This window comes from Glycomyces halotolerans (genome assembly GCF_054779575.1).
Genome location: NZ_BAAGXZ010000022.1, coordinates 1 through 55,995, shown reverse-complemented (window position 1 = coordinate 55,995; position 55,995 = coordinate 1). Strand labels below are relative to the sequence as shown.

The 55,995-nt window shown below is 68.0% G+C and carries 49 protein-coding genes, 2 tRNA genes and 1 pseudogene (1 of these 52 only partly in view); 30 read left to right on the top strand and 22 right to left on the bottom strand.

Translation table 11 applies throughout. The features are described 5' to 3' along the window. The 8 genes from ACYVL2_RS16670 to ACYVL2_RS16635 form a co-directional block, all read left to right on the top strand. A protein-coding gene (locus tag ACYVL2_RS16670) for a sirohydrochlorin chelatase (protein WP_460545355.1) crosses the window boundary here: on the top strand, positions 1–418 show its final stretch. Its footprint begins 482 nt before the window's first position; the window shows 418 of its 900 coding nt (coding positions 483–900); its start codon lies beyond the left edge, outside the window; the stop codon is at positions 416–418. Beyond that, positions 415–1,998: an Rv2231c family pyridoxal phosphate-dependent protein CobC gene (gene cobC, locus ACYVL2_RS16665; protein ID WP_460545353.1), complete on the top strand. Its 1,584-nt coding sequence runs from the start codon at positions 415–417 to the stop codon at positions 1,996–1,998. The genes ACYVL2_RS16670 and cobC overlap by 4 nt, the downstream gene beginning before the upstream one ends. 5 nt (positions 1,999–2,003) lie before the next feature. Beyond that, a complete protein-coding gene (cobT, locus tag ACYVL2_RS16660; RefSeq protein WP_460545351.1) occupies positions 2,004–3,047 on the top strand; it encodes a nicotinate-nucleotide--dimethylbenzimidazole phosphoribosyltransferase in 1,044 nt (347 codons plus the stop codon). After that, entirely contained in the window at positions 3,047–3,784 is a 738-nt protein-coding gene (locus tag ACYVL2_RS16655) for an adenosylcobinamide-GDP ribazoletransferase (RefSeq protein WP_460545349.1), read from the top strand. The genes cobT and ACYVL2_RS16655 overlap by 1 nt, the downstream gene beginning before the upstream one ends. 733 nt (positions 3,785–4,517) lie before the next feature. After that, positions 4,518–6,197: an ABC transporter substrate-binding protein gene (locus ACYVL2_RS16650; RefSeq protein WP_460545347.1), complete on the top strand. Its 1,680-nt coding sequence runs from the start codon at positions 4,518–4,520 to the stop codon at positions 6,195–6,197. 52 nt (positions 6,198–6,249) lie between these two features. Continuing rightward, entirely contained in the window at positions 6,250–7,281 is a 1,032-nt protein-coding gene (locus ACYVL2_RS16645) for an ABC transporter permease (protein ID WP_460545345.1), read from the top strand. Then, on the top strand, positions 7,278–8,201 hold the full coding sequence (locus tag ACYVL2_RS16640; protein WP_460545342.1) for a carbohydrate ABC transporter permease: 924 nt from the start codon (positions 7,278–7,280) through the stop codon (positions 8,199–8,201). The genes ACYVL2_RS16645 and ACYVL2_RS16640 overlap by 4 nt, the downstream gene beginning before the upstream one ends. An 88-nt stretch (positions 8,202–8,289) precedes the next feature. Further along, positions 8,290–8,976: a hypothetical protein gene (locus ACYVL2_RS16635; protein ID WP_460545340.1), complete on the top strand. Its 687-nt coding sequence runs from the start codon at positions 8,290–8,292 to the stop codon at positions 8,974–8,976. 42 nt (positions 8,977–9,018) lie between these two features. Here ACYVL2_RS16635 and ACYVL2_RS16630 read toward each other — a convergent pair whose 3' ends face one another. Continuing rightward, positions 9,019–10,062: a LacI family DNA-binding transcriptional regulator gene (locus ACYVL2_RS16630; protein ID WP_460545338.1), complete on the bottom strand. Its 1,044-nt coding sequence runs from the start codon at positions 10,060–10,062 to the stop codon at positions 9,019–9,021. 181 nt (positions 10,063–10,243) lie between these two features. Between ACYVL2_RS16630 and ACYVL2_RS16625 the strand changes: the two genes are divergently transcribed. Continuing rightward, entirely contained in the window at positions 10,244–11,881 is a 1,638-nt protein-coding gene (locus ACYVL2_RS16625) for a GH39 family glycosyl hydrolase (protein WP_460545336.1), read from the top strand. Positions 11,882–12,002: 121 nt separating this feature from the next. Here the strand turns inward: ACYVL2_RS16625 and ACYVL2_RS16620 are convergent, their stop codons facing one another. The 4 genes and pseudogenes from ACYVL2_RS16620 to ACYVL2_RS16605 form a co-directional block, all read right to left on the bottom strand. Further along, a complete protein-coding gene (locus ACYVL2_RS16620; RefSeq protein ID WP_460545376.1) occupies positions 12,003–12,401 on the bottom strand; it encodes an RICIN domain-containing protein in 399 nt (132 codons plus the stop codon). A 48-nt stretch (positions 12,402–12,449) separates the two neighbouring features. Then, a pseudogene (locus tag ACYVL2_RS16615) lies at positions 12,450–14,048 on the bottom strand (glycoside hydrolase family 43 protein); the annotation flags it as partial. Between the two features lie 25 nt (positions 14,049–14,073). Beyond that, positions 14,074–15,573 carry a non-reducing end alpha-L-arabinofuranosidase family hydrolase gene (locus ACYVL2_RS16610; protein ID WP_460545334.1) on the bottom strand — a complete coding sequence of 500 codons (1,500 nt, stop codon included), beginning with the start codon at positions 15,571–15,573 and terminating at the stop codon, positions 14,074–14,076. Positions 15,574–15,771: 198 nt separating this feature from the next. Then, a complete protein-coding gene (locus tag ACYVL2_RS16605) occupies positions 15,772–16,830 on the bottom strand; it encodes a LacI family DNA-binding transcriptional regulator (protein ID WP_460545332.1) in 1,059 nt (352 codons plus the stop codon). 299 nt (positions 16,831–17,129) lie between these two features. On the opposite strand from ACYVL2_RS16605, the gene ACYVL2_RS16600 reads away from it, so the two are divergent. Further along, entirely contained in the window at positions 17,130–18,572 is a 1,443-nt protein-coding gene (locus ACYVL2_RS16600; protein ID WP_460545330.1) for an endo-1,4-beta-xylanase, read from the top strand. A 129-nt stretch (positions 18,573–18,701) separates the two neighbouring features. Next, positions 18,702–19,562 carry an alpha/beta hydrolase family protein gene (locus tag ACYVL2_RS16595; protein ID WP_460545328.1) on the top strand — a complete coding sequence of 287 codons (861 nt, stop codon included), beginning with the start codon at positions 18,702–18,704 and terminating at the stop codon, positions 19,560–19,562. 53 nt (positions 19,563–19,615) lie between these two features. Here ACYVL2_RS16595 and ACYVL2_RS16590 read toward each other — a convergent pair whose 3' ends face one another. Further along, positions 19,616–20,911 (bottom strand): CE1 family esterase, encoded by a 1,296-nt coding sequence (locus tag ACYVL2_RS16590; RefSeq protein WP_460545326.1) that lies wholly within the window; start codon positions 20,909–20,911, stop codon positions 19,616–19,618. Positions 20,912–21,024: 113 nt separating this feature from the next. On the opposite strand from ACYVL2_RS16590, the gene ACYVL2_RS16585 reads away from it, so the two are divergent. Further along, a complete protein-coding gene (locus ACYVL2_RS16585) occupies positions 21,025–21,156 on the top strand; it encodes a hypothetical protein (protein WP_460545324.1) in 132 nt (43 codons plus the stop codon). A gap of 526 nt (positions 21,157–21,682) precedes the next feature. On the opposite strand, the gene ACYVL2_RS16580 is transcribed toward ACYVL2_RS16585, so the two are convergent. The 6 genes from ACYVL2_RS16580 to ACYVL2_RS16555 all read right to left on the bottom strand — a co-directional run bounded on the left by ACYVL2_RS16580 (position 21,683) and on the right by ACYVL2_RS16555 (position 25,655). Continuing rightward, entirely contained in the window at positions 21,683–22,063 is a 381-nt protein-coding gene (locus ACYVL2_RS16580; protein WP_460545322.1) for a hypothetical protein, read from the bottom strand. A 54-nt stretch (positions 22,064–22,117) separates the two neighbouring features. Further along, positions 22,118–22,654, bottom strand: coding sequence for a hypothetical protein (locus tag ACYVL2_RS16575; RefSeq protein WP_460545320.1), 537 nt, complete (start codon positions 22,652–22,654; stop codon positions 22,118–22,120). 562 nt (positions 22,655–23,216) lie between these two features. Next, positions 23,217–23,289: transfer RNA gene (locus ACYVL2_RS16570), tRNA-Trp, on the bottom strand. A gap of 90 nt (positions 23,290–23,379) precedes the next feature. Then, the gene (locus ACYVL2_RS16565) at positions 23,380–24,204 is read right to left on the bottom strand and encodes a MetQ/NlpA family ABC transporter substrate-binding protein (protein ID WP_460545318.1); all 825 of its coding nucleotides are present in this window, start codon (positions 24,202–24,204) and stop codon (positions 23,380–23,382) included. A 36-nt stretch (positions 24,205–24,240) separates the two neighbouring features. Continuing rightward, complete coding sequence (locus tag ACYVL2_RS16560) at positions 24,241–24,894, bottom strand: methionine ABC transporter permease (protein ID WP_460545316.1); 654 nt, start codon at positions 24,892–24,894, stop codon at positions 24,241–24,243. After that, positions 24,891–25,655, bottom strand: a complete 765-nt coding sequence (locus ACYVL2_RS16555) for a methionine ABC transporter ATP-binding protein (RefSeq protein ID WP_460545314.1) — start codon at positions 25,653–25,655, stop codon at positions 24,891–24,893. Before ACYVL2_RS16555 ends, ACYVL2_RS16560 begins: the two co-directional genes overlap by 4 nt. 237 nt (positions 25,656–25,892) lie before the next feature. Between ACYVL2_RS16555 and ACYVL2_RS16550 the strand changes: the two genes are divergently transcribed. From ACYVL2_RS16550 to nudC, 3 genes are read left to right on the top strand one after another with little or no spacing between them, the layout of a single operon-like run. Next, the gene (locus tag ACYVL2_RS16550) at positions 25,893–27,194 is read left to right on the top strand and encodes a M16 family metallopeptidase (RefSeq protein ID WP_460545312.1); all 1,302 of its coding nucleotides are present in this window, start codon (positions 25,893–25,895) and stop codon (positions 27,192–27,194) included. Continuing rightward, the gene (locus ACYVL2_RS16545) at positions 27,191–28,501 is read left to right on the top strand and encodes a M16 family metallopeptidase (protein WP_460545310.1); all 1,311 of its coding nucleotides are present in this window, start codon (positions 27,191–27,193) and stop codon (positions 28,499–28,501) included. The genes ACYVL2_RS16550 and ACYVL2_RS16545 overlap by 4 nt, the downstream gene beginning before the upstream one ends. Then, positions 28,498–29,349: an NAD(+) diphosphatase gene (gene nudC / locus ACYVL2_RS16540; RefSeq protein ID WP_460545308.1), complete on the top strand. Its 852-nt coding sequence runs from the start codon at positions 28,498–28,500 to the stop codon at positions 29,347–29,349. Before ACYVL2_RS16545 ends, nudC begins: the two co-directional genes overlap by 4 nt. Here the strand turns inward: nudC and ACYVL2_RS16535 are convergent. Continuing rightward, the gene (locus ACYVL2_RS16535; protein WP_460545306.1) at positions 29,346–30,302 is read right to left on the bottom strand and encodes an EamA family transporter; all 957 of its coding nucleotides are present in this window, start codon (positions 30,300–30,302) and stop codon (positions 29,346–29,348) included. The genes nudC and ACYVL2_RS16535 overlap by 4 nt on opposite strands. Before the next feature lie 248 nt (positions 30,303–30,550). After that, positions 30,551–30,784 carry a thioredoxin domain-containing protein gene (locus ACYVL2_RS16530; protein ID WP_460545303.1) on the bottom strand — a complete coding sequence of 78 codons (234 nt, stop codon included), beginning with the start codon at positions 30,782–30,784 and terminating at the stop codon, positions 30,551–30,553. 68 nt (positions 30,785–30,852) lie between these two features. On the opposite strand from ACYVL2_RS16530, the gene ACYVL2_RS16525 reads away from it, so the two are divergent. From ACYVL2_RS16525 to ACYVL2_RS16515, 3 genes are all read left to right on the top strand, one after another. Continuing rightward, positions 30,853–33,036: an ATP-dependent DNA helicase UvrD2 gene (locus ACYVL2_RS16525; protein ID WP_460545301.1), complete on the top strand. Its 2,184-nt coding sequence runs from the start codon at positions 30,853–30,855 to the stop codon at positions 33,034–33,036. A gap of 677 nt (positions 33,037–33,713) precedes the next feature. Beyond that, positions 33,714–34,073, top strand: coding sequence for a WhiB family transcriptional regulator (locus ACYVL2_RS16520; protein WP_460545374.1), 360 nt, complete (start codon positions 33,714–33,716; stop codon positions 34,071–34,073). Further along, on the top strand, positions 34,070–34,249 hold the full coding sequence (locus ACYVL2_RS16515) for a hypothetical protein (RefSeq protein WP_460545299.1): 180 nt from the start codon (positions 34,070–34,072) through the stop codon (positions 34,247–34,249). Before ACYVL2_RS16520 ends, ACYVL2_RS16515 begins: the two co-directional genes overlap by 4 nt. Positions 34,250–34,309: 60 nt before the next feature. Here ACYVL2_RS16515 and ACYVL2_RS16510 read toward each other — a convergent pair whose 3' ends face one another. Then, on the bottom strand, positions 34,310–35,620 hold the full coding sequence (locus tag ACYVL2_RS16510; RefSeq protein WP_460545372.1) for an ABC1 kinase family protein: 1,311 nt from the start codon (positions 35,618–35,620) through the stop codon (positions 34,310–34,312). Between the two features lie 243 nt (positions 35,621–35,863). Between ACYVL2_RS16510 and ACYVL2_RS16505 the strand changes: the two genes are divergently transcribed. Together ACYVL2_RS16505 and ACYVL2_RS16500 are read left to right on the top strand one after the other, a co-directional pair. Beyond that, complete coding sequence (locus ACYVL2_RS16505) at positions 35,864–36,028, top strand: DUF5679 domain-containing protein (RefSeq protein WP_460545296.1); 165 nt, start codon at positions 35,864–35,866, stop codon at positions 36,026–36,028. Between the two features lie 145 nt (positions 36,029–36,173). Further along, on the top strand, positions 36,174–36,695 hold the full coding sequence (locus ACYVL2_RS16500; RefSeq protein WP_460545295.1) for a M48 metallopeptidase family protein: 522 nt from the start codon (positions 36,174–36,176) through the stop codon (positions 36,693–36,695). Positions 36,696–36,701: 6 nt separating this feature from the next. On the opposite strand, the gene ACYVL2_RS16495 is transcribed toward ACYVL2_RS16500, so the two are convergent. Continuing rightward, the gene (locus ACYVL2_RS16495) at positions 36,702–38,003 is read right to left on the bottom strand and encodes a zinc-dependent metalloprotease (RefSeq protein ID WP_460545293.1); all 1,302 of its coding nucleotides are present in this window, start codon (positions 38,001–38,003) and stop codon (positions 36,702–36,704) included. Positions 38,004–38,167: 164 nt separating this feature from the next. Here ACYVL2_RS16495 and ACYVL2_RS16490 point away from each other — a divergent pair, with 164 nt between their 5' ends. Both ACYVL2_RS16490 and ACYVL2_RS16485 read left to right on the top strand, forming a co-directional pair. Next, positions 38,168–39,142 carry a YlbL family protein gene (locus ACYVL2_RS16490; protein WP_460545291.1) on the top strand — a complete coding sequence of 325 codons (975 nt, stop codon included), beginning with the start codon at positions 38,168–38,170 and terminating at the stop codon, positions 39,140–39,142. 90 nt (positions 39,143–39,232) lie between these two features. Beyond that, a complete protein-coding gene (locus ACYVL2_RS16485) occupies positions 39,233–42,193 on the top strand; it encodes a UPF0182 family membrane protein (protein WP_460545289.1) in 2,961 nt (986 codons plus the stop codon). Between the two features lie 34 nt (positions 42,194–42,227). Here the strand turns inward: ACYVL2_RS16485 and ACYVL2_RS16480 are convergent, their stop codons facing one another. Then, positions 42,228–43,820 (bottom strand): serine/threonine-protein kinase, encoded by a 1,593-nt coding sequence (locus ACYVL2_RS16480; protein WP_460545287.1) that lies wholly within the window; start codon positions 43,818–43,820, stop codon positions 42,228–42,230. A 331-nt stretch (positions 43,821–44,151) separates the two neighbouring features. Between ACYVL2_RS16480 and ACYVL2_RS16475 the strand changes: the two genes are divergently transcribed. Then, positions 44,152–45,582, top strand: coding sequence for a helix-turn-helix domain-containing protein (locus ACYVL2_RS16475; RefSeq protein WP_460545285.1), 1,431 nt, complete (start codon positions 44,152–44,154; stop codon positions 45,580–45,582). A 53-nt stretch (positions 45,583–45,635) separates the two neighbouring features. On the opposite strand, the gene ACYVL2_RS16470 is transcribed toward ACYVL2_RS16475, so the two are convergent. Next, positions 45,636–45,809: a DUF397 domain-containing protein gene (locus ACYVL2_RS16470; RefSeq protein WP_460545283.1), complete on the bottom strand. Its 174-nt coding sequence runs from the start codon at positions 45,807–45,809 to the stop codon at positions 45,636–45,638. 123 nt (positions 45,810–45,932) lie between these two features. Beyond that, positions 45,933–46,844, bottom strand: coding sequence for a cation diffusion facilitator family transporter (locus ACYVL2_RS16465; RefSeq protein WP_460545281.1), 912 nt, complete (start codon positions 46,842–46,844; stop codon positions 45,933–45,935). A gap of 238 nt (positions 46,845–47,082) precedes the next feature. Here ACYVL2_RS16465 and ACYVL2_RS16460 point away from each other — a divergent pair, with 238 nt between their 5' ends. Continuing rightward, positions 47,083–47,562, top strand: a complete 480-nt coding sequence (locus ACYVL2_RS16460) for a hypothetical protein (RefSeq protein ID WP_460545279.1) — start codon at positions 47,083–47,085, stop codon at positions 47,560–47,562. Between the two features lie 46 nt (positions 47,563–47,608). Here ACYVL2_RS16460 and ACYVL2_RS16455 read toward each other — a convergent pair whose 3' ends face one another. Beyond that, positions 47,609–47,983 (bottom strand): phage holin family protein, encoded by a 375-nt coding sequence (locus tag ACYVL2_RS16455; RefSeq protein ID WP_460545277.1) that lies wholly within the window; start codon positions 47,981–47,983, stop codon positions 47,609–47,611. Positions 47,984–48,194: 211 nt separating this feature from the next. On the opposite strand from ACYVL2_RS16455, the gene pstB reads away from it, so the two are divergent. The 4 genes from pstB (at position 48,195) to pstA (ending at position 52,238) form a co-directional block, all read left to right on the top strand. After that, positions 48,195–49,076, top strand: a complete 882-nt coding sequence (gene pstB, locus ACYVL2_RS16450) for a phosphate ABC transporter ATP-binding protein (protein WP_460545275.1) — start codon at positions 48,195–48,197, stop codon at positions 49,074–49,076. Between the two features lie 223 nt (positions 49,077–49,299). Beyond that, a complete protein-coding gene (locus tag ACYVL2_RS16445; protein ID WP_460545273.1) occupies positions 49,300–50,268 on the top strand; it encodes a PstS family phosphate ABC transporter substrate-binding protein in 969 nt (322 codons plus the stop codon). A 66-nt stretch (positions 50,269–50,334) separates the two neighbouring features. Continuing rightward, positions 50,335–51,291 (top strand): PstC family ABC transporter permease, encoded by a 957-nt coding sequence (gene pstC / locus ACYVL2_RS16440; RefSeq protein ID WP_460545272.1) that lies wholly within the window; start codon positions 50,335–50,337, stop codon positions 51,289–51,291. 23 nt (positions 51,292–51,314) lie between these two features. After that, the gene (gene pstA / locus ACYVL2_RS16435; RefSeq protein ID WP_460545270.1) at positions 51,315–52,238 is read left to right on the top strand and encodes a PstA family ABC transporter permease; all 924 of its coding nucleotides are present in this window, start codon (positions 51,315–51,317) and stop codon (positions 52,236–52,238) included. A 58-nt stretch (positions 52,239–52,296) separates the two neighbouring features. Here the strand turns inward: pstA and phoU are convergent, their stop codons facing one another. Beyond that, positions 52,297–52,932: a phosphate signaling complex protein PhoU gene (gene phoU / locus ACYVL2_RS16430; RefSeq protein WP_460545268.1), complete on the bottom strand. Its 636-nt coding sequence runs from the start codon at positions 52,930–52,932 to the stop codon at positions 52,297–52,299. Positions 52,933–53,102: 170 nt separating this feature from the next. Here phoU and ACYVL2_RS16425 point away from each other — a divergent pair, with 170 nt between their 5' ends. Then, positions 53,103–53,864 (top strand): hypothetical protein, encoded by a 762-nt coding sequence (locus ACYVL2_RS16425; protein ID WP_460545266.1) that lies wholly within the window; start codon positions 53,103–53,105, stop codon positions 53,862–53,864. Between the two features lie 102 nt (positions 53,865–53,966). On the opposite strand, the gene ACYVL2_RS16420 is transcribed toward ACYVL2_RS16425, so the two are convergent. Then, positions 53,967–54,042, bottom strand: a tRNA-Lys gene (locus ACYVL2_RS16420). 115 nt (positions 54,043–54,157) lie between these two features. On the opposite strand from ACYVL2_RS16420, the gene obgE reads away from it, so the two are divergent. Beyond that, positions 54,158–55,624 carry a GTPase ObgE gene (gene obgE / locus ACYVL2_RS16415; protein ID WP_460545264.1) on the top strand — a complete coding sequence of 489 codons (1,467 nt, stop codon included), beginning with the start codon at positions 54,158–54,160 and terminating at the stop codon, positions 55,622–55,624. Positions 55,625–55,995: the final 371 nt, after the last annotated feature.

Below are 55,995 nucleotides of genomic sequence, written 5' to 3'. Positions count from 1 at the left end.
GCTGGTGGAGACCGGTTTCGTCAGCCTCGCGCGGCCCTCGGTGCCCGAAGCGCTGGACCGCTGCCGGGCTCTGGGCGCCAAGCGGATCGCGCTGCTGCCGTACTTCCTGTTCACCGGGGTGCTGGAGCGGCGAATCCGCGCCCAGACCCGCGATTGGGTCGCCCAATACCCTGAGTGCGAGGTCGTCGACGCTCCCTACCTCGGACCGGACCGGGCCGTGGCCGAGGCGCTGCTGGCCCGCGCCGACGAGGCCGAGGCCGGACTGACGGCCGTCAACTGCGACGCCTGCCAGTACCGGGTCGCCCTGCCCGGCTTCGAAAACCGGGTGGGAGCGCCGCAGACGCTCCACTTCCACCCCGACGACCCCGCCACCCACGGCCACCACCACGGCCACCAACATGGGGAGGCCTCGAAGTGACCCTCCACCTCGTCCTCGGCGGCACCCGATCGGGCAAGAGCGCCCGCGCCGAGCTCCTGGCCGCCCGCAGCGGCCTGCCCGTCGTCTACATCGCCACCGGCACGGCGGCGGACGACGAGATGGCCGAGCGGGTCGCGGCCCACCGCGAGCGGCGCCCCGACTCCTGGCGGACGGTCGAGACGACCGACATCGCCGCCTCGCTCGACGAACTGCCCTCCGACGTCTGCGTCCTCATCGACGACCTCGACGGCTGGGTCACCGACCGGATGACCGAGGGCCGGCTGTGGACCGACGCCCCGGTGGCCGGGCTCGACGAGCACGAGCGCGCCGCTCGGAAGCGCATCCTCGCCGAGGCCGCCGACTGGAGCGAACTCGCCCGCGCCCGCCGCGCCCCGGTCGTCGTCGCCGCCGGACAGCCGGGCGGCGGACTCGTCCCCGCCGCGGCCTCCTCCCGGCGCTGGCTCGACCTGCACGGCGACGTGGCGCAGCTGATCAGCGAAGCCGCCGACAACTGCGAACTGGTCGTGGCCGGACGCGCCCTGCCGCTGCCGCCCCCAACCGAAGCCCACGCCGATGCCGAGGACCGGCTCCGCGACCACGGCGACACCCAGGTGACCGAAGGCGCGATCGACCTCGCCGTCAACGTCCTCGAAGGACCGCCGCCGTGGCTGGCCGAACGACTCGAAACGGCCGCGCGGAACCTCGCCGCCTACCCCGACCAGCGCGCCGCCAAGGCCGCCGCCGCGGCCCGGCACGGCCGAACCGAGGCCGAGTGCATGGTCCTCAGCGGGGCCGCCGAGGGGTTCTGGGCGTTCGCCCAGGTGCTCCGGCCCCGGCTCGCCGTGTGCGTCCACCCCACGTTCACCGAAGGCGAGGCGGCGCTCCGCTCCGCCGGCATACCGGTCCGCCGGGTCTACCGCGAGACCGAGAACTGGACGTTCGACCCCGACGACGTGCCCGACGAGGCCGACTTCGTCCTCCTGACCCGACCGGACAACCCCACCGGCGCACTCGACCCGGTCGCGACCGTCGAGCGGCTGTGCCGCCCCGGCAGGACCGTCGTCGTCGACGAGGCCTTCGCGGACTTCCTGCCCGACGGCGCCGATCTGGCCGGACGCGGCGACCTCCCCGGCCTGTTGGTCATCCGCAGTCTCACCAAGCTGTGGGGCCTGGCGGGCCTCCGCGTCGGTTACCTGCTCGCCGACCGCGCCACCGTCGCCCGGCTCGACGCGGCCCGCCAGCCCTGGCCGGTGAGCTCGCTCGCCCTCGAGGCGATCGAAGCCTGCGTCGCCGCCGAGACCGAGCGGGGCGAACGCGCCCGACTCGTCGCCGAGCGGCGAGCCGACCTCATCGGCGCGCTCAGCGCCATTCCCGGGCTTCGCGTCTGGCCCGCCGCGGCCAACTTCGTCCTCATCCGCACCGAGCGGACCGACCTGCGCGAACGCCTCCTGGCCGAGGGCCTCGCACTGCGGCGCGGTGACACCTTCCCCGGACTCGACGCCCACTACCTCCGCATCGCCGTGCGCGAGAACACCATCACCGACCGACTCCGATCCGCGATCACCCGCACCCTGGAGTAGCAGCGATGAACGACCTTCCCTCCCTCCTCGACTCGATCGAACCGGTCGACGGACGCTACGCGGCACTGGCCGACGAACGCCACAAAGGACTCGCCAAACCGCCGGGCAGCCTCGGCCGCCTCGAAGACCTCGGCGCACAGCTGTCCGCGATCGCCCGGTCATGCCCGCCGCCCGCCGTCCGGAACCCCGGACTGGTCATCGCCGCCGGAGACCACGGCGTCCACACACACGGCGTCAGCCCGTGGCCGCAGGAGATCACCACCCTCATGGTCAAGAACTTCTGCTCCGGCCGCGCCAGCGCCAACGCCATCGCCTCGGCCTGCGGCACCAGCGTCGCCGTCCTCGACGCCGGAGTCGCCAAGCCGCCCGCGCCGCACCCGGCGCTCACCAGCGCCCGGATCAGCGGCGGCACCGCCGACCTGCGCACCGAACCGGCCATGACTCCAGCCGAATGCACCGAGGCGATCCGCGCCGGCGCCGCCCTCGCCTACCGGATGATCGACTCAGGCGCCGACCTGCTCGCCCTGGGCGACATGGGCATCGCCAACACCACACCGTCCGCCGCCCTCATCGCCGCGTTCACCGGGGAGACCGCCGAGCGGGTGACCGGGCGCGGCACCGGCATCGACGACACGACCCTCGCGCTGAAGATCACCGTCGTCGACGACGCCCTCGACCGACACGGACCCGACCGCGACCCGCTCGGCACCCTCGCCTCCCTGGGCGGCCTCGAACACGCCGCCCTGGCCGGGGCGGCCCTCGCTTCGGCCGCGCGGCGCGTACCGGTCCTGCTCGACGGCGTCAACACCGTCGCCGCCGCGCTCGCGGCCGCGGCCCTGCGACCGGCCGCGACCGGCTACTTCATCGCCGGACACCGGTCGGTCGAACCTGGCGCCTCGATCGGCCTCGCCCATCTGGGCCTCGAACCGCTGCTCGACCTGGAACTTCGGCTCGGCGAGGGCACCGGCGCCCTGCTCGCGGTGCCCATTGTCCGCAGTGCGGCGGCCGTGTTGCGGGATGTCGCCGGGCTCGACGAACTCGACGCCTGATGCGGTCGCTGCGCGACGCACTCGGCTTCCTGACGGCACTGCCGGTCAACGCCGGCCCGCTCACCCGAAGCTCGGTCGCGCTGTTCCCGATCGCCGGTCTGGTGATCGGCCTCGGCTGGGCGGCCGCGGCCTGGCTCGGCCTCGGCATCGGAGGCCCACTGGTCGCCGCCGGCCTGGTCCTGCTGCTCGACTTCGGCCTGACCGGAGCGCTGCACCTGGACGGGCTCGCCGACACCGCTGACGGGCTCGCCAGCCACCGGCCGCCCGAACAGGTCCGCGAGGTCATGAAGGACCCGCGCATCGGTGCGGTGGGAGCCGCCGCCCTGGGGACGGCGCTGCTGCTCCGCTTCGCCCTGATCGGCACCGTCGCGGCGGCCGACCAGGGCTGGTGGATGATCGCCGTGGCACCGGTCGTCGGACGCTTCGCGCTGGTGTGGCAGCTGCACGCGAGCGACCCCGGCGAGCGATCGCTCGCGAACGGACCCGCCGCGGCGGCGACCGGACCGGTGACGATAGCGGCCGCGGTCCTCGCCGTCGCCGTTACCGGAACCACGGGCGCCTTGTCGGGCTTCGGATGGCTCATCACGCTGGCGGCGTTCGCGGCGGGCGCGGCCGCGGCGCGTACCGCGTTCCTCCGGTGGCGGCGCCGCCTGGGCGTGAGCGGCGACACGATCGGTGCCGGCGGCGTCATCGCCGAGACCGTCGCGCTCGCGACCCTGTCGCTCGGGGCGTCGTGAACGTGAACCGTCGCTCCGCCAGTAGTTGGGCGAATCCGTGTCGGACATTCGTGCGTAGCGTTGCGCCGCATCGTGGAGATGCAAATCGACCTGCATGATGACGGTGTCGTCAGTGACGACGGTCGAACTGTCAACGGTCCCCACCGGCGGTGTCGGAAGCGACAACCAATGCCAGTCTACTGTGGTCGGAATCAGGATTTTGGCACGCGTTTGGAAGACGCCAACCAGTCACGCTCACGGGTGGGGGACCTGGTCCGACTGGGTGGCTACCCCGCGTGGGCGGGGATGACGCCAACACCGCGCGCGGCCACTCAGTCACCCGAGAGGCCGAAAATTTCTTAGCACAGCCCGAAATTACCGGGCCACTTAAGGTGCAAATCCGGCGCGTTCGGCGAGCGGGATCAGGACTGGAACCTGCCGATAGGCACCACGCCTTCCCCTTCGGATCGCCGGCATCGCACTCAAGTTCACCCGCCGTTGCCTGGGAGAAGAGGCACTGCATCCCTGGTCGACGGCCTCGCGGAGCGTTCCTCAGCAGTGAAGGGCGCTGCCTCCCGGCCACTCGGAGTGACGCATGGGTTGCGCTAAGAGACTCATTGACATCAATGCTTCCGGTCACTAAGCTCTGGAAATTATCGGAAATTGCTCGGAAAGTTTCGCTCGATGTGGCCATGTGAACGCGCACATGACGGCGGATTTCGGGCGCATGATGACGATCTCTAGAAGGAGAGACATGTCGAACGTCTTCGGGCGCACGCCCGTCACAGCGACTCGTCGCAAGTTCATAGGCTTCTCGGTCGCCGCATCCGGCGCGCTCGCCCTCGCGTCCTGCAGCGGCGACGACGGCGGCGAGGTGGACGTCGACGCGCAGTCGAAGGGCGCGATGGACGACTTCGCCGCGGACATGCAGTTCACCGCGGCCGAGCCGTTCACGCTATCGCTCCTTTGGACGGACTGGCCCGAGCTCCCGATCAAGGACTCGTGGCAGTTCTTCGATGAGCTTGAGCAGCGCACCAACGTGAAGTTCGAACTGACCAACGTCCCGTTCAGCGACGTGGAGGAGAAGCGAAGCCTCCTGATCAGCGCGGGCGACGCCCCTACGGTCATCCCGTTGATCTACACCGGCGACGAGGCTTCGTTCGTCTCTTCGGGCGCGATCCTGCCGATCAGCGACTACGTCGAGCACATGCCGAACTTCCGGAAGTACGTCGAGGAGTGGGATCTGACCGACATGCTCGAGAGCCTGAAGCAGGCCGACGGCAAGTACTACATGCTGCCGGGCCTGCAAGAGGTGTCGGTGCCGGTCTTCACGGTCATCATCCGCAAGGACGTCTTCGACGCCGTCGGCGCGGGGGTGCCCGAGACCTGGGACGAGATGCGTGAAGCCCTGGTGAAGATCAAGGAGGAGTACCCGGACTCAAGGCCGCTCGCCGACGGGTTCGAGTCCGCTTCGTTGCTCAACTACGCCTCGCACGCCTTCGGGGCCCGGGCCGGCTGGGGCTTCGGCAACGGCATGGTCGACGACGGCACCGGCAAGCTCGAATACACCGCTGTGACCGCCGAATACAAGGAGATGGTCGAGTTCTTCCGCGGCCTGGTCGAAGACGGCCTGGTCGACACGGAGTCGTTCACGGCGGACAACGACGGGAGCGGCGGCGGCAGCGTGGCCGAGAAGTTCGCGAACGAGACCGTGTTCGCCGCATCGGGAGCGGCCGGGACCGCGATCGAGTTCGAGCAGGCCTTGAACGAGACGGTCGGCGAGGGCAACTTCGAGGTCCTCCAGATCGCCCCGCCCGGAGGCCCGGCGGGCCAGGTGGTGGAACCGCGCAACTTCTGGAACGGGTTCATGTTGAACTCCGAGGTCAAGGATTCAGAGCACTTCCTCGCCACCTTGCAGTTCCTCGACTGGCTCTACTACAACCCCGAAGCCCGCGAACTGCTCCGATGGGGCGTGCTGGACGAGACCTACACCAAGGACGCCGACGGCACGATCACGCTCAAGCCGGAGTTCTCCCTCAAGGCCTTCAACATCAATCTGGACGGCGAGACCGACATCCAGGAGGACCTCGGCTGGTCGAACAACGTGTTCGCCGACTCCACCGAGTCGCGAGCGCTCAAGGAGTCGTACAACACCGAGTCCTTCGTGGCCTACATGGACACCGTGCTCTCCACGCGCACGCCGCGCGATCCGTATCCGCCGGCGCCGCTCGACGAACTGGAACTCGAACGGGCGTCGCTCCTGGCGACGCCGCTGCAGGACACGGTGGACACGAACACGCTGAAGTTCATCCTGGGCGAGCGCGACATCGCCGAGTGGGACGACTACGTGTCCGAGCTCGAAGCCCAGGGGCTCGGCGACTACCTCGACCTCATCAACGGCGCACGCGAGCGCTTCGAGGAGGAGAACTCCTGATCCGCCCGTCGGGGTCGGAGCGCCCCGACGACGCGGACGGGAGGGAGTGGACATGCCCCTCACACAAGACGAGCAAACCTCGGAGCCGGTGACCGGAGCGTCGACCAGCGCCGTGTCCGGCCGGCTTGAAGGCGTCCTCGCCTCAACGCCGACCGCGCCGCGGAGGTTGTCCAAGCGCAAGCGGCAGAGCTGGCGGGAGGCTTTCCGGAAGGACTGGCAGCTGTACAGCCTCGCGCTGCTGCCGCTGATCTTCCTCGCGATCTTCAAGTACGGCCCCATGGTCGGCAACATCATCGCGTTCCGGAGGTTCCGGCCCGGCGGGAGCATCTTCGGCGACGAATGGGTCGGCCTGCGCTACATCGAGTTGTTCATCAACGACCCGACGTTCTGGCATGTGTTCGCCAACACGGCAATCCTGGGAGGGCTGACCCTCGTGGTCGGCTTCCCGCTCCCGATCGTGCTCGCGCTCATGCTCAACGAGGTCCGCAAGAAGTACTTCAAGAAGATCGTGCAGTCGATCTCCTATCTGCCGCACTTCCTCTCGGTGGTCATCATCGTCGGCATGCTCATGCAGCTCTTGTCGTTGCAGGGGACGGTCAACCAGATCATCGAGGCGTTCGGCGGCGAGGGCATTCCGTTCCTGCAGCGACCGGAGTGGTTCCGCGCGATCTACGTCGGCTCCGAGGTGTGGCAGACCGTCGGATGGGGGACGATCCTCTACCTGGCGGCGCTCACCACGGTCGACGACGCCCTGTACGAGGCGGCGAGGATCGACGGGGCCGGCCGGTGGCGCCAGACCTGGCACGTCACGATCCCGGGCATCCGACCGATGATGATCACGCTCCTGATCCTCAACATCGGGATGTTCCTCCAGGTGGGCTTCGAGAAGGTGCTCCTGCTGTACAACCCGCTGACCTACGAGACGGCCGACGTCATCTCGACGTACCTCTACCGGGTCGGTCTCGTGTCGAACAATCTCAGTTATGCGGCGGCGATCGGCTTGTTCCAGGCGCTGATCGGCCTGGTGATGGTGCTATCCGCGAACCTGATATCGCGGCGGATGGTGGGGACGAGCCTGTGGTGACCGAGACACGTACGACCAAGCCGGCGAACCGTCGGCCGGGATCCACGAAGGAGACGACCGGCACGCGTGTGTTCGGCGTCGTCAACGCGTTCCTGCTCGTCCTCCTGTGCCTGGTCATGCTGTACCCGTTCGTCACCGTCCTGGCCCAGTCGTTCAGCTCGGCGGGCGCGATCAACGCCGGCAAGGTGAGCTTCTGGCCCGTCGGCTTCAACGTCGACACCTACACCGCGGTGATGACCAACGGCACGTTCTGGCGCAACTACGGCAACACCGTGCTCTACACCGTGGTCGGCACGACGATCGCCATGGTGCTCACCACGACCTACGCGTACGTCCTGTCGAAGAAGCACCTCAAGGGCCGCAACGTCCTCATCGGCATCGCGGTGTTCACGATGTTCTTCAACGGCGGGCTGGTGCCGAACTACGTCCTCATCTCCTCGCTCGGCATGAAGAACACCATATGGGCGATCGTGCTGCCCAACGCGGTCTCGGTGTTCAACCTCCTGGTGATGAAGTCGTTCTTCGAGAACCTGCCGAAGGACATCGAGGAGGCCGCCCAGATCGACGGACTCGGCTGGTACGGCATCTTCGGGCGGATCGTGCTGCCGCTGTCGAAGGCGGTCATCGCCACGATGGTGCTGTTCTACTCGGTCCAGTACTGGAACGACTGGTTCCTGGCATTCCTCTACCTCGACAAGACCGAGTTGTTCCCGGTCACCTTGTTCTTGAGGAACCTCATCGCGGGAGCCTCCACCTCGGCCTCCGAAGGAGCGGCGGCCGCGGGATCGACCACAGCGCTGGTCTCCACGAACATCCAGGCGGTGACGATGGTGCTCACCCTCATCCCCATCCTGTTCGTCTATCCGTTCGTGCAGCGCTACTTCGTGTCGGGCATCATGCTCGGTTCGGTGAAGGGATAGAGAGAGCCGGGCCGGGTGCGACGGTCCCCACCAGGGACGTCGCGCCCGGCCCGGTACACCCCTGTCGGGAGACGGAAAGGAGCCGAAGGTGAGTTCAGAGCACGTCGGCGAGATCGGCCCGGGGACGCTCTCGCGGCTGACCGCCGCGATCTACCGGTACATCGTCCTCGGACTGTTCCTCGCCGGCTCCGGTGTGCCGACCCTGCTGCTGTGGACCGTGCTGGCTCCCGAGCCGGCGAACGTCGGGTTCTTCGTCGCCGCGCTCCTCCCGGTCGCGCCCGCGCTCTCGACGGCGCTGTACGCGCAGCGGGCATGGTCGGCCGAGCCCGACCTCAGTCCGGCGCGACCGCTGTTCCGCGGGCTCCGGCTGAACCTGCGGGACACGCTTTCCTGGTGGGTTCCCGTGCTCGCGCTCACGGCGGTGCTCGCGGTGAACGTCCTGTTCGCGGGAGACGTCGCCGGAGGCGCGATCCTGCGGCCGGTGTGCGCCGTGCTCCTGGTGGTGCTCGCCGTGTGGTCGGGGCATCTGCTGGTGGTGACCTCGTTCTTCTCGTTCCGCTTCCGCGATGTGCTCCGCGTGGCGGCGGTGGAGTTCTTCCACTCCTGGAAGTCGACCCTCGGCATCCTCTCGCTCCTCGTCGTCGCGACGGCCGTCGTGGCCGCGACCTCCGAGGCGGTGCTGCTGCTCCTGGGATGGGCGTTCGCCGCCTCGCTGTGGCTGATCGTCCGGCCGGTCGCCGCGGACATCACCGAGCGGTTCACCGGTTCGAGCTGAAGCGACGGCGCGATCGAGGCTCGCTGCCGCTTCGCCGAACCGTCAGGGCGCGGGGACGGGCCCCGTCGAGCCTCGGACGCGGAGCGTCGTCGCCAATTGGAGGTGCTGGAAGGCCGGTTGGACGCCGTCGGCCATACCGAGGACGGTCTCGACGGCCATCCGTCCCATGCCCGCGAGCGGCTGGCGCACGGAGGTGAGACTGGGCGTGGTCCACTCCGTCTGCGGCGTGTCGTCGAATCCCGTCACCGACAGTCGGTCCGGGACGTCGATGCGCAGCTCCTTGGCGGCGGCGAGGACGCCGATGGCGATCTCGTCGTTGCCCGCGACGATGGCGGTCGGCCGATCGGTGAGTGCGAGGAGGTCGCGGCCGTGCCTGGTTCCCGCCTCGACGGAGAACGCGTCGTGGCGGATCAGCGCCCGGTCCAGCGTGAGGCCGGCGGCGTCGAGCGCGGCCTGGTACCCGTGGAAGCGGTCGGACGACGGCGCCGAGCTGAGCGGGCCGCCGATCCAGGCGATCCTGCGGTGCCCGAAGCCGATCACGTGCTCGGTCGCCGAGCGGCCCCCCTCCCAGTTGGTGGAGCCGATGCTGACCACGCGGGCGTCCGTGGTGTCGATCGGGTCGATCGTCACCACCGGCAGCTCCAGGTCGTTCGCGGCATCGAGCACTGGATCGGGTACGGCGACGGCGAGTTCGACGATGCCGACCGCGCCCGCTGCCCGCAGCTCAGCGAGCCAGGCATGGGCCGTTTCGGGGCCGGTGCCGATCGGCCGATCGGGAGGGAGCCGGAGGAGCAGCTCGGTCTCGGCGGACGTAGCGGCGTCGAGGATCCCTTGCAGGACCGTCCCGGCGTAGCGCGACTCCACGAAATCGAGGACCGTGACCAGAGTCCGCTCCCGTATCCGTTCCTGGCGTACCGTCGTCGGCCGGTAACCGATCTCGTTGATGACGCGAAGGACGTGGTCCCTGGTGCCGGCCGCCACGTCGCCGCGTCCATTCAGGACTTTCGAGGCGGTGGCCTGCGAGACGCCGGCCGCGCGCGCGACATCCGCCAAGGTGACTCTCTTGGACTGGGGGCGCCGGCTCATTAGGTTCCCTTCAATGCTTTCGAAAGTTTTTCGAGCTTATCATGAGGCCTGCGTCCCGCCGCTTCCAGAGGATGCGCACGGGTCAGTGGCAATTGACAGTAATTGGCGTCGCAAGTAATCTGAGCTTCAGTCGAATAGTTTTCGAAATATTTTCGAATGATCAAGGAAACGAAGTGAGGCCATGAACGCCACCGGCACGCCGGAAACCCCGATTCGCATCGACGGCGAGACCCGCGAAGAGAAGGCACTGCCGCACGTCTGGAGCGAATGCGTCGGCGCCGGACGCGCGAACGAAGCACTCCGCGCGGACTGGCAGCGACAGTTCACCGAAGCGGTCGACACGCTCGGATTCCGCTACATCCGCTTCCACGGCCTCTTCCACGACGACATGTTCGTCTACCGCGAGAGCGACGGCGGCGGCTTCGGCCCAAACACGCCCCTGGAAGCACCGGTCCACACCTTCAGCTACGTCGACAAGGTCTTCGACTTCATCCTGGACACCGGAGCCCGCCCGTTCGTCGAACTCGGCTTCATGCCCCGCGAGCTCGCCACCGAGACCGAGACCCTCTTCTGGTGGCGCGCGCACGGCAGCCCGCCCAAGGACATGGCACGCTGGACCGAACTCGTGACACGCACCGTGGAACACTGGATCGACCGATACGGACTCGCCGAAGTCCGCAAATGGCGGTTCGAAGTGTGGAACGAGCCGAACCTCGTGCCCCACTTCTGGACCGGGACCAGGACCGAATACTTCGAACTCTATGCGCACACCGCGGCCGCGATCAAGCGCATCGACCCCGAACTCCTCGTCGGCGGCCCCTCCACGAGCGTCTTCGTCCCCGACGACCGCTACAAGGGCGAAACCGAAGACCGCTCCAAGACGCACGAGACGGCCACCGCCGACGACGTGGACGCGCTCGACTGGCGCCCGGTATGGATCGAAGAGTTCTTGGCCTGGTGCGACGAGCGAGCGGTCCCCGTCGACTTCGTCTCGACCCACCTCTACCCGACCGACTTCGCGTTCCACGCCGACGGAACCGGCGTCCACCTCTCACGCTACGCCGACGCGACCTACGACGACCTCACCTTCCTGCGGAAACTCATCGTCGACAGCGCCTACCCAGAAGCAGAGCTCCACATCACCGAATGGTCGACCTCTCCGTCCTCCCGCGACCGCATGCACGACACCGTTTTCGCCGCCACCTCGATCACCCGCTCATACCTCCAGTGCGCCGCACTCGCCGACTCGATCTCCTACTGGGCCTTCACCGACGTATTCGAGGAGGGAGGCGCGGGCATCGGACCGTTCCACGGCGGATTCGGCTTGGTGAACGAGGCCGGCATCCACAAACCCACCTTCCACGCGTTCCAGATGCTCCAGCGCCTCGGCGACCGGCTGCTCCTCACCACCCCGCACGGGGTCGTGACCCGCGACAGCCGGACCTCGGCAGTGGCGGCCGTGTTCTTCAATTACCCCGACGACATGGGCACGAAGGCGATCGGCTCGGCGGACTCGTACCAGGCGACCCGCGCGCTGGCGAACACGGGCCCGAGCCGGAGGATCCGGCATTCGATCGGCGGACTCGAGCCGGGCACCGTCTTCCTCGTCGAGATCATGGACTGGGAGCACGGGAACCCCGCCGATGCCTGGCACGGGCTCGGAAGCCCGCTCAATCCGTCACGTGAAGAGAGCCGATACCTGAGCGCCGTCGCCGACGCGCTCCTGCGATACCCGCTGACCGTGCCCGAGTCCGGCGTGCTCGAACTCGACATTGAACTCGAACCTTGGGCCGTGATGTCCTTGTGGCAGTCGTCATGACAATCGGGTCCTGCGCCCGGTGAAGGGCGGATCGGCGGTGCGCTCCGGCACGCGCACCGCCGACCGGCCCGGTCGGAGCCGGGCCACGGGCCCCGGCCGGGCTCACCCCTTCCGGGTGGTCTCAGACGCGTTGCAGCGCGAAGCGCTGGTTGACGCCGGCGGTGTAGTTCCATTGGGAGACGCGGGCGCCGTCGTCGGTGGCGACGTTCCAGACGTCCATGGCCAGGCCGCTGTGTCGGTTGACCAGGCTGACGGTGCCGCCGCCGTGGTCGACGACTTCCCAGAGCTGACTCGCCGCTCCGGTGTCGGGCTGTTGGGTGATGTCGGCACCGGCGCTGGTGCCGGAGACCTCGAGGACCAGTCCGGAGTGGCGGGCCCGGATCCGCCAGGCGCCGCCCCCGGAGTCGAGGAAGTCGAACTGCTGGTTCGCCCCACCGTGGACCGACCACTGGATCAATGTCGCCCCCGCGGCGGTGGAAGCGCCTTCGATGTCGGCGGCCTTCCCGCTGTGCTGTGCCACCAGCCGGTAACGCACCCCAGGCTCGGGATAGGACGAGCCCGCTCCGTCGGGCGTGGAGATCTCGAATCGACGCACCGTGACCGCGCCGCCGAGCGACCGCGTGGCGTAATTGAAGACGGCGAAACGGTAGCCCATGAAGAACTGCCAAGCGTTCTTCAAGGTGAAGCCCGGTCCCAGGCGGGTGAAGTCGGTGCCGTCGGTGCTGTACGAGAACAGCGCTCGGCGGCCCGAACCGGGGCGGATGTCGGCCTCGGCGCGAAGCCACACCGTGCCGCCCGACAGCACCGTCCCGGCCGCCTCCGAACCGGTGGCGACGGTGTTCCAGTCGCCGTCCATCTCGATGCCGTTCACCATGACGACTCGATGGGCGCCGTTGTCGCGTTCGACGCCGATCCAGGCCGAGGAGTCGCGCAGCAACGCCAGGCCGGCCCGGTCCCCGTCGCGCATGGCCGAGCAGTCGAGCTCGATCGTGGCCGTCGAGGTCGGGCCCTGGATCCGGTGGGTGAGGGTGTTCCGCGCCCAGTACAGGTCGTCGGTGACCGTCGCGGTCTGCAGTCGCAGGCCGTCGCCGGTCGACCAGCGGCCGTCGTCGGGGTTGTGGTTCCACTCCCACTTGGGATGCAAGGTCGCCCCGTCGAAGGTGTCGACGCCGGTCAGCGGCTCGGTCCGGCGCGGCGGCAGGTTCGGGAGCGGGTATTGCCGTCCCCAGGCCCCGTCCACGGTCCGGAGCTGCGGCCAGCCGTCACCGGTCCAACTGATCGGGGCCAGGGTGGGGACTCGTCCGCCGGGGTAGGCGTCGGTGAACGCCATGTAGTACCAGTCGCCGTTCGGAGTGTCGACGAGGCCGCCTTGGTGGGGCACGCCGCCGCCGTCGATCGGGCCCGGCAGGTCCAGCAGCAGCTCCCGCATCTCGTACGGACCCCAAGGCCCTGAAGTCGACTTGAGGACATATTGACCGTTGGCCGGCCGGGTCACGAAGATGTAGTGGTTCCCGCCGATCTTGTAGAAGCGGGCGCCTTCGAGCACGCCCGGCGGGTCCGGGGTCTGGAACACCGCCTGGTCCCGGATCTCGCGGGTCGCGTCGGTCGAGAGTTGGGCGACGCGGATCTCGGTGTTGCCGTAGGCGACGTAGACCGAGTCATCGTCGTCGAACAGCAGCCCCGCGTCGAAGTAGGACCGTCCGATCGTCGCGTGCCTGGTCCAAGGCCCTTCGGCGGCCGGAGCGGTGTAGACGTAGGTGTTCGCGAAGTCGATCTGGCCGATCCAGTAGAACCGCCCGTCGCTCGGACGGTGGTTCAGCGAGGACGCCCAGATTCCGCGGACGTAGCCCCGGGCGCCGTTGAGATCGTATTTTGAGCCGAAGTCGAGCCTCGGCACCGAGTGGCCGGCGAACTCCCAGTTGACCAGGTCCCACGAGCGCAGGACCGGGGCGCCGGGGGAGTAGTGCATCGTGGAGGCCGACAGGTAGAAGGTGTCGCCGACGCGGATGATGTCGACGTCGGCGAAGTCCTGCCAGATCACCGGGTTGGTGAACGTCTGCTGGGCCTGGGCCCCGGCGGCGGGGATGTTCACGACCGAAGCCGCGAACACCCCCGCTCCAGTGGCCAGGACCGCGCGGCGGGAGCCGGTGCGGTCAAGCCATGACATTGGAGATCACTGCCCTTTCAGCGGTTTAGTCGAGGTTCCAGCGTTGGTTGTCGCCGCCGTGGCAGGTCCAGAGTTGGACCAGGGCGCCGTTGGCGGTCGAGGCGCCCGAGACATCGAGGCACAGCCCGGACTGGGCGTTGGTGATGGAGCCGTCGCCGCTCAGGTTCCAGCGCTGGTTGGTCCCGCCGTGGCAGTCCCAGATGATCGCCGCCGTCCCGTCCGAGGTGCCCGCGCCCTCGGCGTCCAGGCACTTGCGCGAACCGCCGGAGTAGACCGACAACTCACCCGAATCGGTGTAGGTCCACTGCTGATTCACACCGTCCCAGCAGTCGTAGATCTGCACCTGCGTCCCGTTCTCGGTCGACTGGTTCGGCACGTCCAGGCACCGGTCCGACCCCACACCACGCACATGAGCGCCCCCACCGGACGGAGGCGGCTCCGAGTTGCCACAGTCGGAGGTGGGGTTGGTGTGGGTCAGAAGCCCGAGGCGGTAGGGCAGCTGCGAGTAGTCGCCGCCGGAGTTCGGGTCTCTGCCCTGGTAGAGGTACTGCATGTTGCACGGGTCGATCTCCATGGTCTGGTCGCCGCCGGTGCGGACCATGTCGCCGTGGCTGATGTCGTTGGTCCACTGGCCGCCGGGGAAGGAGACGTTGCTCGAACGGGCGAACGGATTGGACTCGGTGTCGGCCAGCGGCGTCCATTCGCCGAAGTTCGCGTCCAGCCGGTCGGAGGTCCAGGACCGGAAGTACCGGGCCCCGTCGGAGCCGATCGCCTCGATGAGCAGCAGGTACTGGCCGGTGTCGCCGATCTTGTAGACGTTGGTGGCCTCGAACAGGCTGTTGTCCGGGGCTTCCATGAACAGCTCGACGTCGCCGAAGCCGTTCGGGAACTCGGCCACGGTCGTCTGGGCGCGGTAGAACTGCTGGTTGTCGTTGTTGAAGAACATGTAGCAGTTCACGTCGTCGCAGGTGACCCAGTAGTCGACGATGTAGGAGGAATTGCCGTCGGCGATGCCGTGCGAGGACATGAAGTTCTGCGCCGGCGAGGCGGTCTGCGGCTGCGAGGGGTGGTCGATGGTGGAGAAGGACGGCAGCCCGGTCTGGTAGACCAGGTACCACTGGTCGTCGGGTGCGAAGTAGAACACCTGCGGCGCGGCGCGGTAGCCGCCGCCGATGGCGGTCTGCGACAGGTGGTACTGCTGGGCCTGCCCGGCCTGGGACCAGTCGGTGAATCCGCCGAAGTAGGTCAGCGACCAGCTCCCGTCGGTGTCGGCGGTGGTGGCGTACACGTGGTACTGCCCGTCGACCTGCACCGCCGTCGGGTCCTTGATCGACACGAGCGTCCGTCCCGGCGCGGTCTGCTGCGGCGCGACCAACTGGCCGCTGGATTCCCACTGGAAGGTCGTGGGAAGCGGGTCGGCCTGTGCCGGGGAGGTCGCGGCTGCGAGCGTGGCCGCTACGAGGGCGGCTGTCAACGCAGTCGCCAGCCAGACGATCCGTTTTCGAGCTCTGGTCGGTTTCATCATGGGCCTTTCTGGGAGGGCCCCGAGTCTGTTATCGCTAACAGCCTCGCGGGTCTCGGAAATTTTCCGCGACTCTGCCGAAAATACAGAGCCGTGGGGACAGGATAACCAGACGCCTTTGGATATGTAAATAGATCTATGTGTGGCAACTATTCGCCGAGGTGCGTACCGCTGTCGCTCCGGGCTGTTGTCTCGTGGGCCCTACCGGCCGCGGGTGGCGGAAGGAGGGGCGGTGCTGGCTCGCACGATGAGCTCGGTGGCGAGTTCGACCCGCGGCCGTGGGAGGGACTCGCCTTGAGCGAGGGCGAGGAGCATGTCGGAGGCGGCGGCCGCCATCTCCCGCAGCGGCTGGCGGACGGTGGTGAGCGGGGGGATGTTCCACTGGGCCATCGGCAGGTCGTCGTAGCCGACCACGCTCAGATCCTCGGGGATGCGGACCCCGGCCTCGGCCGCGGCCTGGTACACGCCCAGGGCCTCGCCATCGTTGCCGGCGACGATCGCGGTAGGCGGATCGCTCAGTCGCAGCAGCTCGCGGGTGTGGTGCCTGCCGTCGGCGATCTGGTAGTCCCCGATGCGCACCAGCGTCGGGTCCACCTCGACTCCCGCCAGGTCCATGGCGGCCCGGTAGCCGTCGAGCCGGGCTCGCGCCGACAGGATGTGCTCGGGTCCGGTGATCGCCGCGATGCGGCGGTGCCCGAGCCCGAGCAGGTGACGGGTCGCCGAGAGGCCGCCGTTCCAGTTGTTGGCGCCGACCGCCGCCGACTCGGGGTCGGGGTCGCCGGCCGGATCGAGGAGCACGAGGGGGATGTCGCGGCTGCGGAGCTGCTCGCACTGCTCGGCGGTGAGCTCGGTGAACACCGCGATGACGCCGGTGGGGCGGCGGGCCAGGACGTCCTCGACCCAGCCGCGTCCCGGGGTGTGGCGCCCTTCGAGTTCGGAGACGACCACCCCGAGCCGGTGCTGGCGGGCCACTTCCTCGACGCCGTTGATGATCTCGATGCCGTACAGGCCCCGCAGCTCGTGGAAGACGACCTCCAGCAGGGGGGCCGCCTTGACCGCTCGCTTCTGGCGCCGGTAGCCGTAGCGGCGGATGACGCCCTCGACCAGCTCGCGGGTCTCGGGGGCGACGTTGTCGCGTCCGTTCACGACCTTGGAGACCGTCGCGATCGAGACGCCCGCGTGGTCGGCGATCTGCGCAATGGTCAGCGGCGCGCCGCCCGACCCGGTGTCGGGGGAAGCGCTTTCTCCAGCCGAAGTCATTGGCAGATCTTAGCGCCTCTTCGCGTGAACATTCGTCGGAGCGTTGGCACGAGCGGCGGCCCGCTTGACGAGATATCGAACGATATCTATAGTCTGGGGAACATAAATTTCTGAGATGAACCAGAAATTTTCGTCACCCCGCAGGCGTGTGCGGCTCGCCTCCCCGGCACCGCTGGCCGCGCAGTCTGCTGAGAACGCGAGCTCATAGGGAGATGCGCAAGAGTGAGAACGATAACATCACGCGGCCGTGCCGCTGGAACGATTCGATGATCCAACCCCCGAGAGACAAAGGATTCGCAATGACCAACAACGCACCCAGGCGGCGTCGCCTCTGGTCGGCCGTCGCCGCGGTCGCGACCGCGGGCCTGGCCGCGACCACGGCGCTGGTGATGTCGGCGGGGTCCGCGCAGGCCGCCGACACGCTCGGCGCCTCGGCGTCCGAGAGCGGTAGGTACTTCGGCGCCGCGGTCGTCCCGAGCCTGCTGGGCGACTCGAGTTACTCCTCCGCACTCGAAGGCGACTTCAACAGCGTCGTGGCCGAGAACGCGATGAAGTGGGACGCCACGGAACCCAACCGGGGCCAGTTCAACTTCAGCGGCGGCGACCAGATCGTCGCCTACGCCCAAGCCCGCGGCATGAAGGTCCGCGGCCACACCCTCGTTTGGCACGCCCAACAGCCCGGCTGGGTCCAAGGCTTGACCGGCGACGACCTTCGGCAAGCGATGATCGACCACATCAACGGCGTCGCCGGACACTGGGCCGGCGACATCGAATCATGGGACGTGGTCAACGAGGCGTTCGAGTGGGACGGCAGCCGCCGCCAGTCGAACCTCCAACAGCAGCTCGGCGACGGCTGGATCGAGGAGGCGTTCCGCACCGCCAGGGCCGCCGACCCCAACGCCAAACTCTGCTACAACGACTACAGCACCGACGGGATCAACCCCAAGAGCACCGGGATCTACAACATGGTCCGGGACTTCAAGGCCCGCGGCGTGCCGATCGACTGCGTCGGGTTCCAGAGCCATCTCAGCTGGGACTCCGACCTGAGCACCTATCAGGAGAATCTGCAGCGCTTCGCCGACCTCGGCGTCGATGTCGAGATCACCGAGCTCGACGTCGGCGGCTCCGGGGCCGCGCAGGCGGACGTGTACCGGCAGGTCACCGAGGCGTGCATGGCCGTCTCCCGCTGCACCGGCATCACCACCTGGGGCATCACCGACGCGCACACCTGGCGCCCCGACGACTCCCCCCTCCTGTTCGACTCCAACTACCAGAAGAAGGAGGCCTACTACGCCGTGCTCGAAGCGCTGAACAACGGCGGCACTGAGCCGCCTCCGTCCGGTGGTGACGGTGTGCATGTGCGCGGTGTGGGGTCGGACCGGTGCCTGGACGTGCCGAACCAGTCGACCGAGAACGGGACGCAGCTGCAGATCTACGACTGCTGGGACGGTGCGAATCAGCAGTGGACCTACACCGACGCCGGTGAGCTGTCGGTCTACTCCGGCGGTTCGCGCAAGTGCCTGGACGCCGAGGGCGCCGGCACCTCGGACGGGACGGCGGCGATCATCTGGGACTGCCACGGCGGGACCAACCAGCGCTGGAACGTCAACGCCGACGGTTCGATCACCAGCGTCCATTCGGGGCTGTGCCTCGACGTGGAAGGCTACGGCACCGAGAACGGCTCACCGGTCCACCTGTGGTCCTGCCACGGAGGCACCAACCAACAATGGAACCTGGATTAGCGCCAGGCTCCCGCATCAGGAAGGCCGCCCGGGCACGGACAGCGCCCGGGCGGCATCCTCGTTCAATATCAGGAATGACGGACGTCGCCGTCGAGCCCGCCGGCGACGTCCCACGTGAAGGAGTGATCGATGGCAGTCTCAAGACCCGGAGTCCAAGGAGCCGAGGCGCTCGCGGCGGCGACCGCCCCGACCGGGCCCTTCGCGGTCGGGGTGCGGGAGTTCGCCTGGAGCAGAGGCGATCGCAGCCTCCTCACCCGCATCTTCTACCCGGCGACCGGCTCGCCGGGCGGCGAGCCGGTGCGCGACGCTCCGATCGCGGACGGCCGCTTCCCGGTGATCGAATGGAGCCACGGCCTCGGCGGCAACCCGGAGAGCTACGGCACCCACATCCTCCCCTTGGCCGGCGCCGGCTTCATCGTCCCGGCGCCGTTGTTCCCGACCACCTCCACCGGCACCGAGGGCAAGGTCGACGACGTCTACAACGGCAGCCAGTCGCTCGACGTCACCGAAGTCATCAGCCGCACCCTCGAACTGAACGAGGGCGGGGACATGTTCGCCGGCCGCATGGACACCGCGAACGGCGTCGGCGCGGCCGGGCATTCCCTGGGCGGCATGACCACCCACGGACTCCTCACCGCCTGGCCGGACGAGCGGATCACCGCCGCGATAGCGCACGCCACCGTGGACATGGGCGACCCGGCCGAACGGGTCACCGCCAAAGTCCTGTTCGTCCACGGCGACCAGGACGAGATCTGCGAATACGACCTCGCTCGCCGGGCTTATGCCGCGCTGCCGGGCCCGAAGGCCTTCATGACGCACACCGGCCAGGGCCACGACGAGTACATCTGGAACGGCCCCACCTACGACCAGACCGTCGCCACCAGCCTCGACTGGATGCGGTGGAACCTGTACGGCGACACCGCCGCACGCGACCGGCTTCCGGCCGACGCCTCCGGCGACGGCATCGTCTGGGAAGCCGAGCTCGACTGACCCCCGAAGGCCGAGGGCCGAGGACGCGAGGCGTCCCCGGCCCAAGGCGCACCTCAGTCGGCAGTGCAGGTCACCGCCGGCGTCGCCGCCGAGCCGGTGCCGATGAACCCCCAGGCGCCCGCGGTCTGTCCGGCTTGGACGGTGCCGTTCCAACCGACGTCGACCGCGGTCACGGTCGATCCGGACGTGGTGACGTCGGCGTTCCAGTGGCTGCTGATGCTCTGACCGCCCGGCCAGGTCCAGGTGAGCGTCCAGCCGCTGATGGTGTCGCTTCCGGCGGTGACGAGGAGATTGCCCTGCCAGCCGGAGCCCCAGTCGTTGACGACCTCGATCTCGGCCGAGCAGCCGGACCCGGTCGGCGGACTGGTGGTCTCTTCCGGAGGTGTGGTCTCATCCGGGGGAGTCGTCTCGTCCGGAGGCGTGGTCTCCTCGGGCGGGTCGGACTCGAACCGGTTGAAGAACTCCCAGGTCTCTCCAGGCAGCCACGAGTCGGCGCCTTGGCCGGCGGCGCCATCGCGCGGTGCTTGGATGTGGCCCTCGTCGAACGAGGCCCACACGACCGGGTGGTCCGGCGAGCATCCCGAGAACTCGGTCGTGATGTGCGTCCGGCTCCCTTGCGGAGGCGATGGCGTGGTCTGCGGGGTGCAGCCGTTGTTGCCGACGAACCTGTCGCGCTGGGAGATGCCGTCGGTGAAGTTGTCGGTGGTGCCGTGCGCCGCGTAGACCGCGACCGGCTCGGTGCCGCCGTCGCATCCGCTGACGAACCCAGGCGAGCCGTAGGGCGCGATGGCGCGGAACACGTCGGGTCGCGAGCACGCGAGCGAGTAGCTCATGGCTCCGCCGTAGCTGAATCCCAGGGAGAAGCGCTGGTCCGTGTCGACGCACAGATCGCCCTCGATGAGCGCGAGCATGTCGTCGACGAAGGCGATGTCCTCGCCGCCGTTGTTGGCCCAGGCGTTGTCCAGGCCCTGAGGAGCGACGAAGATGGTGGAGTCGCCGGCGAGCCGCTTGAGCCCGTAGTAGGCGTAAGTGCCCGCCTCCACCGTCTGACCGGTCGCCACATCCTGAGCGGTGCCGCCCCACCAATGGAAGGCGAAGACGAGGCGGTAGGGACGGTCGTCGTCGTAGTCGGAGGGGATGTCGAGGATGAAGCTGCGACTCGTGCCGCCACTCTGGATGGTGTGGGTGCCGCTGGTCAGGCCGGGGGCCTGACCACATCCGGCTGTCGCTTGCGCCTGTGCCGGGGACGGCGAAGGATCGGCGGTGGCCGCCAGCGTGCCCGCGGCGAAGACTGCCGCCAGGGCCGCCGCGACCAGCGCGATCCTCGCGCCGGTTCTCGAAGAGGTCATGATGAGACGCCTTTCGTGTCGTCAAGAACGGTTCAACTTGCGTCCCTGCGGCGGAAACTTTCGTGAGAGGCTCCGAAAATTACCGTATCCTGGTTATCGATAAATGTCCATATATGCTCGGCTGCTCGGTCCTGGGCTCCTGGCCCGCACCGGACTTCGAGCACACCCGCCTCGCCGTGCTCCTCGAACGCCGCAACCCCTGGGTCCGCCATTCGGGCGTGAAGGCCATCGTCATCGGCCGCTGAAACCAACGGACATGTGTCGAATCCGGTGAGGTGGTGGGGTCGAACCGGACCGAGCCGGACGGCACCTACGGTCCTTGGAACCGTTGGGTTCGTGACTCGAATCGGATAGTTGCCGGTACGCCGGTTGCTCTTGATGGGGGGTGTCAGCCCGGCTAGCGGGGGAGATGTCGGCATGTCCTGGCAGTATTGGAAGCGACAACCAATGCCAGTCTATTTTGGTCGGCATCAGGATTTTGGCACGGCCTCGTCGTGGTGGGTGTTTCTGCTGCTTGTTGGGGTTCTTCGTCCGGATTTTGAGACGAGGAAAGGCGCCGCTCCGAAGATCGACGCCTTTGCATGTTGCCTGGTAGTTGCAGGCCTCATGGCGACCTATGCAAACCTATTTCCCCAGGTAGCGGTCCTGCATACCCACCTGACGGCCCCTACCTCGACCGAAACGACTCCACCGGGAACTCAAGCGTGACCGGCCGAGCTTCGCTTCAGCGGGTGGTCGCCAGCTGAAATGAAGGCTCGGAGCTCACCGGCACTATTTGAATAGCCCGGCTACGACACCGACCGCTGAGATGACCAGGCCGCAGGTCGCCACCTGTTGTGGAGCGCCGGTGAACCAGCCCCGGAACGCACTCTGGAACCGCTCAAGACCGACCAGCGCCTTGAAACGCTGCCACTTGTGCTGGCGGACCTTGCACCCTCCCAACAGTCCGGAGGTGTTGTTCCGGCAGTACCCCTTACCGCGGTTCTTCGCCCCGCACCAGGTTGGCGCTGCCAAGAGCATCCACAGCGCACTCAACGCGAACGCGCCTGACACCGCGATGGGACCGACATCTCGGGCGAAAAACAGCATCATCGCTCCGATCGGCAGAAGGTAGCTCCAGTGCTTGTAGAACGGTGATTTCCTACGAACCATGTCACCAGAAAGTAACGAACCTGGTCTGGTTGGTACGCCGATCGTTGTCGCACGTCATGGTGTGGCTGCGCTGGCGCTCAGCAGTGCCGCTGCAATCTCCGCCAACGACCCGCGCCCGCGGATATGCCAGTAAAGGGTGCCCCGGACCTGTTGGCTCTCAGAACCGGTGGCTTCTCTCCAGATCTTCTTGAAAAGTCCAGTGGGCGTGTAGAGCCGGCCGTCATAAGCCCACTTGAGGACTCTTCCCTTCCCTCCGGCCCAAGTGGCGAGGTTCCGAAGCGAGTCTGCCTTCAGCCATGTATCGAGCGCCGCGTGCTCCGAACGCTTCTGTAGACGTAGTTCGAGCGTTTCACCGACCGCGATCGCGTTGTGGTCGTTGATGATTTTGGTGGCCTTCGGCTGCTTGGACTTCGACGAGCTCGGCAACCTTGTCGGTGTCGGCATCGTGGCCTGGGGATGTTGGCGCGGAATTGAAGCCTTGGTGACCGCATCGAGCATGATCTGACGGATCTCATCTTCGGTCCGTCCGAGAACCTGGGCGGCGACGGTGGCGTACTGGTCCAGCGAAGGTATGGAAGTCCTGCTGCTCATGGCCCGATTGAAACCGAACCTGCTCTCATAGCGGAGCCGACGCGCTGACGACGTATCGAATCTCAGACGTTCGTTCACTCATGCTGACCGAAAGTAGGATTCCGTCTTTCAAATCATGCCGCCGGATCCGTGAAGAGAATTCGGTGCGGAAGAGCGGACCGGACCAGATGGCCCAGGCCGCTCAATACCAATCTGCAGGGGTGACAGTGTGCTGGTTCAGGACATAGGAAACGCATGTCTCGGGTCATAGGCAACATCTGGGTCATTGCCTGGGCATGTCGAAAGCTCGTCTGGCCATCACCGCTGTCATCATCGAGGGCTGGCTCCACCACGTCGGCATCGGGTGAACCTACGAGTGAACCCGCGTCGTCTTGATCGTTTCGGGCCTCGACATCCGCGTCGTCCATGCCGTCACCAGCGAGTTGATCAGGGAATTCGTCCTCGACCTCACCTGCGACTACCAGCCCACCGGCTGACCCAATGGATCTGCCCGCTGAAAAAGACGAACGGCCCGACCCGTCGCGGATTCGGACCATTTCCTATGTCCTGATACATCACATTGCAGGGGTGACAGGACTTGAACCTGCAACCTACGGTTTTGGAGACCGTTGCGCTGCCAATTGCGCCACACCCCTAAGCCAGGCCCGTTGCCCGGCCTGGCCGCAACCATCTTACGTGTCGGGCTCAGGCCGGTGCAACCGGGTAGGTTTCGGTGTCGGCCCTGGTCAGGACGCCGGAATCACCGAGCCGTCGGTCCAGGTCTGCTCGATGAACTCGCGGACCTCATCCGACTGGAGCAGTTCGGCGAGCTTCAGGACGTCCTCGTTGTCGGCGTTCGCGGCCGTGGTGACCAGGTAGTTCGCGTACGGGTTGTCCTCGGCGGACTCGCTGTAGAGGGCGTCCTCGGCCGGGCTGAGGTCGGCTTCGAGGGCGTAGTTGCCGTTGATGACGGCGGCGGCCACGTCCTCGAGGGTGCGCGGCAGCTGGGCCGCCTCGACCGGCACGAACTCCAGGTTCAGCGGATTGTCGACCACGTCGTCCTCGGTGGCGACGGTGACGTCCACGTTCTCGTCGAGCGCGATGAGGCCCGCGTCGGCGAGGAGCGCCAGCGCGCGTCCGCCGTTCGAGGGGTCGCCGGGGATGGCGACCTGGTCGCCCTCGGAGAGTTCCTCGATCGAGGACAGCGAGTGCGAGTACAGCGACAGCGGCTCGATGTGGACTGCGGCGACCTCGGTCAGCTCGGTGCCGCTCTGCCGGTTGAACTCTTCGAGGAACGGCAGGTGCTGGAAGTAGTTGGCGACGACTGAGCCGTCCTCGGTGGCCGGGTTGATCTGCTGGTAGTCGCTGAACTCCTCGATCTCGATGGTGAGGCCGGCGTCGGTCGCCAGTTCGTCGCTGACGAACTGCAGGATCTGCGCGTGTGGCACCGAAGTGGCGGCGACGGTCACGGTGCCGTCGGTCTCGGCCGGTGCTGCGGCGTCGTCGCCGCAGGCGGCGAGGGCCAGGACCGAAGCGGTGGCGGCGCCCACGAGGGCACGTCGATTGAACATGGTCGTCTCCTTACAAGGTGGAAATTGCGGTGTTGCCTAGCGGCGGTCGAGGGTGCGGGCGCACCGGTCGCCGAGGATTTGGAAGAGCTGGACGAGTACGACCAGGATGACCAGCGGCCAGATCATGTACTCGGTCTCGAAGCGCTGGTAGCCGTACCGGTAGGCCAGGTCGCCGAGGCCTCCGCCGCCGACGATCCCGGCCATGGCCGAGTACGAGACGACCGCCACGAGCGTCACGGTGAAGCCGCGGATGAGCCCTGGTGTCGCCTCGGGGAGCACCACGCGCCACACCAGTGCCGGCGTGGCGGCGCCCATCGAGCGGGCCGCCTCCACCAGGCCGGGCTGGACCTCGAGCAGTGAGGCCTCGACCAGGCGGGCGTAGAACGGGATCGCGGCCACCGCCAGCGGCACGATCGCCGCTTCGGTGCCGATCGTGGTCCCGGTGATCGCCCTGGTCAGTGGCACGATCGCGACCATGAGGATCACGAACGGGGCGCTGCGGCCGATGTTGACGGCCAGGCCGAGCGGGATGTTGACCGCCGGGAGTGTTCTGGGGCCGGGTCGCGAGGTGACGTAGAGCAGCACGCCGACGATGAGGCCGCCTGCGAGCGTCCAGGCGCCGGAGACGCCGACGATGTGCAGCGTTTCGAGGCCGGCCTCGTACAGGTGGTCGCTGAGGCGGTCGTTCATCGGACCGCCTCCTCGCCCAGCAACCGGGCGGCCAGGCGTCGGGCCGATCCGCCGAGACGGGATTCGGGGTCGGCCAGCAGTTCGGGGACCGGGCCGGTCTCGATGAACCTGCCGTGTTCCATGACGGCGGCGCGGTGGCAGATGCGGGTGATGACCTCGAGTTCGTGGGTGATGAGCAGGATGGTCAGACCGAGCTCTCGATTGAGTTTCGCGAGCAGTTCGAGGATCTCGTCGGTGGTGTCGGTGTCGAGCGCGCTGGTGGCCTCGTCGGAGAGCAGCACCGCTGGTCCGGCGGCGAGCGCCCGCGCGATGGCCAGGCGCTGGCGCTGCCCGCCGGAGAGTTGGCCGGGGTAGGCGCGGGCCTTGTCGGCGAGGCCGACGAGGTCGAGCAGTTCGACCGCGCGGGTCCGCCGCTCGGCGCGCGGCCGTCCGGCGAATCGCAGCGGCAGGGCCACATTGGAGGTCGCGTTGCGGTTGGACAGCAGGTTGAAGTGCTGGAAGATCATGGCCGTGTTCGCGCGGGCGCGGCGCAGCGCCCGTCCTGACAGCGTGGTGAGCTCGGCGCCGTCGACGGTCACGGTGCCCGCGTCGGGCTTGGTGAGGAGGTTGACGGTGCGCAGGAGCGTGGACTTGCCGGCGCCTGAGCGGCCGAGGACGCCGAAGATCTCACCGGGCTGGATGTCGAGGTCGACCCGGTCGAGGGCGGTGAGGTCGCCGAAGCGCTTGGTAACGCCGGACAGGCGTATGGCGGGATCGGGCATGGGAGGATCAGTCGCTTTCGCTGTGGGTGGTCTGCCGCTTCGGGGCGCGGCGGATCGGGGGCCCTCAGCGAGCGCACATTCGGCAGCACGAAGCGGCGGCGCGCTGGGCGTCGCGGCTGGGGTTCGTGGGCTGCCTGTTCACAGTCGCCAAGTGAAACAGGTGAACGGCGCCGGTCCAAGCTTCTGTGACCAACGCCAAGCACCCTCGGGCGGCGGACTCTGAGATAGGGTCTGGCCATGACTGTTGCGACGATTCCCGCCCCGGCGTTCGCGATCGAGACGTTCCGCCTCGACAACGGGCTGCGAGTGGTCCTCGCTCCGGACCCGGGCGCGCCGGTGGTCGGGGTGACCGTGGTCTACGACGTCGGCATGCGAAGCGAGCCCGAGGGTCGCACCGGATTCGCCCACCTGTTCGAGCACATGATGTTCCAGGGATCCCACAACGTCGGCAAGGCCGAGCACATGCGCCACGTGCAGTCGGCCGGCGGGACGTTCAACGGCTCGACCCACATCGACTACACCGACTACTTCAACCTGCTCCCGGCCAACGGCCTGGAACTGGCCCTGTTCTTGGAGGCCGACCGGATGCGCGGCCCGGCCATCACCGTCGAGAACCTCGAGAACCAGGTCAGCGTCGTCAAAGAGGAGATCCGGGTCAACGTCCTCAACCGCCCCTACGGCGGTTTCCCCTGGCTCAGGCTCCCGCCGGTCATGTTCGACACCTTCCCCAACGCCCACGACGGCTACGGCTCCTTCGGGGACCTGGAGGCGGCCACCGTCGAGGACGCGCAGGGCTTCTTCGACGCCTATTACCCGGCCTCGAACGCCGTGCTCTCCGTCGCCGGCGACTTCGACGTCGCCACGGCCCGCGACCTGGTCGACAAGCACTTCGCCGGCATCGAGGCGCGCCCGGCTCCGATTCACCCGCCGTTCGACGAGCCGGATCCGACCGCGGAACGACGCGAGTCCTATGTCGACCCGCGCGCGACGCTGCCGGCCGTGGCGCTCGCCTGGCGCGTGCCCGACCCCGTCAGCGAGCTGACCGGCTTCCTTCCGTACGTCGTCCTCGGCGAACTGCTCACCGACGGCGACGCCTCCCGACTGGTCGAGCGCCTGGTCCACCAGGACCGCAGCGCCACCGCCGTGGCCGCCCACGCCACCTTCATGGCCGAGCCGTTCGCCTCGCGCGGCCCCACGGCGCTGCTGGTCCAGGCGTTCCTGCCGCCGTCCACCGACGTCGACACCGTCCTGGCCACCGTCCAGGAGGAACTGGCCCGCATCGCCGAAGGCGTCGACGAGGCCGAGCTCGGCCGCGTCAAGGCCCGCGTCGCCGCCCAGATGCTCCGCAGCGACGACTCGGTGATGGGCCGCTCGAGGCGCCTGGCCACCGCCGAGGTCTTCCACGGAGACGCCACCGTGGCCACCCGCTTCGCCGCCATGCTCGGCGAGGTCACCGCCGAATCCGTATCGCAAGCAGCCGCCACGATGACGCCGCAGCGCCGCGCCGTCCTCGAAGTCGTTCCGGGAGGAAACCAGTGAGCACCGCCGTACCCGGCCTCGCACCCGAAGTCCCGCTCGCGCTGCCCACGCCGGTCGAGCGCGTCCTGCCCAACGGGCTCGAGGTCACACTGGTGCGCAGGCCCGGCGTCCCGCTGGCGGAGGTGCGCCTGTCGATCCCGGCCGCCCACGCGGACCTGGCCGTGGCCGACGTCCTCGCGGCGGCGCTGTTCTCCGGCACCGAGTCCTCGTCGATGACGCGGATCGCCCAACGGCTCCAAGGCGTGGGCGGCAGCCTGCACGCCGGGGCCGACCCCGACCGCATCGCCGTGTCCGGCAACGGCCTGGCCAGCGGTCTCGACGAGCTGCTCGACATCCTCGGCGAGGTCCTCTCCGCCGCCGACTACCCCGAAGCGCCGCTGTCGGTCGAGCAGGCGCGGATCATCGACGGACTGTCGGTCGCCGAGCAGCAGCCCGAATTCCAGGTCAGCCGCGCCCTCGACGCCCGCCTGTGGGGCGACCACCCCTACGGGCACCAGCAGCCGACCGCCGCAGAAGTCGCCGCAGTCGACCGAGACGCCGTGGTCGACCTGCACCGCAACCGCGTCCACCCGGCCGGAGCCCGGCTCATCATCGTCGGCGACATCGAACCCGACCAGGTCATCGGCTACGTCGAGAAGTCCCTGGGCGGCTGGAACGGCGCGAGCGGGGCGAGCCGGATGGAGCCGCTGCCGCCGGTCGACCCGGGCCCGATCGTGCTCACCGACCGGCCCGGCTCGGTCCAGTCGGCCATCCGCCTGGCCTACCCGGCCGTCGAACGCACGCACCCCGACAACGCCGCCCAGCACCTGGCCAACCTCATCTACGGCGGCTACTTCACCTCCCGACTGGTGATGAACCTGCGCGAGACGAAGGGCTACGGCTACTCGCCTAGATCCAGAGTGGACCACTCGCCGGCCGGTTCCTTCCAGCTCACCAGCGTCGACGTCGCCACCGAGGTCACCGCCCCGGCGCTCGCCGAAATCGTCGCCGAGCTGCGCGGCATGGCCGAGAACCCGCCCGGGGACGAAGAGCTCGACCTGGCCCGCCGCTACGCGCTCGGCTCGGTCAAGCTCGCCACCGCCACCCAGTCAGGCGTCGCCAACTACACCTCGGCGCTGGCCTCCTGCGGCCTGCCGCTGGCATGGCTCGCCGAGCACTCCGAGCGGCTGCGCCAGGTCACCCCGGCCGACATCAAACGGGTCGCCGCCGAACGCATGAACCCCGAAGGGGCGGTCACCGTGATCCTCGCCGACGGCGGCGAGGTCTCCGAGACCCTCTCCGCGACCTCACCGATCGAGGTGCGATGATCCATCCGCCCTTGGCGGTCGACGCGCTCGACCGCTGCGCCGAACACCGCTGGGACCCCGACTGGATCGCCGAGGCCTGGGAACGGGCGCAGGTCGTCGTCTGCGACCCGGTCAACGACCGCATCCGCGGCGACGAGGACGGCCTCCAGTACTTCGACGCCGCCACCGCCCCGCAGGGCCGCAGGATCTACCTCGGCGGGGAGGACCCGCCGGTGTTCGCCGTCATCGCCGACGCGGTCGAAGGCCTGCCGACGCGTCACATCAGCGGCGAATGGGACGAACGCGACCTGGCCGTGGCCGTGCAGGCCACCGCGATGGCCAACTGGCACGACACCTACCGGCACCACCCGACCACCGGCGAACCGCTCGAACCCGAGCAGGCCGGCTGGGAGCTGGCCGGATCGACCGGCAGGCCGATCTTCCCGCGCACCGACCCGGCGGTCATCGTCCTCATCGACGACGGCGCCGACCGCGTCCTGCTGGGCCGGCACCGCCGCTACGGCGCCAAAGGCCGCTACGCGTGCATCGCCGGATTCGTCGAGCCGGGCGAGTCGGCAGAGGCCGCGGTCCACCGGGAGGTCGCCGAGGAGACCGGCATCAAACTCGATTCGCTCTCGTATGTCTCGAGTCAGCCGTGGCCGTATCCGCGCTCGCTCATGCTCGCCTACCGTGCCAGCGCCGACGCCGGCCAGCAGATACGGCTGCAGGACGACGAGCTGAGCGACGCGCGCTGGTTCGACCGCGACCAGGTGCGTCAGATGTGGATCGACACCGCCGCGACCACGCCGAGCGCGGTGCGGATATCGGTGGCGCGGTTCTTGATCGAACGCTGGCTCCAGGAGTCTTAGGCCGAGGCCCCGGCCAGTTCCGGCGGCTCTTCGGCGTTGACGCGCCGCCCGGCCACCGCCCGCTGAGCGGTGAAGACGCCCGCGATGACGACCAGGCCGCCGAGGATCTGGGGCACCGTGAGCGCTTCACCGAGCATCGCCCAGGCCGCCAGCGCCGCGACCACGACCTCGGCGTAGCCGATCGCGCCGGCCACCGGTGCCGCCAGGAACCGCAGTCCGGTGAGCCCGAGGGCGTAGGCCACGGCCGTGGACGCGATGAGCGCGATGAGGCCGGCCAGGCTCGAGGTGTCCTGGCCCAGCAGTGTCACCCGGTTCGCCAGCGCGGACCAGTCCAGCGCCCACGGCGCGGCCAGGGGCGCGAGGCTGATCGCGCCGACGGTGAAGCCGATCGCCAACAGCAGCCTCACGTCCACTTTGGCCGACAGGCGTTCGCCGTTGAGGAAGTAGGTGGCCTGGCAGGCCGCCGCGGCCGAACCGGCCAGCAGGCCGATCGCGTCGAGCCGCAGCCCGGCCCAGATTTCGACGACGATGCACAGCCCGACGATGCTCAGCAGCGCGCCGATGACGGCGGGCCGGGGGAGCGGGGCCCGGCGCACGAACTTGATCCAGGCGACCACGACGATGGGGCCCATGAACTCCAGCAGGAGCGCGATGCCGACCGGGAGGCGTTCGACGGCGATGAAGTAGAAGGCTTGGACGCCGGCGATCGCTGTGAGTCCGAACAGCGCCAGCGCTGCGAAGGGCGGGCGCGGGCCGTGGCCCCGGGTTCGCATGAGCGGCGGGATCGCCGCGATGACGGCGAGCGCGCCGACGCCGACGATGCGCAGCCATGTCACTTGGATCGGTGTCAGCCCGGACTGGATGACGACCTTCCCGAAGGAGCCGCAGACGCCGAAGAACACCGACGAGAGGAGGATGAGGGCGACGCCGAGCGTGGCGCGGGTGGAGGACATGGGGCGGCTCCCAGGATGCTCGAACCGGGCGGGGACGGGAACGGCGGCCTCGGCGCGGACCTGAACGGTCCAGCGGTCCGAGGGCGTCGCCCGGAGGGTCGAAAAAAGGCCCGGGACGGATCCATCCCGGGCCTGAATGCTTGGCTGCCACCCCTCGAAGCAGCCAAGCAAGCTTGACGACTCAACTATAGAGCATGTTAGCGGCTCTGTGTCCTAAGCGTGACCATAGTCTCGACATGTGGCACACGTCAAGCCCCTAGCTTGGCTTTTACCTGCGCGAGCGAAGGATTCGTCAGCGCCGAACCGTCATCGAACCGCAACGTTGGCACCGTCTGGTTGCCGCCGTTGACCCCCATGACCCACTCGGCCGCCTCCGGGTCCTCCTCGATGTTGACCTCTTTGAAGAGAATGCCCTCGGAGTCCATGCCCATCTTGAGGCGCCTGCAGAATCCGCACCAGGTCGTGCTGTACATGGTGATCATCGGTTCCTCCTTCGTCACCGACCCCAACGCTCCGCGACGGCCGCGCATTCCCGGTACGGGAGGCGGCGATGGTGGCGACCGCCACACCGGCGCCGCGACGAGGCGGTCGCCCTGTCGCAGCGTTCTGCCACACTGTCGGGGTGACTTCGCGCGATCAGGAACTGGACGCTCTGCTGGCCGGCCTCGACCCTGAACAGCGCGAGGCGGTGACCGCCGATCCGGGCCCGGTGTGCATCCTCGCCGGCGCCGGCACCGGCAAGACCCGCGCGGTCACGCACCGGATCGCCTGGCGGGTGCTGCGCGGCGACATGCGCGGCCAGCACGTCACCGCCGTGACCTTCACCGCGCGGGCCGCGGGGGAGATGCGAGACCGGCTCCGCGGGCTCGGCGTCACCGGCGTCAACGCCAGGACCTTCCACTCCGCGGCGCTGCGGCAGCTGCGCTACTTCGGCGCCCGCCGCTTCGGCGGCCAGATCCCCGAACTGGCCGACTCGACGCTCAAGTTCATCGGCATCGCCGCCGCCCGCGCCGGCTTGCAGACCTCCCGGGCCAAGAACTTCGACCTCGCCACCGAGATCGAATGGGCCGCCTCGTCCTTGATCGGCCCCGACGACTACGTCGGCTCGATCGCCCGACTCGGGCGCGAGGCGCCCGCCGACCCGGCCGACGTCGCGAAGGTCTACGCCGCCTACATCGACGCCAAACGGCGGGCGGGGGTCATGGACTTCGCCGACGTGCTCGCCCACACCGCCGACATGATCGCCGAGGACGAGACCGCCGCCGACCGCATCCGCAGCCAGTACCGCTTCTTCGTCGTCGACGAGTACCAGGACGTCACGCCGCTGCAGCAGCGGCTGCTCGACGCCTGGATGGGCGATCGCGACGACCTCACCGTCGTCGGCGACGCGAGCCAGACCATCTACTCCTTCACCGGCGCCACCTCGCGGTTCCTGCTCGACTTCTCCCGCCGCCACCCGGAGGCGACCCTGGTGCGGCTGGTGCGCGACTACCGCTCCACCCCGCAGGTGGTGGGCCTGGCCAACCAGATCATCGCCGAGTCCCGCGGCCGCGAGGCGGCCATGCGTCTGGAGCTGATCGGGCAGCGGCCCGACGGCCCCGAGGTCTTCGCCGAGACGTTCAAGGACGAGGCCGAAGAGGCCGACATGGTCGCGCGCCGCTGCTCCCAGCTCATCGCCGACGGCACCGGTCCCTCGGAGATCGCGGTGCTGTACCGCACCAACGCGCAGTCCCAGGCATATGAAGAGGCGCTGGCCTCCTACGGGGTTCCGACCGTCGTCACCGGCGCGGCGCGGTTCTTCGACCGTCCCGAGGTGCGTCAGGCGGTCGTCGCGCTCCGCTCGGCGGTGAAGACCGAGATCGGCTCGATGCCGTTGGCCGAGGCGGTGCCGGCCGCGCTGGAGGCGATCGGCTGGCGGCCCGACGCCGCGCCTTCGGGTGGCGCGCAACGCGAGCAGTACGAGGCGGTCTCGGCCCTGGCCGGCCTGGCCGAGCAGTATGAGGACGCGACGCTCGAGGAGTTCTGCGCCGAGCTGGGTCGCCGCGCCTCCGACCAGCATGCGCCCGCGGTCGAGGGTGTGACCCTGGCGAGCCTGCACTCGGCCAAGGGCCTGGAGTGGGACGCGGTCTTCCTCGTCGGCCTGGCCGACGGCACGCTTCCGACCACCTTCGCGCGGACCGACGCGGCCCAGGAGGAGGAACGCCGACTGCTCTATGTGGGCATCACCCGCGCCCGGCGGTGGTTGCAACTCTCCTATGGACTCGCGCGCAACCCCGGTGGACGCGAACGCAAGCTCAGCCGTTTCCTGGCGCCGCTGAACCTCGGCGGCTTCCCGCGGGCGCCCGAGCCGAAGTCGCAGGTCAAGCGCGAACGTGGGCGTAAAGCGACCAAGACGCTCAACTGCTCGGGCTGCGGCAAGCCCCTCACCGACGCCCGCGATCGCAAGCTCGGGCACTGCCCCGACTGTCCGGCGACAATGGACGAAGAGTTGTTCGAACGCCTCCGCGAGTGGCGCGTCGCGGTCGCCAAGGAGGGCGGCAAGCCGGCCTTCACCGTCTTCACGGATGTGACCTTGATCGCGATCTCAGAGCGTTGTCCGGCATCTGACAGCGAGCTCGCCTCCCTCCACGGCATCGGAAAATCCAAATTGGATAAGTACGGTCCAGCAGTATTGTGCCTGGTCAACGGCGGCTCTGTCGACGACGCGATCGCCCTCACCCACGGAGGCGACTGAGAGTGGAAACCGGTGCCAAAAACTTTCTTCAGCGAGTCGCAGAAAAAGGCGTTGCGTTTCGTGGGACGGCGGGCGTAGCGTTGCCGATGCCGGGGTGAGGTCTGCGCCTCACACCGACACGAGGAGATGAACCCATGGATTCCACGGATCGCGAAAGGAGGAACGGACGGATGTTGACTGAGAACTTCGATGGCAACCGGAGCGCACACGCGCTGCCGGTCGTTGCCGTCTATTGCCAGCTCCTGCCCGTTACCGCCTCGGTTCGTGGGACCAGTGTGCCCGCTGTCGAAACCGGAACCGGAACCGGCGAGGGCATCACGAACCACATCGCCGATATGGGCGGCGTCGCGTTCATCGAGGGTGTTTGGCGTGGATCCGAGACCGGTCTGCTCAATGACACGGCTCAGCCGCGCCACGACCTCAAGAAGCGTCACGGCGCCACCCGCGGGAGACCACCTCGAGAACATCTGAGGGGCTTATACAAGCCCGATCGGACCTCTCGAGGCCGCGACTCCCGAACCGGGATCGCGGCCTTTTTCGTTGGCATCAGCCAGGTCGCGACACCCGAAAACCAGCGACAGCACAAGACGAGACAGATCGCGAAGCAATTGAGTCCTCAAGAAACACGAATGCGACCAGTCGAGATGCCGATCGAAATGAGAGAGGAGAGCGAGCTCATGACCGACACCCTCATCGGGCCGGAGCTCCGTGAGCAGGCGTTCGAGGTGGGCAGCGACCTGCCCTGCCGTGAGTACGACGCCGACCTGTGGTTCTCGGAGTCCCCGACCGAGCTCGAGTTCGCCAAGGCCCTGTGCACCGACTGCCCGGTGCGCGTCGAGTGCCTCGCCGGGGCGCTGGAGCGCCACGAGCCGTGGGGCGTCTGGGGCGGAGAGATCTTCGAGAAGGGCGGCGTCGTCGCCCGCAAGCGGCCGCGCGGACGTCCCCGCAAGGACGCCGCCGCCGTCGAGCAGGCCGCGCAGGCCGAGCTCGAGGCGCGGACCGCCGAACTCGCGCTGGCGGGGGTGAATGTGTCGTGACGGTCGATTACCTGAGCCGCCACCTCAAGCGTGACGTCGGTGAGCAAGACCTCGGACTTCCGATGCGGGAGGTCGAGGCGGGCCGAGTCGTGAGCTCGGCGAACCTGCTGTTCGGTCGCGTCGCGCGCATCCGGATGCGGAGTCTGTGGAAGGAAGCCGGGCATTCGAGGCTTTGAACCCGCTTCGAATGCGTTGGCAAGGGGCCCGTCCCACTGGGACGGGCCCCTTTTCGTTCATCAGTCGTCGGTCACCGCGGTGCGGTCGTCCTCGCCCGGGTCGGCGAAGCCCGGCAGCCACTCCTCGAGGATGTCGCGCCAGCGGCCCCTCGCGCCGAGCTGGCACAGCACCCCGATCGAACCCATCGTGACCCGGTGGATCAGCAGATAGGACGGCGGAAAGCTCAGCTGCTTGCCGAGCTGGTAGGCCTCGGAGTGCTGGTTGGTCAGTCGGGTGCTCTCCTTGCGCAGCCATTCCCGCGAGAACTGGAACTCCTCGCTCCCCAGCGGCTCCAGCATCGGCAGCAGGAAGTCGAGCATCGCCGGAGCGTCGATCTCCAGGTCCTGAGGGACGAAGCCCTCGCCGCGCAGGCCCTCGACCACTTCCTCGGCCTTGCCCTCGAGCGTCAGCTTCGTCAAACGCCCCACCTGGACCGGCATGCCCCCGGGCATCCGCGCCACCGCCCCGAAGTCGTAGACGATGAGCCTGCCGTCGTCGCTCAGCGCGAAATTGCCCGGGTGCGGGTCGGCGTGCAGCAGCTCGGCTCGTTTCGGCGCCGAGAAGTGCAGCGTGGTCAGCAGCACTCCGGCGCGGTCGCGCATCTCGGGGGTGCCCTCGGCGATCACTTCTGCGATGGGAGTGCCCGAGATCCACTCGGTGACCAGCACCTCGGGGCCGGCGTGGACGACCTCGGGCACGAGGATCCCCGCATCGCCCCGGTAGGCGTCGGCGAAGCGGCGCTGCGTATCGGCTTCCAGCTCGTAGTCCAGCTCTTCCATCAGCCGCTCCCGCAGCTCCACGGTGAGCTTCTTGACGTCGAAGTTCGGCTGGAGGACCTTGAACAGCGGCGCCATGCGCGCCAGCTGCCGCAGGTCCGACCGCAGCGCGTCGCCCGCGCCGGGGTACTGGATCTTGACGGCGACTTCGCGGCCGTCGTGCCACACCGCGCGGTGCACCTGCCCGATGCTGGCCGCGGCGGCCGGATGGTCGTCGAAAGACGCGAACAGCTCGCGCCATGCCTCGCCGAGCTGCCGTTCCATCACGCGGTGGACGCTTGAGGCCGGCAGCGGCGGCGCGGCGTTCTGCAGCCGGGTCAGCGCCTGCCGGTACGGCGCGGCCAGGTGCTCGGGGAGCGCGGCCTCGAAGATCGACAGTGCCTGCCCGAGCTTCATCGCCCCGCCCTTGAGCTGCCCCAGCACGCTGAACAGGTGCTCGGCGGTGCGGCGCTGCGCCTGTTCGCCGAGGATCTCGTCGGCCAGGCCGGTGACCCGCTTGCCGAAGCCGACCGTCGCGCGCCCCGCCAGTCCCAGCGGCAGCGACGCGAGTTTCATACCGCGCGAGAAGGCGCGGCGCGGTAGGTCATCGCTGGAATGGGTGTTTCCATGCCTGTCGCTCACGTTGCCAATGCTCTCACGCTGGGAGCAGGTTTCGCTCCCCGCGCACGGGGGAGCCTGGAGACATACGGGTCCCCCGCGTGGGTGAAGCGGCGCGGCGGGGCTTACACACGTGAAATATGTGGCATTCTGAGGCCGATCGGTTGCACAGCGTGACCGCCTCAAGCAAGGGGGAGACCAGTGGCTCAAGCTACCGAGACCTACAACGGCTATTGCGTCAAGTGCCGGCAGAAGCGCGACTTCGAAGGCCATGTGGTCGTGTCGGACTCCGGCCGCCGGATGGCCAAGGGGACGTGCCCGACTTGCGGCACCAAGATGAACCGGATTCTCGGCAAGGACTCGTGACGCGGGGTCGGGAGGCGTCGACCCCTCGCCGAATTCCGCATCGTGGGAATCTGGCGAGGGGATTTTCGTGATGTTCTCGAAGCTTCCCACATAATCGCGACTCTGGTGCTATGCGACTGTCACCCCGAGGGATTACTGTGCGTTCATGGCGCGCAAAGTCCATCCCCCCGTTGAAGTGCGGCGCTCACCTCGCCGCCGTGCCACCGTGTCGGCCTACGAAGAACGAGGCCGGGTCGTCGTCATGATCCCCGACGCCTTCTCCGAGTCCGAGGAGCGCGAGTGGGTCAAGCACATGCTCGAACGGCTCCGCCGCCGCCAGGCCCGCGACGGCCGCGCGAGCGACGCCGCGCTGAAGGCGAAGGCCGTCCGGCTCGCCAAGCGCTACTATCCCGACCATCCCCAATGCGCCTCGCCGGTCAGCGTCCGCTGGGTCGACAACCAGCAGCGCCGGTGGGGATCGTGCACCCCCGACGACGGCACGATCCGGCTCTCGCGCCGGCTCGTCATGATGCCGTCGTGGGTCATCGACTACGTCCTGCTCCACGAACTGGCCCACCTGGTCCACCCCGACCATTCACGGCCGTTCTGGGACCTTGTCGGGCGCTACTCCAAGGCCGAGCGGGCCCGCGGCTACCTGGAGGGCGTAGCCGACGCCGAAGCGGTCTGACCGGCGCTACTTGTCGTCCTTGTCGTCGTTCTCGTTGTTCTCATCGTCCTCGGTCTCGTCGCCCTCCGGCGGCGTCGGGTCGTTGACCGCGAGCTGGTCGAACATCGACATGTCGAGGTCGCCGAGCGCCTCCGAGACGGTCGCGAACCCCTCGGGGTGCTCCAGGTCGGCCGCACCGGGCATCAGGTCCGGGTGCCCCCAGACGGCCTCGCGCCCCTCGATGCCGCGGGCCTCTCCCAGCGCCCGCCACAGTCGGGTAGCCGCCCGCACCTTCGCCGGGTCGAGCTGCAGGCCCACCAGGGCCTCGAACGTCTGCTCGGCGGGTCCGCCGCTTGCGCGCCGCCGCCGGGCCGACTCCAGCAGCCGGTCCATCGTCGGCAGCCGCTCGCCGGCGGCCTCGGCCACCACGACGTTGATCCAGCCGGTCACCAGCGCCAGCGCCGTGGCCAGACGCGACAGCGCGGCCTTCTGCTGGTCGGTGTCCTCGGGCTTGAAGACCTCGCTGAGGTCGAGGGTCGCCGCGGCCTCGGGGTCGGTCGGATCGAGGTCCGACATGGCCTCCTCGATGGCCGACTCGTCGATGCGGATCTCACGGGCGTAGGCCTCGAGCGCGCCCAGCAGGTGCGAGCGCAGCCAGGGCGCGTGCGTGTACAGCCGGTGGGTCGCCGCCTCGCGGAGCGCGACGAACAGCCGCACCTCCTCGATCGGCAGCTCCAGGCCCTCGGCGTAGGTCGTGAGGTTGCCCGGCAGGAGCGCCGCGACACCGGTCTTGCCCAGTGGCAGACCGACCTCGGTCGAGGAGAGCACCTCACCGGCGAGTTTCGCCAGCGCCTGGCCCATCTGAGCGCCGAACAGCGCCGAGCCGACGCCTTTCATCAGGTCGGCCATCGGGCCGAGCATCCCGGACATCTCCTCGGGGACCAGCGTCTGCATCGCCTCGCCCATCTGGGCGGCGAGCGGTTCGGCCAGCTGCTTCCACGACTCCTCGGTCTGCGCGATCCACTGCTTGCGGGTCCAGGCGTCGGTGGCCGTGACCCCCGACGGCCAGTCGGTGGCGCCGTCGAGCCACAGGTCCGCCAAGCGCACGGCCTCGGAGACCGCGGCCTGGTCGGCCGGGCCGACGGTGTTCTCGGTCTCCAGCTCGGATTCGGCGAGTTGCTTCGCCAGCTGCCAGTTGACCGGCCCTGACGACAGCGACTGCGCCATCATCTGCTGGAGCTGCTGCATCATCTGCTGCACCCGTGGATCGTTCGGGTCGGGCAGGTCGCCGCCCAGGTTGCCGAAACCGAATGGAATGTCGGAGCCCATGGGCCAACCGTACGTCAGAGATTCCCAGGAACACCACGGGCTGCCGCTCTCCCCGCCGCGTGTCCGCTGACGGCTGAACCGAGCACACGCTGCCGTTGCCATGCTGCGCTTTCTGGCTTCATGGCCGGAAGCCCACATGGCTTGCGCCCTGTAGGCTTCCGGCCATGAAGAGGCGCGGAATCACGGTCTTGCTCGGCGCGGCGCTGGTGGCCCTGCTGACCTGGCAGTCGCTCTCGATGGACGTCGCGTATGTGGCGATGGGGCCCGGCCCCACCGAGGACGTCTTGGGCGTCACCGTCGATGAGGACGAGGTCGAGCACCAGATCATCACCGCCGATGAGGGCTATGAGACCTCCGGCGAGCTGCGGTTGACCACCGTCCGGGTCAAGCAGAGCGTCACTTTGGCGCAGGCGCTGCGCTACTGGATGTCCGACGAGCACGCCATCATTCCCCGGGACCTGGTCTATCCGCCCGACCAGACTCAGGAGGAGATCAGCGCCGAGCAGGAAGCGGACTGGGTCGAGTCCCAGTCCAACGCCGAGCAGGCCGCCCTGGCCTATCTCCAGCAGCCCGCCGTCGTCAACGTCGTCTCCGACGGCGGTGGTCTCTTCGAAGGCGACGTGATCCTCGAGGTGGCCGGGACCCCCGTCGAGAACCTCGAGCAGCTGCAGGGTTTCGCCGACAGCGAAACCACCGTCGTGGTCGAACGCGACGGCGAGAAGACCACCGTCGAGGGCGTCGACCTCTCCCGAGCGAATCTGGAGCTCGTCCGCGAGGACCCCTACGGCGTCGAGATCGACACCGAGGCGCTCGACATCGGCGGGCCCTCGGCCGGCCTCATCTTCGCCCTCGGCATCGTCGACCGGGTCACCGAGGAGGACCTGGTCGACGGCATGGAGGTCGCCGGCACCGGTGAGATCGACCCCCAGGGGAACGTCGGAGGCATCGGCGGGATCCAGCAGAAGATCCGTGCCGCGAGCGAGGAGGGCGCCGACATCTTCCTCACTCCCGCATCGAACTGTCCGGACGCCGTTTCCGCAGCGCCCGACGACATGACTATTGTCAGAGTGGAGACCCTCGCCGACGCAGTCGCGGCGCTCCAGTCAGTATCCGCGGGCGAGGAAGCCCCGACCTGCTGAGCCGATTGAGCTCGAAGACCGACAAAGGAGTTGCTTAGAGTGGCGAACCGGACGCCCACGCCCCCACGGATGAGCCGACGAGGACGCTACGTGCTGATTCTCCTCGTGGGCGCCATTGTGCTGTTGTCAGTGCTGGGATGGCTGGTCAGTCTCCGCACCAACTATCTGTGGTACGACTCGGTCGATTACACGACCGTCTTCTCGACGATGATGTGGACCCGCATCGGCCTGTTCGGGATCTTCACACTCGCCATGGCGGCCTGGACGGGACTCAACCTCTTCCTCGCCTGGCGTTTCCGCCCCGACACCTGGCCGGCGACCGCCGAGCAGGAGGGCCTGGAGCGCTATCGGGAGCTCATCTCCCCGCGCGCCGGCTGGTGGATCGCCGGGGTCGCCGCCGTCGTCGGGGTCTTCGCCGGCATGTCGGCCCAGAGCCGCTGGGAGAGCTGGCTGCTGTTCAGCAATGGCGGCGAGTTCAACTGGGAGGACCCCGTCCTGAACATGGACGCGGGCTTCTACGTCTTCCGCCTGCCGTTCTGGGAGTTCCTCATCGGCTTCGGCTTCGCGGCCGTGGTCGTCGGCATCCTCGCTTCGCTGGGCGCCTACTACCTGTACGGGGCGCTGCGCTTCTCCGGCCAGGGCGAGCGCATGACCAACGTCGCCCGGATCCACCTGTCGGTCCTGGTGGCCCTGTTCCTCGGCATGAAGGCCGTGGCCTACTACTTCGACCGGTTCGACTTCACCACGCAGCAGAACGAGGTCACCAACATCGTCGGCGGCGGCTACACCGAGATGACCGCCCTGATGAACGCGAAGAACGCCCTGATCTGGGTGTCGGTCATCGCCGCCGTGGTGATCCTGGTCTTCTCGTGGGGCTTCACCAGGTCGCTCGCTCTGCCCGGCGCCGCCCTCGGCCTGGTGGTGGTCACGGCCATCGCCGCCGGCGGCATCTACCCGGCCGTGGTCCGCAACTTCCAGGTCGAGCCCAACCGCCCGCAGCGGGAGGGCCCGTACGCGCAGTACACGATCGACGGCACCCGCTACGCCTACGGCATGCAGGACCTCGAGCAGGAGACGTACTCGGTCGCCTCGAGCCCGGACGCCGAGCAGTTGGAGACCGACACCGGAACGGTGCCGTACACCCGCCTGATCGACCCGTTCATCGTCTCGGACGCGTTCACGCAGCGCCAGCAGCCGCGAAGCTTCTACGACTTCAACGACAAGCTCGACATCGACCGGTACACCTACACCAACGACGAGGGCGAGACCGTCACCGAGGACTTCGTGGTCGGTCTGCGGGAACTCAACCCCGAGCAGCTGACCGGTGAACAGCAGGACTGGACGGTGCGGCACACCGTCTACACGCACGGCTGGGGCTTCGTCGCGGCCTCCAGCACCCGCAACTGCAACGGCGGCCCGTTCTTCATGAACGGCGTCATGCGCTCCGACGACTCCGAGGCCGGACAGTGCGAGGCGACCGACGACTTCCTCGAGGTCGAGCAGCCGCAGATCTACTACGGCCTGCTGAACAACGACTACGCGATCGTGGGCGCGCCCGAAGGGGAGACGCCCCGCGAGTACGACCGGCCGGCCGACATCTCGGTGACCACCGAGGACTCCGACGATCCCGAGGCGGAGGAGCGCGGCTCCGACCGCTACACCACCTACCAGGGCGGCGGCGGCGTCGACATCGGCTCGCTGACCACGCGCCTGCTCTACGCCTGGGAGTTCCAGGAGCCGCGCTTCCTGCTGTCCGACCAGGTCAACGAGGAATCGCAGCTGCTGTACAACCGGAACGTCCGTGACCGCGTCCAAGCGGTCGCCCCGTTCCTCACCATCGAGACCGACCCGTATCCGGCGGTGGTCGACGGCAATGTCGTCTGGATCGTCGACGGCTACACGACGGCGAACAACTTCCCGTACTCCGACCGGGTCAACCTGGCCGAGGCGACCAACGACACCTACTCGGGTCAGGGCGTGGCCAGCCAGTCGGCCGACCAGGTGAACTACATCCGCTCGTCGGTCAAGGCCGTGGTCGACGCCTACGACGGTTCGGTGACGCTCTACGAGTTCGACCAGGAGGACCCGATCCTCCAGACGTGGAACGAGATCTACGGCGGCGACCTGGTCGTCCCCAAGGAGGAGACGCCGGCCGAGCTGGCCGAGCACTTCCGCTACCCGCAGGACCTGTTCAAGGTCCAGCGGGAGATCCTGCAGCGCTACCACGTCGACGAGTCGCGGACGTTCATCGAGGGCGGCGAGGCCTGGGCGAAGCCCGAGGACCCCTCGCAGGGGCAGAGCGTGCCGCAGCCGGCCTATTACGTGTTCGCGCAGTATCCGAGCCAGGAGACCTCGCACTTCCAGCTCACCAGCACGTACACGCCGCGGAACCGTGAGAACGCCCTGGCGAGCCTCATGACCGGCTACTACGACGAGGACGGCGCTCCGCAGCTGGTGATCTACGACGTGGCCGGAGGCGACGACCAGTCGGTGGGCCAGGTGCACCAGATCATCACCTCGACCACGGACGTGGCCGAGGAGCTCAGGCTCTTCCAGCAGCAGGGAACCACTGTGGACTGGGGGAACCTGCTGGCGCTGCCGGTGGGCGACGGCATCCTCTACATGGAGCCGATGTACCTGCGCCGCCAGTCCGGCGGCGAAGGCACGACGCTGCCGCTGCTCAGGCGCGTCGCGGTCAGCTACGGCGGTTACGTCGGCTACGCGCCGAGCTTCGAGGAGGCGGTCGACTCCGTCGTCGAGCAGTACGTCGCCGGCGCGCCGACCGCGGCCGAGGAGATCGACGAGGAGACCGGCGAAGAGCCGACCACCGATCCGACCGAGGAACCGACCGACGAGGCGCCCACCACGGAGGCGCCGGCCGGTGGCGATACCCCCGAGGTCGCCGAGGCGATCGACGAGGTCCTCGCCGCCCAGGAGGCCTACGAGCAGGCTCAGGCCGACGGCACCAACGAAGAGATCGGCCGGGCTCTGGACGAGCTGTTCCGGGCGCTCGACCGGTTGGAGGCGGCCCGAGCGGCCGCCGGCGAGTAGACGAGCGGACGAACCGGGAGGCGCCCGGCGGCGATCATTCGCCGTCGGGCGCCTTCGTCTGTTCGGACTCGTTCTTGCACGATTCGGCGTCGGCCGCGCGCTCGACGGTCAGCTCCACGGTCGACTCCGGCTGGACGCTGCTGCCGCCGGGCGGTGACTGCCGCACGACGCCGCAGCGGTGGTCGCCGTCGCCGGTGTAGGCGACCTCGGGGGAGAGGCCGGCCTCCTCGACACGCTGGCGCGCGTTCGGCTCCGACTGGCCGGTCACGTCGGGGACGGCGACCGTCTGCTCTTCGGTCGGTGACGGCGATGCGGTCGGGCTCGCCGTGCCCGTGGCGCCGGCGCTCGGTTCGAGTCCTCGGCTCGTCGCCGTCGGCTCGGCGCGGTCGCGCTCCGACCGTTCGGACGCGGACGTCTCCGACCGGCTGGAGGGCGCACTGGTGCTTCCGGGTTCGATGTCGGCCTCCTCGGCGGGGATGGTCCCGCCGTCCTGGCTGCGCACCTGGGTGTTCCCGCCCTCGAGCTGACCTGAGGGCAGCGGGCGGGCGCCGAGCCCGTCGCTCCAAGGGCTGGCCCAGGTCACCGCCGCGGCCGTGACCAGGGCCGCGAGCGTTCCTCCCACGGCCGCCCACATGCGGCGGCGCCGCGGCGTCGCGGGTCGCTCCGGAGGGGCCACGGTGCCGAGGTCGACGAGTGCGGGCGAAGCCGACGGCAGAGCGTCCGGTCCGGTCTCGACCGGCCGCTCCCGCTGGACGAGCGTGGTCGGCGTCGCCCCGTCCTCGGTGAGCGCCGCCCTGACCTGCCTGCAGGCCCCGGCGAACGCGGCCGCGTCGGGCCAGCGCGCCGACGGGTCCTTCTGCAGGGCGCGCGTCACGATGGCGACGACGTCGCGCGGCACGTCGGCCGGCAGCGGCGGCGGGGCGTTGCGCAGGTGTGCAGAGAGCACCCCGAGCGGGGTGTCGGCTTTGAACGGCGGCGACCCGGCCAGGCACTGGTGGGCCACCACGCCCAGCGAGTACAGGTCCGACGCGGTGGTGAGATTCTCCCCTGCGGCCTGTTCCGGAGACATGTACGTGACCGTGCCCAGCACCACGCCGGTGGTGGTGAGGGTGAGGTTGTGGCCGGCGCGGGCGATGCCGAAGTCCACCAGCACGACCGTGCCGTCGTCGCGGACGAGGATGTTGCCGGGCTTGATGTCGCGGTGCACGATCCCGGCCGAGTGGGCCGCCTGCAGGGCCTCGGCGACGCCGCCGACGATGCGCATCGCGTCGTCGGGCGGGAGCCTGCCCCACAGCCCCAGCAGCCGCGACAGCGGCTTGCCGTCGATGAATTCCATGATGAGGTAGGCGATCTGGGCCTCGCCGTGGTCGATCTCGCCGTAGTCGTAGACCTCGACGATCCCCGGCCCCTTCATCAAGGCGATCGCGCGGGCTTCGCGGCGGAACCGCTCGCGGAACCCACGGTCGTCGACCAGGTCGGCCAATAGGATCTTCACGGCGACGGTGCGCCACAGCGTCGTGTCGGTCGCTTCCCAGACATCACCCATGCCGCCGCCGCCGACGCGGCGTTCGAGACGGTATCGGCCGTCCAGGACGTCGCCTGCCTTGAGGTTGCGCGTGCTCAGCATCCGGCGGCTTTCCCCTTCACGGCGAAGCTTGCGAGCTTGAATTCGCCTTCACGGCGAAGCTTGCGAGCGGTAAATTCGCCTTGAGTCCGATCTTCTCTAAAGGGTTAACGACCGGGAGCGTTCCAAGCTACGCGCTAGGCGGCGCTTCTTTCCTCGCTAGATGCGGTGACCTGTTGTGGAGCCCGTGCGGAGACGGGCGTCCGTTCAGGCATTCGGGTGACCACTTCGGGCCGCGAATCGGCTGTGCCGGTGACCGATTCGGAGGCGAAGACGGGTGCCGCGACCGCCTCGCCGAGCTGGCCGTCCCAGCAGGCCCAGGAGTGGCAGGGCCATGCCTGCCTGCAGTGACCGCAGACCGGTCGCCTCGCGGTCCGCTGGTCGGCCGCCGGAGTGTGTCGTTTCCACCACCGGGCCTGCACGCGCCACAGGCTCGGCACCAGGACCCCGTTCGGCGGCTCGTCCGGCGGAGGATTGTCGAGTGTGTACGGACTTCGCAACGCGGGCTGCCTTTCATTGTCGTATATATGTCCGGATCCCTTGGCGGCTAACGGCACTGGATCGCCGATCCGGGAGATTACCAGTCGGTATTCGAGTCGCGGTGTCGAATCGGTACAGTCGGTTGAGGCGGGTGGCCCCTCCGTCAAGTAGAATTGCACATGCAGTTTTTCGATGCAAGAGGTATAACCGGATCGGGTGGCGAAGTTTCTCCCCACCAGCCTCGGCTGCGCCTGCGGAGCCGAGAACCGGCAACGCACCGGTGAGCGACCCGAAGTCCCGCTCCGCCGGTGCGTCGCGACCCGAACCGGAGGGACCGGGGTGTCAAATGGGAACATCTAACGACGACGCTGACAACGATCTGCCGAAAAGGTTGGGGGGCAAAGCGATGCCTTCAGGCGGCAGCCCGACCGTCCGCAGGCGGCGGGCGGGCAAGATACTGCGCGAGATGCGCGAGAAGTCCGGGCGGGACGCCCAGGCGGCGGCCGACGCGCTGGAGGTCACCACCTCCACGATCTACCGGATGGAGCTCGGCCGCGTGGGCATCAAACCCCGCGACGTCATGGCGCTGGCGGAGGTCTACGGCGTGACCGATTCCGCGCAGATCGACGAGCTGGTGCGGCTGGCCCGCGACGGCCGCAAGCGCGGTTGGTGGGCCCGGTACTCGGACACGATCTCGCCGCCGTACGCCACCTATGTCGGCCTCGAGCAGGACGCCTCGAGCCTGTACATCTACGATGCGCTCATCATCAACGGGCTCCTGCAGACCCGCGAGTACGCCCGGGCGACGTTCGACTTCGCCTTGGAGCAGTCGCGGCAGTTCATGGACGAGCGCATCAACTTGCGCATGGAGCGCCAGCAGCGCTTGCGCGACGATCTGAAGATCTGGAACGTCATCGACGAGGCGGCGATCCGGCGCGTTCTCGGCGGGCCCAAGGTCATGATCGACCAACTGCAGAACCTGCTAGAGCTGGCAGCGCTGCCGAACGTGCACCTTCAGGTCCTGCCATTCGACGGGGGCGCTTATCCCGGCATGCTCTCCTCGTTCACCGTCCTGGGTTTCGGCGAGGTCGACGGCGAGGTCGACCCCGGGTACCGGCACCCCGACGTGGTCTACATCGAGGGCCACAACGGTGACGTCTACGAGGAGGGCGACGACGTCGCCCCGTTCCACGAGGTCTTCGGCAACCTGCGCTCTGCCGCCCTCGGGCCCGGTCGCAGCCTGGAGTTCATCGAGCAGCAGGCCGCGCGGCTGCGGTCGTTCTGACAGTGCCGCAGCAAGCGAGACGGGGCGGCTCGCGCCGCCCCGTCACAGTCTGCCTACCGACCTTCCGATTGCAGCAGGGACAGCCAGTCAGCTTGGCTGGTCCGCAGAATCGGGCTTTGGGCGAGCTTGGTGTCCCTGATTTCGACGCCACCGCTCGCGAGCCTGACCTCCACGCAAGCACCGTTCGGGCCTGATCTGCTGCTCTTCCTCCATGTACGGGTCAACATGGATCTCCTCCTTCCAAGGAGCAATTCGAGTCCCCCAGGTCGGTGTTTACCATAGCCATGCGGGTGAATGGCAAGCGTCACATATCTGTCACTATCAGTTTCCGGACATAGGCCCGTCGCCGCTCACCAGCCGGGGCGATCGCAGTCGCGGTCCGGATGGCCGGGCTCGATCTGCACGGTGGCGTGCGCGATGCCGAAGCGTTCGAGCAGTGTCCGGCGGGCGTCGGCCAGGACCACGCTCGGGTCCGCGTCGGCCTCCAGAGCAAGGTGGACGGTCGCCACGTCCATTCCCGAGGTGAGGGTCCACAGGTGCAGATCGTGGACTTCGTTCACTCCATCGAGCGCGCCGAGGGCGTCCTCGACGTCGCCGATGATCACCCGTCTGGGTGCATGCTGCAGCAGAATGCGGAGCGCGTCGCGGCCCAGTCTCGCGGCCCGCGGGAGGATGAACAGGCCCACGCCCACCGCGACGATGGAGTCGACGAAGTACCAGCCGGTGAACCAGATGACGGCGGCGGCGATGATCACGCCGATCGAGCTCAGCGCGTCGCCGAGCACCTCGAAGTAGGCCCCGCGCACGTTGATCGACTCCGAGGCGCCCGAGCGCAACAGCAGCAGCGAGGCGATGTTGGCGCCCAGCGCCAGACAGGCGACGGCCAGCATCGGCAGCGAGTCGACCTCGGGAGGCTGGTCGAGGCGCCGGACCGCCTGCACGGTCACGAAGACCGCGACGCCGAACAGCAGGAGCGTGTTGCCCAGTGCCGCGAGGACTTCGAGCCGGTAGAGGCCGAAGGTGCGGCGGGGCTTGTCGGCGCCCCGGGTGACCGCCATGATCGCGGCCAGCGCCATGGCGATGCCCAGCGAATCGCCGGCGAGGTGCGCGGCGTCGGATAGCAGGGCGAGCGAGCGGGTATACCAGGAGGCGACCGCCTCGACGAGCATCACCGTCACGGCCAGGACCAGGGCGATCCACAGTCTGCCGCGATGGCGGGCGCCGAGCGAGGCGGCTCCCGGGTGCGAGTGGTCGTGGCCCATGTGGGAGTCCTCCTCGGTCTCGGTGCGAGTATCGCGGGCTCGTGGCGCGCGACGGCAAAAATGCTAACATGCGCATCTATGCATGAAAAAACCGCCTGATACAGGAGGATGGTCTCCAATGTCGGCAATGCTGGAAAAGGACCGCCCTCGATCAAACCAGGGGGAGTTTCATAAAAGCGTGCCGGCAATGGAATAATGGTCGTTAGACATCTAAGAACACTGGTCACGGGGGGTGACGATGCAAGACGCCATTGAAGTAGCAACCGCCTCGTTCGGAGCAGTCGTCGCGATTGTCCTCATTTTTGCCGCGGTCCTCGGACTGCGGTCGTACATCGAGAACCGCAGGCGCGTCAAGTCCCGCGCCAAGGCCGACGCCGAAGCCTGGACCGAACTCCTGGCCAACCAGTTGGCCATCGCGCCCACGCGGCTCACCGACCCGGAGGCGGCCGCCGCGCTCGACCGAGCACGAAAACTCCACCACAACGCCAGCGAAACCCTCAAAACCGCCAAGAAGACCAAGCAGTACAACCGAATCCGGACCTACGCCCTCGCAGGTCTGCACCACCTCAACATCATGCGCCGGCGACTCGGCAAGGCTCCCGGACCGCAAGGACCGGTGCCGTTCAACGGCACCTCCGCGAACTCCGGTGCTGCCGGACGCGACGAGAACACGCACGACGCACCGACCGGACCCTCCACGGGGGTCTACTTCTACTGAGCCGAGGCCGGGCACGGGCGATCCGAGCGATCGCTCGCCGCCCGGCCTAACTCGGCTTCGGCGTCAGCAGGTCCAGCACCCACATCGTGATCCAGACGATGATCGCCCCCCAGAACGCCGACCAGAAGCCGTCGACGGTGAACCCGATCCCGATCTCCTCGGACAACCATCCGGTCAGCCAGAACATCAAGGCGTTCACGATCAGGCCGAACAGTCCCAGCGTCAGTACGTACAGCGCGCAGCCCACCAGCATCACCAGCGGCTTGACGAAGGCGTTCACCAACGTGAACACCACCGCGGCCAGAACCAGCGAGAGAATCCTGTCGCCGGTCGAATCGCCCAGCAGGGTGATTCCCGAGACCAGGACGGTGGCGACCCACAGCGCCAGCGCCGTCAGAAGCAGACGCACCACGAAGCTCATGGCGCCAGTATCGCCCTGATTGGCCGCTAATGCGCCGAATTCGGGTAACTTTCAGGTGTCGCCGAGGGCTCGGAACGGTCGCGCACACCAAGAGTGACCATCATCTGTCAATCCGCCGTTCACCGTTCGTTCACCAAAGACCCAACTCACCGCTACCCGCGGGGCCTACATTCGCGAGGAAAGCTGAGTACCCGTCAATAAGGAGAAGACCGTGAGCGACCCGACCAGGCGTGAGGCCGGCCCGACCGTGGTTCCGCCACGCCTCGACACGGTCCCTCAGACCGAGTCGCGCCCCCCGATCGCGCGAGGCGGCGAGGCCGTCTTTGACATCCGCGACGTCAACGTCCACTACGGTAGCTTCAACGCCGTCAAGAACGTCACCTTCGAGGTGATCAAGCACGAGATCACCGCCCTCATCGGTCCCTCCGGCTGCGGCAAGTCCACCCTGCTGCGCTCGCTCAACCGCATGAACGACCTCATCCCCGGCGCCCGCGTCGGCGGCCAGGTCTCGTACCACGGCAAGAACATCTACGACTCCGACGTCGACGCCGTCGAGGTCCGCCGCCGCATCGGCATGGTCTTCCAGAAGCCCAACCCCTTCCCCAAATCGATCTTCGACAACGTCGCCTACGGCCCCAAGATCCACGGCGCCTCCCGCTCCGAACGCGAGGGCATCGTCGAGGACTCGCTCAAGAAGGCCGCCCTGTGGGACGAGGTCAAGGACGACCTGAAGAAGAGCGCGCTGGCCCTCTCCGGCGGCCAGCAGCAGCGACTGTGCATCGCCCGCACGATCGCCATGCAGCCCGAGGTCGTCCTCATGGACGAGCCCTGCTCGGCACTCGACCCGATCGCCACCGCCCGCATCGAAGAGCTCATGGTCGACCTGGCCAAGCAGTTCACGATCGTGATCGTCACCCACAACATGCAGCAGGCCGCCCGCGTCTCCGACAAGACGGCGTTCTTCTCCACCGAAGTCAACGAGCGGTCCGACACCCGCACCGGCGTGCTCGTCGAGTTCGACGACACCCAGCGGATCTTCACCACCCCGTCCGACGAGCGCACCGAGAACTACGTCACCGGACGTTTCGGTTAGGGAAATGCGGCGCACCGGTCGATTCGGACAGTACGGTCAGCTTGTATGCGCTCGACCAGCACAAACATCGGAACGAACGGTCCCCGGAGCCACCTTGGCCACGCCCGATTGCGAATCGCGCTCGACCGTTCACCGCCAGTTCAACTTCACGTCCCTGAGCGCATACCCAGCGTCGATTACATGACGGTGTAACCCGAAGACCAAGGATCGGAGAACCACAGCTATGAACCTCAAGGTTCAAGGCAAGAAAATTCTGCCCCTCGCCCTGACCGGCGCGCTGGCGGCGAGCCTGGCCGCCTGCGGCGGCGGAGACGACTCCGGGAGCAACGGCGAGAACGGCTCCCTGTCCGGCACCGTCGTCGCCGACGGCTCCAGCACCGTCGCCCCCCTCGGAGAGGCCGCGGCCGAACTGTTCATGGGGGAGAACCCCGGCGTGCAGGTCACCGTCGGCACCTCCGGCACCGGCGGCGGTTTCGAGAAGTTCTGCAACGGCGAAACCGACATCTCCGAGGCCTCCCGCGACATCAAGGACGAAGAGGCCCAGCTCTGCGCCGACAACGGCATCGAGTTCACCCGGCTCGGCGTCGCCAACGACGCGCTGACCGTCATGGTCAACCAGGACAACCCCATCGACTGCCTGACCGTCGAGCAGCTCCAGCAGATCTGGGGCCCCGACTCCACGCTCTCCAGCTGGAGCGAGGTCGAAGGCCTCGAGGCCGAGTTCGACGAGCCCCTGGACCTGTACGGCCCCGGTGTCGACTCCGGCACCTTCGACTTCTTCACCGAGGCCATCAACGGTGAAGGCGGCGTCCAGCGCACCGACTACAACAACATCGGCGAGGACGACAACTCCGGCATCCTCGGCGTCGAAGGCTCGGCCGGCGGCATGTTCTACTCCGGCTTCTCCTACTACGAGGAGAACGCCGACCGCGTCAAGGCGCTCCAGATCGACAACGGCGAAGGCTGCGTCGAGCCGACCGCCGAGACCGTCCAGGACGGCAGCTACGCCCCGCTGGGACGCCAGCTGTACATCTTCCCGTCCAAGCAGTCGCTCGAGAAGGAGGAAGTCAAGGCCTTCGTCGAGTACTTCGTGAGCAACTCCGGCGACATCGCCGAGGCCGCCGGCTTCATCGGACTGACCGAGGAGCAGGAAGCCACCGCCACCGAAGAGCTCAACACCCTCATCGGCTAACACCACCCGGGCCCGGTCCCGAGCGGGACCGGGCCCGATTCACCATCGTCACCAGTTAGGAGCACCATGAGCACCAGCCCGGACCTCGCGGCCCCTCGCGGGACCGGCGGCGGCGTCCCTGATCTGAGGCCGTCGAGTCCGCGCTATGGAGAGAAGGCGATCTTCGCCGTCCTGGCGCTCTGCGCCGCCATCTCCGTCATCGTCACCGTCTCCATCGTCCTGTCGCTGGTGATCCCCTCCTTCGACTTCTTCGAAGAGATCTCGATCATCGACTTCCTGACCGGCACGACCTGGTCGGCCGGCTTCGTGGACGGCGAGTACGGCGTGATCCCGCTTCTGGTCGGGACACTGCAAGTGGTCTTCTACGCGCTGCTGATCGCGATCCCGGTCGGACTCGGCGTCGCCATCTACCTCAACGAGTACGCACCCGACTGGATCCGGCGCGCGGTCACCCCGGTGCTCGAGATCCTCGCGGGCATCCCCACCGTGGCGATCGGCCTCTGGGCCCTCTACGCACTCCGGCCGCTGCTCCAGGACGTGCTCCCGTTCCTCGACTGGAGCGGCGTCTACTCGATCGGCGCCGCCGGCGTCGCGGTCGGCCTCATGTGCGTGCCGATCGTCTCCTCGGTCACGCAGGACGCCTTGCGAGCGGTGCCGAACAGCCTCCGCCAGGGCGCCTACGCGCTCGGATCGACCAAACGCGAGGTCTCGCTCAAAATCGTGCTCCCGGCCGCGCTCTCGGGCATCGTCGCCTCCATCGTGCTCGCCGCCTCCCGCGCCGTCGGCGAGACCATGATCGTGCTCATGGCCGGCGGCGCCAAGCCGCAGATCACCTTCGACCCGACCGAACCGGCCCTGCCGATGACCAGCTTCATCGGCCAGACCGCCACCGGCGACATCGCCACCGGCACGATCACCTACAACACCATCTTCGCCGTCGGCTCGCTGCTGTTCGCGATCACCCTGATCCTGAACCTCTTCGCGATCCGCCTGGTCCGCCGCTTCCGCGAGGTTTACGAGTGATGCCCACCACGAAGGAACACAGCATGAAATCGCCGAACCTGGCGGTCAGCGGCGCGGCAGCCGCCACCGAGCACGCCCTGAGCGGTGGGGGCGGCCGAGGCCGCGGCATCAGCGCGATATTCAAGTCCCTGCTCTTCCTCGCGCTCAGCGTCGCCATGCTGGGACTGGCGTGGCTGCTCATCTGGTCCTTCCTCCAGGCTCAAGGACGACTGAGCTGGGACCTGCTCACCAACCCGCCCTCGACGCTCGACATCGAGAACGCCGGATTCCGGCCCGCGATCATGGGCACGCTCCTGGTCATCGCCTTCGTGGTCTTCATCATCGTGCCGCTGGGCGTGGGCGCCGCGATCTACCTCGAGGAATACGCCAACCGTGAGCGCTGGTACAACCGCTTCATCGAACTGAACATCCAGAACCTGGCCGGCGTCCCCGCCATCGTCTACGGCATCCTCGGCCTCGCCTTCATCGTGCGCGGCCCGCTGGGCATCGGACGGATTCCCATGGCCGCCTCGATGACCCTGGCACTGCTGGTGCTGCCCACCGTGATCCTCGCCGCGCGCGAAGCCATCAGGGCGGTCCCCGGCTCCATCAGGCAAGGGTCCCTCGCCCTGGGAGCCACCAGGTGGCAGACCATCAGCCGCCAGGTCCTGCCGGTCGCCGTACCGGGCATCACCACCGGCGTCATCCTCGCCGTCTCGCGGGCGATCGGCGAGGCCGCTCCGCTCCTACTCGTCGGCGCGACGACCTTCGTCGTCTTCGACCCCGAGCTCTTCACCGAGGGCTACACGGTGCTGCCCGTGCAGATCTACCAGTACGCCACCCGACCGCAGCCGGAGTTCCACGACCTCGCGGCAGCGGGCGTGGTCATCATGCTGATCGTCCTGCTGACGATGAACGCCTTCGCGATCTGGTTGCGCAACCACTTCGACAAGAAGCGCGTGGCCTGAGAACGGCCGGCATCCGTACGGGGCGGCGCGCTCTCGCGCCGCCCCTTCGCGCTGCCCGTCAACGATCCAGGTGAACGTCTCCGGTCACCTGGTAGACGACTTGGTGGGCGACGCGCACCGCGTGGTCTCCGAACCGCTCGAAGAACCGCGCCAGGAGCGCCGTGTCGACCGCTACCTGGGGCCCGTACTGCAGGTCCGGCAACTGGTCGTGGATGCGTTGCTGGATCGCGTCGAGCTCGTCGTCGTCGAGACCCATCTGCGCGGCCTCGAGCTGGTCGTGCTCGGCGAGGATGCGCTCGAGCTTCTCCGACAGACGCAAGGCGGCCCGTCCCATGTCCGCGAAGTCGTCGTGCAGCGACGGCGGGATCGCCGAGATCGGCGCCCGCATGATCACCGTCTTGGCCACGTGCTTGGCCAGGTCGCCCATCCGCTCGAGGTCGACCGAGATCCGGACGGCGCCGAGAATGAAGCGCAGATCCGTCGCCACTGGCTCGTACCGGGTCATCAGCGCCACGATCCGGTCGTCGACCTGGAACTGCAGTGCGTTGACCGCCTCGTCCGCGGTGACGACCTCTTCGGCGGCGGCGGTGTCGATCTCCAGCAGCGCCGCTCCAGCCTTGCCGATGGCCTCGCCGACTCGCCGGGCCATGACGACCAGCAGGTCGTTGAGCTCGTCGAGATGCTGGTGGAACACGTTCGCCATTGTTGACCAATCGCCGGGTCGGATGCTGGGTCTCGGTACGGCCTCAGTGTAGGCGCAGCGGCGCAACGGACGGCCGACGTGTGCGAACCTGCGGGCCGTCGACCTGGCGGCCCGGCGTTAGAGTGTGGAAGAACCTTGATCGATCCCTGGGAGTAAAGCGCATGTCCTACCCCTCTCAGCCTTCCTATACGCCTCCGTATGGGCAGCCCCAGCCGCAGCCCCCGCGGCAGACGAGCCTGTGGCTCATCGGGGGAGCGGTCATCGCCGTGCTGATCGTCGTCATGACCGTCACGCTCCTCATCGTGCAGCGGACCGCCGGCTCCACCGAGGCCGGAGGCGGCACCGACCCGACCACCCCAGAGCAGGAGCCCTCATCCGAGGCGGTGGAGACCACGCCCGAGGATGAGCCGACCCCCGAGGAGACCGGAGACGACGGCGGCGACACCACTGAGAGCGCCGGCTTCACCGAGCAGACCTGCGGCGCCTTCGACCTCTCGGGCTTCGAGGAGGTCTTCGGCTCCGCGATCGATCCGGACGAGACTTCGACCTCGTCGTCGTCCAGCGGTGACACCGGTTCACTGAGCTGCACCTTCGCCGACGACGACTACAACACCGCGTCCATCTACGTCTCTTCGTACGGCGACGCCGACTCGACGATGGAGTACCTCGAGGACGACCGGGAGTACTGGGACAACGACGAGGACTACAACGTCACCGACTACACCGAGTTCGGCGACGCCGGCTACCACTCCGTCTTCGGCGAGGACATCTCTCAGAAGCGCGAGATCCACGTCGTCATCGGGAAACTCGACATCCAAGTCGACACCTGGATCTACGTCGACGACCATGACGCCGCGAAGGCCGACGCGCTGCTGGCCGACCTCGGCCGGCAGTGCGCCGAGCTCTTCGACGAATACAAGTGACGACCGCCGGGCGCGGCCGATTCTCTGACCGGCCGCGCCCGGCGGTGTCCAAGCTCTCGTCATCCGGATACGAAAAAAGGCCCGGTTTCCCGGACCTCATATTGGTGCGCCGCCAGGGACTCGAACCCCGAACCCGCTGATTAAGAGTCAGCTGCTCTGCCAGTTGAGCTAGCGGCGCTTGATGATTGAGTGGATCCGGCCCGCTCGGGCCTGAGTCGCTCGCACGAGGAGAAACTTTAGCACGCTCTACGGTGTCGTGCGTCAGGGGGCGGAGCGGTGGTTACGCTTGATCCGTGACAAGTTTCGTTGACCGGGTAAATATGCAGGTCATTGCCGGCAAGGGCGGGAATGGCTGCGTGTCGGTCCACCGCGAGAAGTTTCGACCTCTAGGCGGGCCCGACGGCGGGAACGGGGGGCATGGCGGCGACGTCGTGTTCTTCGTCGATCCCAACGTCCACACGCTGCTCGATTTCCACTTCCAGAGCCGCCTGCAAGCCGGCAACGGCAAGCATGGGCAGGGCTCCAACCGCCATGGCGCCGCCGGCCAGTCCCTTCGGGTCGGCGTGCCCAACGGCACTGTCGTCTACGGTGGCGACGGCGAGCAACTCGTCGACCTGACCGGTGACGGCACCGAGATCACCATCGCTCAAGGCGGCCGGGGCGGGCGCGGCAACGCCGCGTTGGTCAGTTCCAAGCGCCGCGTCCCCGGGTTCGCCGAGCTAGGTGAACCCGGCGATGAGCTCGAGATCACGCTCGAACTCAAGAGCGTCGCCGATGTCGGTCTCGTCGGATTCCCCTCGGCGGGCAAGTCGTCGCTGATCGCCGCGATGTCCGCGGCCAGGCCGAAGATCGCCGACTATCCGTTCACGACCTTGACGCCGAACCTCGGCGTCGTGTCGGCCGGGGAGACCACCTACACGATTGCCGACGTGCCCGGGCTCATCCCCGGAGCCGCGCAGGGCAAGGGACTCGGTCTGGAGTTCCTCCGGCACATCGAGCGGTGTGCCGTGTTGGCGCACGTCGTCGACTGCGCCAACCTCGAGACCGTGCGGGACCCCGTCTCCGACATCGAGGCGCTCGAGCATGAGCTGCGGGAGTACGGCGGCCTGGCCGAGAAGCCGCGGATCATCGTCCTCAACAAGGTGGACGTCCCCGACGGGCGCGAACTGGCGGAGTTCGTCCGACCCGATCTCGAGAAGTACGGCTGGCCGGTCTTCGAGGTGAGTGCCGTCTCCCGCGAGGGCCTGCGGGAGCTGTCCTTCGCATTCGGCAAGGCGGTAGAGGACTTCAGAGCCGAGCAGCCGCCCGTCGAGTCCACACGCGCGGTGATCCGGCCCGAGGCCGTCGACGATTCCGGTTTCGAAGTCCGCAGCGTGACCCCCGCCTACGAGGGCGACGTTGAATTCATCGTCACCGGCAACAAGCCGGAACGATGGGTGGGACAGACGAACTTCGAGAACGAGGAGGCCGTCGGCTACCTGGCTGACCGTCTGGCGAACCTCGGCATTGAAGAGGAACTCGCGAAGCAGGGGGCCGTGCCGGGCTCTATCGTCCGCATCGGTGAACACGAATTCGAGTGGGAGCCGACGGACCCCTCGGTGGTGGCGACGGTCGGACCGCGCGGTACGGACGTGAGGCTCGACCGGAGCGAACGGAAGGGCGCCGACGAACGACTCGCAGAGCGCAGGGCCCGCCGGGCCGAGTTGCTCGAGCAAGTCGCCAAAGACAAGGAATCCCGTGGCAAACGCCGCAGGGGTTAGCTAGAATTGTGTGTTGACCTGGGGTTACAGGGAGCTTGCGAGGGTGTGTCGCCGGACACGCACCCCCCTTGCAAGCCCCGGTTCCGGGTCGCGTAAATTAGTTCTTGCCCGCGGGGGAAACGGACAGGAAAGCCGAAAGGCTCTGGCCTCAACCAAAAGGGCAAAACTCCGAACGAACAGCGCCGGGGGTCGAAAGCGGCCCAATAACCGGTCTGGTAAGTTACTGGAGCCGCTCCGGTCGGAGCTGGAACATCCATGATGTTTTGCAGTCCGATTGTGGCGTGTTGTTTGAGAACTCAACAGGGTGTTTGGATGGTCAGCGTGCGGGCTGGCTGGGTCTGCTGGGCTTGGTGTCTGGTGGGTTTGGTTGG

What these genes read in the sequence shown, in the direction of transcription:
- ACYVL2_RS16470 (WP_460545283.1), bottom strand. Translation starts at nt 45,809, where the DNA reads ATGTTGACCCGTACATGGAGGAAGAGCAGCAGATCAGGCCCGAACGGT.
- ACYVL2_RS16625 (WP_460545336.1), top strand. Translation starts at nt 10,244, where the DNA reads ATGAACGCCACCGGCACGCCGGAAACCCCGATTCGCATCGACGGCGAG.
- ACYVL2_RS16535 (WP_460545306.1), bottom strand. Translation starts at nt 30,302, where the DNA reads ATGTCCTCCACCCGCGCCACGCTCGGCGTCGCCCTCATCCTCCTCTCG.
- ACYVL2_RS16655 (WP_460545349.1), top strand. Translation starts at nt 3,047, where the DNA reads ATGCGGTCGCTGCGCGACGCACTCGGCTTCCTGACGGCACTGCCGGTC.
- ACYVL2_RS16630 (WP_460545338.1), bottom strand. Translation starts at nt 10,062, where the DNA reads ATGAGCCGGCGCCCCCAGTCCAAGAGAGTCACCTTGGCGGATGTCGCG.
- ACYVL2_RS16465 (WP_460545281.1), bottom strand. Translation starts at nt 46,844, where the DNA reads ATGGGCCACGACCACTCGCACCCGGGAGCCGCCTCGCTCGGCGCCCGC.
- ACYVL2_RS16475 (WP_460545285.1), top strand. Translation starts at nt 44,152, where the DNA reads ATGCCTGCCTGCAGTGACCGCAGACCGGTCGCCTCGCGGTCCGCTGGT.
- ACYVL2_RS16645 (WP_460545345.1), top strand. Translation starts at nt 6,250, where the DNA reads ATGCCCCTCACACAAGACGAGCAAACCTCGGAGCCGGTGACCGGAGCG.
- ACYVL2_RS16575 (WP_460545320.1), bottom strand. Translation starts at nt 22,654, where the DNA reads ATGAGCAGCAGGACTTCCATACCTTCGCTGGACCAGTACGCCACCGTC.
- ACYVL2_RS16595 (WP_460545328.1), top strand. Translation starts at nt 18,702, where the DNA reads ATGGCAGTCTCAAGACCCGGAGTCCAAGGAGCCGAGGCGCTCGCGGCG.
- ACYVL2_RS16445 (WP_460545273.1), top strand. Translation starts at nt 49,300, where the DNA reads ATGAACCTCAAGGTTCAAGGCAAGAAAATTCTGCCCCTCGCCCTGACC.
- ACYVL2_RS16580 (WP_460545322.1), bottom strand. Translation starts at nt 22,063, where the DNA reads ATGGTTCGTAGGAAATCACCGTTCTACAAGCACTGGAGCTACCTTCTG.
- ACYVL2_RS16560 (WP_460545316.1), bottom strand. Translation starts at nt 24,894, where the DNA reads ATGAACGACCGCCTCAGCGACCACCTGTACGAGGCCGGCCTCGAAACG.
- ACYVL2_RS16600 (WP_460545330.1), top strand. Translation starts at nt 17,130, where the DNA reads ATGACCAACAACGCACCCAGGCGGCGTCGCCTCTGGTCGGCCGTCGCC.
- pstA (WP_460545270.1), top strand. Translation starts at nt 51,315, where the DNA reads ATGAAATCGCCGAACCTGGCGGTCAGCGGCGCGGCAGCCGCCACCGAG.
- ACYVL2_RS16650 (WP_460545347.1), top strand. Translation starts at nt 4,518, where the DNA reads ATGTCGAACGTCTTCGGGCGCACGCCCGTCACAGCGACTCGTCGCAAG.
- ACYVL2_RS16490 (WP_460545291.1), top strand. Translation starts at nt 38,168, where the DNA reads ATGAAGAGGCGCGGAATCACGGTCTTGCTCGGCGCGGCGCTGGTGGCC.
- ACYVL2_RS16585 (WP_460545324.1), top strand. Translation starts at nt 21,025, where the DNA reads ATGCTCGGCTGCTCGGTCCTGGGCTCCTGGCCCGCACCGGACTTCGAG.
- ACYVL2_RS16530 (WP_460545303.1), bottom strand. Translation starts at nt 30,784, where the DNA reads ATGATCACCATGTACAGCACGACCTGGTGCGGATTCTGCAGGCGCCTC.
- ACYVL2_RS16480 (WP_460545287.1), bottom strand. Translation starts at nt 43,820, where the DNA reads ATGCTGAGCACGCGCAACCTCAAGGCAGGCGACGTCCTGGACGGCCGA.
- ACYVL2_RS16425 (WP_460545266.1), top strand. Translation starts at nt 53,103, where the DNA reads ATGTCCTACCCCTCTCAGCCTTCCTATACGCCTCCGTATGGGCAGCCC.
- ACYVL2_RS16555 (WP_460545314.1), bottom strand. Translation starts at nt 25,655, where the DNA reads ATGCCCGATCCCGCCATACGCCTGTCCGGCGTTACCAAGCGCTTCGGC.
- ACYVL2_RS16495 (WP_460545293.1), bottom strand. Translation starts at nt 38,003, where the DNA reads ATGGGCTCCGACATTCCATTCGGTTTCGGCAACCTGGGCGGCGACCTG.
- ACYVL2_RS16550 (WP_460545312.1), top strand. Translation starts at nt 25,893, where the DNA reads ATGACTGTTGCGACGATTCCCGCCCCGGCGTTCGCGATCGAGACGTTC.
- ACYVL2_RS16460 (WP_460545279.1), top strand. Translation starts at nt 47,083, where the DNA reads ATGCAAGACGCCATTGAAGTAGCAACCGCCTCGTTCGGAGCAGTCGTC.
- ACYVL2_RS16510 (WP_460545372.1), bottom strand. Translation starts at nt 35,620, where the DNA reads ATGAAACTCGCGTCGCTGCCGCTGGGACTGGCGGGGCGCGCGACGGTC.
- ACYVL2_RS16455 (WP_460545277.1), bottom strand. Translation starts at nt 47,983, where the DNA reads ATGAGCTTCGTGGTGCGTCTGCTTCTGACGGCGCTGGCGCTGTGGGTC.
- ACYVL2_RS16525 (WP_460545301.1), top strand. Translation starts at nt 30,853, where the DNA reads ATGGTGGCGACCGCCACACCGGCGCCGCGACGAGGCGGTCGCCCTGTC.
- cobT (WP_460545351.1), top strand. Translation starts at nt 2,004, where the DNA reads ATGAACGACCTTCCCTCCCTCCTCGACTCGATCGAACCGGTCGACGGA.
- ACYVL2_RS16500 (WP_460545295.1), top strand. Translation starts at nt 36,174, where the DNA reads ATGGCGCGCAAAGTCCATCCCCCCGTTGAAGTGCGGCGCTCACCTCGC.
- nudC (WP_460545308.1), top strand. Translation starts at nt 28,498, where the DNA reads ATGATCCATCCGCCCTTGGCGGTCGACGCGCTCGACCGCTGCGCCGAA.
- ACYVL2_RS16520 (WP_460545374.1), top strand. Translation starts at nt 33,714, where the DNA reads ATGACCGACACCCTCATCGGGCCGGAGCTCCGTGAGCAGGCGTTCGAG.
- pstC (WP_460545272.1), top strand. Translation starts at nt 50,335, where the DNA reads ATGAGCACCAGCCCGGACCTCGCGGCCCCTCGCGGGACCGGCGGCGGC.
- ACYVL2_RS16565 (WP_460545318.1), bottom strand. Translation starts at nt 24,204, where the DNA reads ATGTTCAATCGACGTGCCCTCGTGGGCGCCGCCACCGCTTCGGTCCTG.
- ACYVL2_RS16605 (WP_460545332.1), bottom strand. Translation starts at nt 16,830, where the DNA reads ATGACTTCGGCTGGAGAAAGCGCTTCCCCCGACACCGGGTCGGGCGGC.
- ACYVL2_RS16590 (WP_460545326.1), bottom strand. Translation starts at nt 20,911, where the DNA reads ATGACCTCTTCGAGAACCGGCGCGAGGATCGCGCTGGTCGCGGCGGCC.
- ACYVL2_RS16610 (WP_460545334.1), bottom strand. Translation starts at nt 15,573, where the DNA reads ATGATGAAACCGACCAGAGCTCGAAAACGGATCGTCTGGCTGGCGACT.